Raw genomic sequence first — 55895 nt, 5'->3', positions numbered from 1 at the left:
GACGGTTCGGCCACTTTCAACATTCCGGATCTCCGCGGACGAGTCGTCGCCGGCAAAGATGACATGGGCGGCTCTGCGTCCAGTCGTCTTACACCGTCATATTTCGGCGGCAACGCGACTAGTCTTGGCGCGACGGGCGGGGCAGAGAGCCATGTGTTGACAATAGCGCAACTGGCCTCACATGCGCATTTGAATACGTTGAACGATCCTGGACATGTGCACTCGTATCAGCGCGCGGAGCCAGGCGAACAAAAGCCTGCGTCGGGCGGTAATACGCCGTTTGCCACTTATTCCTCACAAAATACGGGATCGGCGACCACAGGCATCACGATCAACAACGTCGCAGCGGGTAGTGGTAACGCCCATAACAATACGCAACCGACAATCATCGCGAATAAGCTGCTGCGGATTATTTAGAGATCTGTGTGCCACCGCGTCATTTGATGATCTTGCGGGATGATCGATCCGATCGCGGCTTTTGGGAAAAAGAGAAAATCTCGGTGCCCGCTCATTCCAAACTTGGGATGAGGAGTGCTTGAGATTTCTTCTATCCGTGCGTATGCCTTCCCAAGAAACATGATCCCCAAATATCCTAGACTGCTGAAGAATTCTAGCAACGGGTCAATTTCTCCCGGCGTGCTCTCGAACTGGATAACTGGAGAGAACTTACGAATTAGATGTTCTCCACCACGAAAAACCCGCAGTTCATGCCCTTCGACATCGCACTTGATGAACTTCAAATTTGAAACTGGTCCGATATCATCTAGTTTCGCGAGTTTAACGGGTATTGAACTGCCGATGTTCCTGGACAGCGAGGCACTCCCATCCCCGGGACGCTTTCTTGACAGCTGAGAAACGCCGTCTGCGTCGGACAAAGCAAGATTTACTATCTCGACATTTGGTCCAAGTCGGCGCTGACGAATATATTCGGCCATCTCCGGCTGAGGTTCGATTGCGAGAACGCGGCCGCCTGGGCCGACGGCCTTAGTTAGCCAATACGAGTAAATACCTTTGTTGGCGCCAATGTCTAGGACGGTGGCGCCGGTCAGTCGCAACTCCAGAAGGGTCTTGAGCTGCAGGCTTTCGGTTCTCAGCCTGTAGCGCAGGCATCGAACTAGAAAATGAACATCCTCGAGCATGACTTGAGGCTACTACTACAACCCCCAACCGAGTCAACCCATGGTAGACCTGAACGCCCTCACTGCGGCGAATGTGAAGCGCTGGGCGAATGCCAAGCCGACCCGGAAAGCCGAGGCCGCAAACGTTGCTCTGCGCCTTTACAGGGCTAGGCAGCGATACCAGGCCGTCGAGCGGGAGACGGGCGTTCCCTGGCCGGCGATTGCGGTCATTCACGAGCGGGAATCTTCCCAGGATTGGAGGGCATCCCTAGCCCAGGGGGACCCCTGGAATCGCGTGTCGGTTCACGTGCCGGCTGGACGGGGCCCGTTCACTTCATGGGAGGACGCTGCCATCGACGCCTTGGTCAAGTGCCCGCCCTTCCTCGCGCGCCACAGGGACTGGTCGGTTGCCGCGGCACTGACCGCGCTCGAGACCTACAACGGCATTGGTTACGCCGCCCGTGGCGTACCGTCGCCTTATCTCTGGTCGGGCACCAACCAGTACCGCGCCGGGAAGTACGTGCGGGACGGCGTTTACGATCCGGGCAAGGTCGATCCGCAACTGGGATGCGCAGCGCTGATGATCGCGCTGACGGAGCTGGATCCTGACATCAGTTTTGCGGGAGCGAAGATCGCAAAGAGCCCTGCGATCGGCGATTCCGCGAGGCCTTCATTGAGGAACCCGTCGAAAGGCTCGATCGGCGCGTTCGTGGTCAACCTGGTCAGAGCAATTCTTGGAAGGAAATGAACATGCGGACAATGCTCGATATCATTCTCTTCGCCGCCGGCTTTGCTGGCTGCTGGTTTTGCAAGGACCCGATCCTCTGGTTCATGACCGGCACCGACGCGCTGGTCAAGTCGCTCGAGGCAAGACTTGCAGTCCTGCGAGCCAAATCGTGATGCTTGCAAGACTCAAGGCAGCTTGCCTGCACTCCATGACCATCGCCTGGAGCTATTGCATCGCGCTCGCCGGTGCGTTGGCTTCGATTGTCGACGATCTTGCCGACACGCTTGGCGATCCCAGCGTCAAGGATCAGATCGGTTCGGCTATCGGCGACGTCAAAACAACGGGGCGTATCATGCTGGTGATCTCCGTCGTGACGATCATCGCGCGCCTGCGAACGCTTCGGAGGAAAGACCAATGTGGATGACGATCATCTCGTTTCTCGGCGGCCCTGTCGTCAGGGCGCTGATCGATGCCTATAGCGCGAAGCTGAAGGCTGAGAATGTCGATACCAAGATCGCGGCGGATCTTGCTGCGACCGAGATCGCGTCGCAGACGGCCGAAACCAAAGCCGTCATGCAGTATCGCATCGCGGAAATCGGGCATTGGTGGGAGCCGGACAAGCTGATGGGTTACTGCGTCGCTCTCTATTTTGCGAAACTTCTCGTCTTCGACAAGGTTTTTGGCCTCGGGTCGACGGATCCCCTGGCGGGTTTTGCGGCGATCACGGCCAATCTCGTTGTCTCCTTCTACTTTGCCAAACGTGGCTTCGAGAATGTTGCAAGGATCATCAAGCGGTGAATATGCCAGATGACGAAATCAGGGCGATCGTTGCGGAGACGCTGGCCGAGCAGCACAGGCTCCAGCAGGACAGCATCGATGCGATCGTCTTGAAGGCAGTCGCGTCAGTGCTGGCTTCTTTTGGAATCGAAGATGATGACCGGAAGGACCTGAGGGCCGACTTTCAGCATCTGCGGAGGTGGCGAAAGAGCGTGGAGCAGGCGCAGAGCTACACCTTCAAGGCCGTGATCACCGTGATCGCCACCGGCCTGATGGGAGCCGTCTGGCTGGGCGTCAAGGTCGTGTTGGGCAAGTGAGCCGTCAGGGCGCGACTTCGCTGCACTTGCACTCACGTAATTTCCTGCAAATGGGCCGTCTCATGTACAAAATTCGCATCGTAGATGCATCAGATGACGACGTCGCCGACACGTTGTCCGATCTGCATCAACTGACGTTCTTCGATGCGGCCACCATGCCTCGATTCGAATTAGGAGCGTGGTGGTTGGCCTATCACGGTGATGATCCGGTCGCTTTTGCCGGCGTTCTTCCATCGACGCACGTTAAAAATGGTGGCTATTTCTCCAGGGTAGGTGTGCTGCAACGGCATTGGGGCCGCGGGCTTCAGCGCAGATTGATGCGTGTGGTCGAGGCGAGGGGACGGCGTATCGGATGGGACAGCATCGTTTCTGATACGACGGACAATCCCGTGTCTGCGAATAATTTCATCCAGACGGGCTATCGGCTCTTCGAGCCTGAGGCGCCCTGGGCCTGGGCGCATACGCTCTATTGGCGAAAGTGGCTTCACTGAGTAAGGTTTCCCGTGGTGCGGAACGTGCCCTACGACGTGCGACCGAATGCGACTGTCCATGGGCCCGGCAGCTTAACCGCTGCCGGGCCCATTTCGCGTATTGACGCGATGCGGCCGAAGCACTTGCGAAGTTGGCGGCGCCGGGCTTTAAGTTCGCTCTTGCAGGAAATTCGGCGACCATAAGCCGATGTAAGGGAGCGCTGTCGATGCCCATCAAGCCTCAATTGCCGGAACGGTCGCCGCGGGTGACGGGAGGGCCAACCGCGCTGGATGGTCTCTTGGTCGTCGATTTTACACGCGTGGTGGCGGGACCAGCCTGCACGCAGACGCTTGCCGATTTTGGCGCCCACGTCATCAAGATCGAGAATCCGGACGGTGGCGACGACACGCGCGCCTACGAGCATGCCGAAATCGGCGGGGAGAGCGCCGCTTATCTCAGCCTGAACCGCAACAAGCACGGCATTGCGCTCGACCTCACCGTGCCGGAGGCGCGTCAGATCGCGCTGGACCTGATCCGCAAGGCGGATGTGGTCGTTGAGAATTTTTCCAGCGGGGTCATGAAGAAATTCGGCCTCGACTATGAGGCCGTCGCGCCGCTTAATCAGCGCCTGGTCTATTGCTCGATCTCGGCTTACGGGCGCACCGGACCGTTTGCCTCGCGGCCCGGCTTCGATCCTATCACTCAGGCGGAGAGCGGCTTCATGTCGCTCAACGGATTTGCTGATGGCCCGGCGGTTCGTACCGGCCCGCCCATCGTGGACATCGCGACGGGGATGTCCGCCTGCAACGCCATCCTGCTGGCGCTATTGGCGCGTGATCGGCTTGGCCGCGGACAGCATGTCGAGGTTGCCCTGTTCGACGTCGCCATGGGCATGACCGGATTTTATGGCATGGCCTATCTGATCAACGGCGAAAACCCCGGTCGGTTCGGCAATTCGCCGAGCGGGTCGCCCACCGTCGGCGTCTACGAGGCGTCGGATGGGCCGCTTTACATGGCTTGTGCCAATGACCGGCTCTATCGCCGGCTGGTGGTCGAGGTGCTGAACCGGCCCGATCTGATCACCGATCCGCAGTTCGCCTCGCGCAAAGCGCGTTCCGAGAACAAGGAACTGCTGCGTGCAGCCATCGCAGAGGTCTTTGCAAGCGATACCCTCGAGAACTGGATGGGGAAGATGAAGCTGGCCAATATCCCGGTCGGTTATCTCCGGACGGTCGAGGAAGGGTTCAACGCGCCCGAGGCCCGCGAGCGCCATCGCCTCAGCCAGATTCCGCATCCTACGGCGGAGTGGGTCCCTAACATCGAACCTCCGATCAATATGAGCCTGACTGGGGCGATTGATCCTGTAGCCGCACCCTTGCTGGGCGAGCACACCGAAGACGTCCTGCGTGATACGCTCGGCTACGACGGGCGTCAGATCTCGGAGTTCACTCAAAAGGGCGCCTTTGGATCAGGCAAGCCACCAGCGTCGGCTTGAACCTGTTCGGTCGATTTCAAAGGATCGGGAATCTCGCGCCCGACGCCGCATCCGCTTGATTTGGCACAGTTCCCGCCGCATAAATGTGTGAACGCGAGGGACACGAATGGTGCCTGGTCAAGAGCCTAGCATGGGCCAGCCGACAGGGCAGGAAGCCGTCGAACGCGCCTATACGGCAATGATCGCGAAGGCCCGGGCGCTCATGCCGCGGCTGCGGGAGCGGGCAGCGCGGACGGAGGAGCTGCGGCACCTTCCTCCTGAGACGGAAAGGGACCTCCACGACGCCGGCCTGTTCCGGATGCTCCAGCCGATGCGCATCGGTGGTGCCGAGCTTGACTACGTCGCTCTTGTCGACTGCGCTGAGGTGCTCGGCCGGGCGGACGCGTCAGTGGCGTGGAACCTTGCCAATCTGGCGAGCCATCACTGGATGCTCGGAATGTTCGAAGAGAAGGCGCAGAATCTGGTGTGGGGGCGCGATCCTGACACGCTGATTGCGTCCTCGTTCATTTTTCCTGCCGGGCGCGCCACGAGGGTCGAGGGTGGGTACCGGTTGCATGGCAGCTGGCCGTTCTCCTCCGGCGTTGCCTCCTGTGAATGGAACATGCTTGCGAGCGTTGTTTACTCCGACGATGACGCGGACGGCATCGAGTATCGAATCTTTCTGCTGCCGAAAGGCGACTACAAGGTGCTGGACACCTGGAATGTCACGGGACTGCGTGGGACGGGCTCCTGCGACGTCGAGGTCAGGGATGCCTTTGTGCCTGACTACATGACGGTCGTTGTCGGCGATCTTGCCGGCGGCCCGACGCCTGGGAGCAGGGTCAATCCCAATCCGTCGTATACGTTGCCCGTGTTTTCGCTGTTTCCCTACGTCTTATCGGGCGTTGCACTGGGAAATGCGCAAGCGTGCCTCGACGACTATGCCGAGGTCGCGCGTCATCGTATTTCAACCTACAACCGTGCCAAGCTGAGCGATTTTCAGAGCACGCAGATCAAGATCGCAGAGGCTTCCGCCAAGATCGACGCTGCGCGCCTGGTCATGCGTTCGGCCTGCCTCGACGCCATGAGTGATGCACGGCGTGGTCACATTCCAAACATGGCCAGCAAGACCAGGTACCGGCGCGACGGCGCTTTCTCGGTCAATCTTTGCACAGATGCGGTCTCGATGCTGTTTGCGGCGAGCGGGGCACGCGGCCTGTTCACTACGGGTGTGTTGCAACGGCAATTCCGCGATGCGCACGCGATTAATTCGCATCTTGCATTCAATTTCGACGCGGCCGGAACCAATTATGGACGTGTGGCACTTGGGCTGCCGTCCGAAAATCTCACGCTGTGAGGCCGATCGATGAATGATCTGCCGAAGCAGCCGGCCGTTCCAGATCCAGCCAACGAACTCGCAAGCGACAGCTCGCCGCTCGACCCCCGCGACTTTCGCAACGCGCTCGGCAGCTACGGAACGGGCGTAACAATCATCACCGCCACGGCGGCGGACGGAAAGCCGTATGGCATCACCTGCAATTCGTTTGCATCGGTTTCCTTAAACCCCCCTCTGGTCCTCTGGAGCCTTGGAGTCTATTCTTCGAGCCTCACCGTGTTTCAGAATGCGAGCCACTTCACCGTCCACGTGCTTGGCACATCGCAGCAAGCGCTTGCGAACAGGTTTGCAAAATCGTCCGACGACAAGTTCGCCGGAGTCGACTGGACGCCGGGCCTCGGTAACGCTCCGGTAATCGCCGAGAGCGTCGCCAAATTTCAATGCCGATCCGTCAATCGCTACTATGGTGGCGATCACGTGATCTTTCTCGGCGCGGTCGAGGCCTATGCCTATAACACCGGGAAGCCGCTGCTGTTTGCGCGGGGCACGTATGGCGAGTTCCTGGCTGACGACGAACGCAAAAAATTGCCGTAGAGCGCTTCAGAGCGTGCTCGGCAGCTCAATGCTCTGCCGCTGAAAGCTTGTAGATCTCCAGCGCATCCGCATCCGCGCCGCGTGCGGCCTTGGCCAGCCTGAAGAGTTGCCCGGCAAGCGATGCCATCGGCACCGGAGTCGACGTCGTCTGCGCCACATCGGCAACCGTATCGAGATCCTTGAGCATCGTAGCGATGTGACCGAGTGGCGGGGTGTGAATGCCCTGGACCATCCGCGGCACGAAGAGCTGGAGCGGAATGGAATCCGCAAAGCCGCCAGCGAGCGCTTCGGGTAATCGGTTGGCATCAATTCCTGCGTTCACGGCAAGGCGCGTTGCCTCAGCGAGGACGGCCATCGCGCATCCGACGATGACCTGGTTGCACAACTTTGTCGTCTGGCCCGCTCCGGTCGGTCCCATGTGAGTGAACCTGCGTGCCATCGCAAGGACGTAGGGGCGCACTCTCTCGATGTCGGCAGCATCGCCGCCAGCCATGATGGCAAGCGTACCTTCCTCAGCGCCCTTGGTGCCGCCGGACACGGGTGCATCGATCCAGCCTGCGCCGTTCGCATCTTTCAGCCGCCGTGCCAAGTCGCGTGCGGCATCAGGATGGATCGACGAGAAGTCGACGACGAGCTTGCCTGCGCCGGCAGCCGTTGCAAGACCGTCGGCTCCAAAGATCACCTCTTCCACGGCCGCAGCATCCGTTACGCACATGAAGACGATGTCCGAGCCTTCCAAAATCCCGCGGGGAGTGGTCGCGCGCTTGGCGCCGGCTTCGACGAGCGGGGCGACCTTGCCCTCTGACCGGTTCCAGACATTGACCTGATAGCCTGCCTTGAGCAGACGCCGGGTCATGGGTGTCCCCATGAGTCCAAGGCCGAGATAGCCGAGCCGCTCGACGCCTTGCGGGTTTGTCTTGCTCGCATCAGCCATAGGTTGCCTCCTTCTGTCGCAGGGCAAGCGACGCCATACCATACATTACAAGCCGGACAGCGAAACCGTCTGGCTTGCCTGATTGTTTGAACCATGAAACATTTGCGGCGGTCGGGTTGGGTGGCGCTGGTCGGCGCCGGGGCAGCGGAGTGGGCACGATGCGAACCGTTTCGAAGTGGATTCTGGCTTTGGGGGCGGCAGCAGCCGTGAGCGCGGGGGCAACCCCGTCATGCGCGCAGCAGACGATCCGCGTCGGCTGGACGATCCCGGCCGAAGAGTCCAAATACTGGATGATGCGCAGGCCGACTGAGTTTCCCAACCTCGGCAAGACCTACAACATCGAATGGACCCAATTTCAGGGCACGGCGCCGATGACGCAGGCATTGGCAGCCGGTGCTCTGGATTGCGCGACGCAGGCGCCGTTGTCGCTGGCGAATGGCGTGGTTGGCGGCAATCTCAAGGCCTACATCGTGGCGCAACACGTCTTCGAGAAGCCCGGCGGCTTTTCGGTCTACTGGGCCGTGATGGAGGATTCGCCGATCAAGACGATTGCCGACCTCAAGGGCAAGACGGTTGGAATCTCCGTGATCGGCGGCGGTACGCAAGGGCCGTTCAACCTGCTGCTGAAGCAGAACGGCGTCGATCCGGCCAAGGACATCAAGTTGGTCGAGGTCGGCTTTGCCGTCTCCGAGGATGCGTTGCGCCAAGGCCGTGTCGACGTAGTCAACATGAACCAACCGTTTGCCGCGCGCGCAGAGGCGAAGGGCGGTACCCGCAAACTGTTCTCGCTGTCGCAAGCGATGCCGAACATCGTGCACATCCTGGAAGCCTGCCGTGCCGATTTTGTCGACAAGAATCCGGAACTGGTCAAAGCCTACGTCCGCGACATCACGTCGGGCATGAAGAAGGCGCTGGCCAACCGCGAGGAGACACTGAAGGTCGTCAATGAAGTTCTGAAGGCGCCTATTCCGGTGCTCGAGACTTATCTGCTCAAGGATAATGATTTCGGCCGCGATCCCGGTGCGGCGCCAAATTTCCCCGCGATCCAGAAGATGCTGGACATCTACGCAGACACGGGAATGCTGCCGAAGCTGGACGCTGCTCAGTTCAAGCACCCGACGATCGTCGCGCCGCTGGAATAGGCGACGACGCCAATTGTCCGAACATGCAGATCGCGGCGTCCCGAGTCATCCGGGACGTTGCATGAAGAAGATGCACTTATGAAGAAGTTGCGATCACGAGTCACGACGGATGGCCTCGACCGAGCTCCGCACCGCGCATTCATGCGCGCTATGGGTCTCGACGACGCTGCGATTGCCAAGCCGATGGTCGGTGTCGTCAGCATGAAGGGCGAGCAGACGCCGTGCAATATGACCCACGATTTCCAGGTGGCCGCGGCCAAGACGGGAATCGAGGAGGCCGGCGGCACACCGCGCGAATTCTCGACCGTATCGGTCTCCGACGGGATCAGCATGAATCACGAAGGGATGAAGTTCTCCCTGTTTTCACGCGAGCTGATCGCCGACTCGATCGAGGCCGTCGTCCATGGCCTCGCCTACGACGCGCTGATCGGATATGGCGGATGCGACAAGACGCTTCCCGGCGTGATGATGGGCATGGTTCGCTGCAACGTACCGTCCATTTTTATCTATGGCGGTAGTTCGCTGCCGGGGCGCGTGGATGGACGGACGCTGACGGTTCTCGATTCCTATGAAGCCGTCGGCAGCTTCATGACCGGCGAGATCGACGGCGCCACGCTGGAGCGGATCGAGCGTGCCTGCCTGCCGACTATCGGCGCGTGCGCCGGCCAGTTCACTGCTAACACGATGGGTATGGTATCGGAGGCGATGGGGCTGACCATTCCCAACGTCTCGATGGTGCCTGGTGTCTATGCCGAACGCGCGCAGATCTCGCGACGTGCCGGCCGGCTGGTCATGGAGATGCTGGAACGGGGCGGGCCTCTGCCGCGCGACATCGTAACGCGGAAATCCCTGGAGAACGGTGCGGCGATCGTTGCAGCGACAGGCGGCTCGACCAACGCCGCGCTGCATCTGCCGGCGATCGCAAACGAAGCCGGCATCGCATTCACAATCGAAGATGTCGGCGAGGTCTTTGCCAGGACGCCGCTGATCGGAAACCTACGGCCTGGTGGCAAATACACGGCAAAGGATGTCTACGATATCGGCGGTGCTGCCGTCTTGATCCGCGAGCTGATCCAGAGCGGTCACATCGATGGCAGCTGTATCACTATTACGGGCCGCACTCTTGCCGAAGAATATGGTGCGGCGAACGCTCCCGATGGAGAAATCGTTTATGCGGCCCGTGCTCCGATCATGCCCGACGGTGGCGTGGCGGTGCTGAAGGGAAATCTTTGTCCAGATGGTGCAGTGATCAAGGTCGCGGGCTTGAAGAGCCAATTCTTTGAAGGGGTCGCGCGCGTCTTCGAGGATGAGGAAGCTTGCGTCAAAGCGGTTCGGGACCGCAGCTACAAGGCGGGTGAGGTCCTCGTGATCCGCAATGAGGGGCCCGTTGGTGGTCCCGGCATGCGCGAGATGCTCGGCGTCACCGCGCTGATCTACGGGCAGGGCATGGGCGAGAAGGTGGCCCTGATTACCGATGGACGGTTCTCGGGAGCAACCCGCGGCATGTGTATCGGTTATGTGTCTCCCGAAGCCTTTGTGGGCGGTCCGCTGGCGCTCGTCCGCGACGGCGACAGGATCCGGATCGATGCCGCAAACAGGCAGATGGATATGCTGGTCGACGAGCAGGAACTCATTGCGCGCCGTCGCGAATGGAAGCAACGCCCGCCTCGTCACCGAGCGGGTGCGCTCGCAAAATATGCGAGACTGGTCGGTCAGGCGCCAGGCGGAGCCGTCACGCATGAAGGGCCGGCAGAATGGCCTTGGTTCGAATGACGCGGCGTACTCGTGCGAATATGGCCGCCCGTCTGGCAAGTTTCTTGCTAAGCTCGTGCCGCTGAAGGGGACATTCAGCAGGTTTGCGCGCGAGTGAAGTGAGAGGCGGGATGAAGGTGGTGCCTTCGAGGTCGAACGAATGGGTGAGATCGGTGACGCCACAAAAGCCGGCTTCTGCGATCATCGAGATCGACCGCGTCTCGCAGGTCTTTCAGACCTCGACGCGCAAGGAGCATTTGGCGCTATCGGAGATCTCCCTGACGATCGAGGAAGGGGCCTTCGTCTCCATCCTGGGTCCCTCCGGCTGCGGCAAGTCAACGCTGCTTTACATCGTCGGAGGTTTCGTCAGCCCGACCAGCGGTGCGGCGAAGATCAAGGGACAGGCCATCACGGGGCCGGGGCTGGATCGCGGACCGGTGTTCCAGGAGTTTGCGCTGTTTCCCTGGAAGACCGTGCTGGGCAATGTGATGTACGGGCCACGTCAGCAGGGCGTGCGGGCCATCGAGGCTGAAGCGCAGAGCAGGGCGCTGATCGAGATGGTCGGCCTCAAGGGCTACGAAAACTTCTATCCCAAGGAGCTGTCGGGCGGCATGAAACAGCGGGTGGCGCTGGCCAGAACGCTCGCCTACCATCCCGAAGTCCTGCTGATGGACGAACCGTTCGGTGCGCTCGATGCCCACACCCGGACGCGTCTGCAGAACGATCTCCTGAACATCTGGGAACGCGATCGCAAGACGGTGCTGTTCGTTACCCATTCGGTCGACGAAGCCGTCTTCCTGTCGGACAAGGTCGTGATGATGTCGAAATCACCCGGCCGCATCAGGCAGGTGATCGATATCGATCTCCCGCGCCCGCGGCGCCGCAATGAATTGTTGCTCGACCCACGCTATCAGAAATATGTTGTCGACATCGAGCGTATGTTCGACGAGAGCGACGAAACCGGGTCGCCTTCATGATGTCGCCGGCGACCTTGACCAGACGGATTGCTCCGGTGTTGGCCTGCGTGGGGCTGCTGGCGGTGTGGCAGGTCGCTTCGCTCGCGCTGAAGAACGACAGCTTTCCGACAGCGATCGAGGCGATCCGCGCAATTCCGGACATCCTCGGCGACAAGGAGGCGCTGATCAATATCCTGGCCTCGCTGCGTCGCATGGCGATCGGGTTCGGCGTGGCGGTGCTTTTCTCCATCCCGCTGGGCCTGTTGATGGGCCGTAGCCGGGCGGTTGCGGCGTTCTTTAATCCGCTGTTGATGATCATCTATCCGGTGCCGAAGGCAGCGCTCATGCCGATCATCATGCTGTGGCTGGGCGTCGGTGACGTCACGAAGACGCTGGTGATCTTTCTCGGCGTCAGCCTGCCCGTGATCTATCACAGTTTTGAGGGGGCCAAGGCGGTCGAAGAAAAGATGTTGTGGTCAGGCGCGGCTATGGGGCTCTCTCCGCTGCAACGTCTGGTCCGGATCGTATTGCCGGCGGCGCTGCCGGAGATATTGACCGGGTGCCGAACCGGTCTGGTGTTGGCACTGATCACGATGATCACCAGCGAAATGATTGCCCGCCAGTCCGGTGCCGGAAACATCCTCTTCAATGCGCTCGACATGGGCCAATACGACACCGTCTTTGCGATGATCATCATCGTGGGCGCGATGGGAATCGGCCTCGATGCGATCTTCGAGCGGGTTCGCGCGCGGCTGGTACGCTGGTCCGAGCCTCAGTTCGACATGCCGCTGAGTTTCTCATGACATCGCGCCTTCTCTCCACAAAGGTCGTCCTCGGGCTAGCACCGATTGTGCTGGTAATCGCGCTGTGGCAGGGATTGGTGTCATTTGGCTTTGCGCCTGCGGTCTTGCTGCCGCCGCCGGGTTCAGTCTTCAGCCGGCTGATCCAGCAACTCGTGACGTGGACCTTTCAGCAGGAGATCGCGGCGACACTGATCCGGTTATTTGCCGGCTTTGCGATTGCGGTCGTGCTCGGCGTGGGTATTGGCATTGCGGCGGCCGCAAGTCCCGCGATCAATGCCGTGGTTCGGCCGATCGTGCGTATTCTGGCGCCGTTGCCCAAGGTCGCGCTCTATCCAGCGCTGCTTTTGCTGCTTGGCTTTGGCCACGGATCGAAGATCACGTTGGTAGCGGCGGATGCGCTCTTTCCCATTCTGTTGTCCACCTACTACGGCGCCTCGACCGTCGAGCAGAAGCTGATCTGGTCCGCTATGGCGGCGGGAACGCCGCGCTATGAAATCCTCTTCAAGGTGGTGCTGCCGGCGGCGATGCCGTCGATCCTGACCGGATGTCGGATCGGTCTTGTCATCTCCTGCATCGTGGTGTTTCTGGCTGAGATGATCACGTCGACGGACGGATTGGGGCACCTGCTGGTCACCGCGGCCCGAACCTTCCAGGCCGTCGACATGTTCGTGCCGCTGATCACGATCTCGCTGCTGGGGTTGATCCTGAACGGTCTGTTGGGTGCCGTGCGATCATACCTCTTACGGGGCTTTCCCGAGGCGTGATCTGACCGAATAAGAAGCCTGAAGACCGGGAGTGAACCATGCTGGCTGATCGCATCGAGGCAAAATGGATCGACGCGTTTTGCGAGATCTTTGAACGTTGCGCCGTCAAGGCTGGCGATACCGCGGCTATCCTCTCGGAAACCCAGTCGCGTGCGCTGAATGTGCATCTGGCGGAACTCGCGCTGTTGCGAATGGGCGCGCGACCATTCCATGTGGTGATGCCGACGCCGCGCAACCGCAACATCGTTCCGGTTCGTTCGACAGGTGCGAGCGAGGCGATCCAGCGGCTCGGCCCGGTGATCAGCGCGCTTCAGCAGGCCGGCTTTGTGGTGGATTGCACCATCGAGGGCCTGATGCATGCCGTGGAGACGCCCGAGATCCTCAAGGCCGGCGCGCGTATCCTGGTAATCTCCAACGAGCATCCCGAGGCGCTAGAGCGCATGGTGCCGGATCCGTCGCTCGAGAAGCGCGTTCGAGCGGCGGCGAAGATGCTGCGCGGGACCAAGCGGATGCGCGTTACCTCAAAAGCCGGCACGGCGCTCGATGTCGATATGGTGGGCGCGTCGACGGTCGGAGTATGGGGCTGGACCGACAAGCCCGGCACGCTGGCGCATTGGCCGGGCGGCATCGTCGTCAGCTTTCCCAAGAGCGGGACGATCAACGGCACGTTGGTGATGGCGCCCGGCGACATCAATTTGACCTTCAAGCGCTACCTGACGTCGCCGGTAAAGATGACCTTGAAGGACGATTATGTCGTCGAGCTGGAAGGCGAGGGCACGGATGCTGCGATGATGCGCGCCTATCTCGCTGCCTGGGGCGACCGCGAGGCCTATGCGGTCTCGCATGTCGGTTTCGGCATGAACCCGGGTGCGCGCTATGAGGCGCTGTCGATGTACGACCAGCGCGACACCAATGGCACCGAAATTCGCGCCGTCTCGGGCAACTTCCTGTTCTCGACTGGCGCTAACGAATTTGCCGGCCGCTACACGGCAGGCCATTTCGATCTGCCGATGATGGGCACCACCATCGAGATCGATGGCGTCCCGGTGGTACGAGAAGGCGTGCTCCAGGACGTCTTCGGCTAGTTGCGGTCGAGCACCGGCGGGCGCGCCAGCTCGAAGTGCCGGAGCAGGTCGACCATGGCCTGAAGCCGCTTTGCCCGATAGGCGTCGACATCGAGGCCGGAATAATCGAGAAAGCCTGCGCCCGTTCGCAGACCGATCCGACCTTCGTGCATGTTCCGTGAAATGACATCCGGCGCGCGATAGCGGTCGCTGCCGAGTGCGCTTTCGAGATAACGACTCGCATAATACAAGATGTCGCCGCCGCCCCAGTCGATGAACTCAAGCAGACCGAGCACGGCGTAGCGGAAGCCGAAACCGTAGCGGATCGCCTTGTCGATCTCTTCCGCACTGGCGACGCCTTCCTCGACCATGCGCGCCGCTTCGTTCATGGCGAGCGCCTGGATGCGGGGGACGATGAAACCTGGTGTCGCTGCGCAGACCACAGGAACTTTGCCGATGCCCTCCAGCAGCGCCTTAACCTCGTCGATGATGGCGGGATCGGTGGCTTTGCCGGGCGAAACCTCAACCAGCGGGATCAGATAAGCGGGGTTGAGCCAGTGCACGTTGAGGAAGCGGCGAGGATTCACGATTGCGCCGGATAGATCGTCCACGAGGATCGTCGATGTCGTCGACGCGATGATCGTGTCGGGGCTTACCTGCTTTGAGGCCGCGCCCAGTACCTCGCGCTTGAGTTCGACGACTTCCGGGACGCCCTCGAAGACAATGCCGGCGTCGGACAGCGCTGAGTCGCTTTGGCCGGCCGGTACCACCGAGACCCGCGCGATGAGCGGGTCGACATCGGCCTCGGTCAGCAGTCCGAGCTTCGACAGGCTGGTAAATGTCTTTCTGACTTCGCTGAGCGCGTCCGCTTCCAGCCTTGCGAAGTCCTCTGCAGAGCGAGGTTTGACGTCGATCATCGTGACCGCGTGCCCAGCATAGGCGAACGCGACGGCGATGCCGCGGCCCATACGGCCAGCTCCGAGACAGGCGATGTTGGCGCGACTGGTCATCGATCAGAATCCATTGCGAAGCAGCGTCTGCAATTCCGCCTTGCTGAATTTGCCAAGACCAAGCGTATCGAGCGTTCGCCCGCCCTGCATAAAGTTCTCACCGCAGATCGAGCCACCGATCGCCAGGAAAGCCCTGGCTAGCGGTGTGGCCACGCCTGCCAAGCTGGCGACGGACACCAGCAACGATAAGCCCAGCCGCAAATCCTCGCGCATGTAGCGGTGCTCGGTCAGCACGATGCGCTCGCGCCAGTCGCCGGAATCCGTCAGCCGGTCGTGCGAGCCGCGGCCGTACATCCAGATCTCGCCTTCCCCGGCGTAGTGATGGACGAGCGGGAAGTGCGGCGCGCCGTAGCCGAGCGCTTCGCGCACGGCTATCCGTTCTGCGTCGAGCGCGTCGGTCACGCGCCGGATTGCGGTTTGGGTCCCCTCCTTGTGGATGTCCCATTTTTCGAAATGCGCGATCGGGCCCGCGTTCATCACGATCAGTGGCGGATGGATGATCGGGCCTGCATTCATCAGAGCGCCGGACAGCGCGTCTCCGCACGGCTCGATCGCATCGGGAAAGGCGCGCCCGATCACTTCGAGCGCGTGCGGTGCCCGGTCGAGCGGGAACACACCGACCGGCAGCCGCTTGGCGCGGATCGTAATCGCGATCTCGAACGGCCCGTGCTTGCGGGTGAGCCAAGGCAGTGTTCCGGTTTCCGCAAAGCTCGCCTTGGCGGGGTTGCCGGCATCCTGCGCAGCCTTCGCAAAGATCATCGAGCCGAATGTCGCGGGCGGCAGAAATACGACCTGGCTGTCCCGTAGGTGCGGCGCAAGCAAACGCGCGATATCCGGCTGAGCGAAGGCTGGGGCAGGGCACAGGATCAATTCGGCGCCGCTGGCGGCTTCGGCGATGTCGGTCGTCACCAACGCCAGCTTCACCTCGTGGCGGCCGCTATGGTCCTTCACCAGGATGCGCGAGCCGGCAGCGCGATGTGCTGCGACCTGTTCTGCGTCACGGCGCCAGAGCCGGACCTCATGCCCCGACAACGCAAAATCGCCCGCGGCCGCGAAAGAGCCGTTTCCCCCACCCAGAACCGCAATCTTCAAGACGCTTCTCCCGGCGCACGCGACTGCGCATCAAGCTGTTTCAGCAGAAAATGTTGCACCTTGCCCAGCGCCGTGCGCGGCAGATCGGTGACGAAGACGATATCGCGCGGAACCTTGAAGCGGGCGAGTTGTGCCTGAAGGTGCGCTCTCAGTTCGTCGGCCCCGAGCCGGCATCCCGATCGCCGGATCACATAGGCGATCGGCACCTCGTCCCAGCGCGGGTCCGGCCTGCCGATCACGGCACATTCGCTGACATCGGGGTGTTCCAGCAGGACCCGCTCGACTTCGGCGGGATAGACATTCTCCCCGCCGGAAATGATCATGTTCTTCTTGCGGTCGCGAACCCAGAAATAGCCGTCGGCGTCGCATAGGCCGATATCGCCGGTGCGGTACCAGCCATCACGCAGCGCATCGCGCGTTGCATCCGCATTGCCCCAATATTCAAAGAACACGTTGGGCCCTCGCACTGCGATCTCGCCCGGCGTGCCCGGCGGTACTTCGGCGCCGGCCTGATCGACTACCTTCGCTTCGCAGCACAAGCCAGCAAGGCCGGTCGATCCCATACGGGAGAGATCACCACCTAGCCGGGTGTAGACCGCGATGGGGCAGGTCTCCGTCGAGCCGTAGACCTGAAGTACGGGAACGCCGCGGTTAACAAAGCGGTCGATCAGATGCGGCGGCACGATGGTCGAACCGGTGGTAAGCGCCTTCAGCGATGAAAGATCAGCGGTGATCCAGTCGGGATGCTCGCTGACGGCCTGGATGATCGCCGGCACCATTACGGTTAGCGTCGGTCGTTCTTGTTTGATGGTTGCAAGCGCGGTGTCCGGCGTAAAGCGGGCGTGGATCGTGACGGTCGCGCCAAGTTGGAGTGCGGGCGTTGTCTGGATGTTGAGACCGCCGACGTGGAAGAACGGCAGCACGGTCAGCACATGATCGTCCGACGTCATGTTGTGCATGTGCTGGCTCATGACGCCGTTCCAGAATAGCGCTTCCTGGCGTAGCACGGCACCCTTTGGTCGTCCGGTCGTCCCTGATGTGTAGACGATGAGGAGCGGGCAGGAGAGATCGGTGTGCGGATTGCGGCCGCTGCCTTCGCCGTGAGCCAGCAGGCTTTCAAATGTCGCGCCACCAGGGGGCGTGAAGTCGAGGCCGACAACAGATGTCCCTGGCGTAAGCTCGGGAAGAACTCCTTCAAACGCCCGCTCGAGCACCAGTATCCTGGCGCCAGCATCGTTGATAATGAAGAGTTGCTCGGCGACGGCCAGCCGCCAGTTCAAGGGCACGAGCATCGCCCCAAGCCGCGCGCACGCGTAGAGCAGCACCAAATAGTCCGGCCGGTTCAAACTCAGGATCGCGACGCGGTCGCCCTTGCTGACGCCGAGTTCCTGCTTCAAGGCCGTAGCGGTCCGCTCGATACGTGCAGCGAACGCCGCATAGCTCAGCCGCTTCCCCTCGAAGGCGATGGCCGTCTTGTCCGGCGCGAACGCCGCGTTGCGATCGATCAGACTACAGAGGTCCACCGTCAGTCGTCCGTTTCGCCGGCCTCGTACAACGCCTCTCGTCCGATCCGGTCGAGGCAGAGCTCGGCCGTCCAGGGCAGCATCAGCGAGCCGCAGCGACTATCGCGATAGATGCGCTCCAGCGGGAGCGAGCGGAGCATGGCCTGGCCGCCGCAGGTGCGGATCGCGAGCGCGGCAAGTTCATTGGCGCCCTCCATGACCGAATATTGCGCGGCATAGGCGCGCAGCACTTGTTCCTTGCTCGGATTGGCACAGGCCTCGGTGACGGCCTGGAACCAGATTGCCTTGATCTGCTCGAGCTTGATCTGCATCTGCGCGACCGCGATCTGCTTGGTCGGGTACATCCGCCGCTTGACCGGCGGCATGCCCGGCACCTCGCCGCGCAGATAGCGCACGGTGAAATCATAGGCGGCTTGAGCGAGGCCCATATAGGTTGGCGACAGCGTCAGGAACATGTGCGGCCAGCGCATCGCGGCCTGGAAATAGACACCGCGCGGCATCAGCGCCGAATCCTCCGGGACGAACACGTCCTTGAACAAGAGCGTGCGCGAGACTGTTCCGCGCATGCCGAGCGGATCCCAGTCGCCGACGACCGAGACGCCTTCCGATTTCGCGGCGATGGCGAGATAAAGCGTATTACGGCGCGAGGCTTTCTCGCCTTCCGCGATTTCGGTGCAGAGCACGCCGTAATAGTCGGCGTGGCCGGAGAGCGATGCAAAGATCTTCTTGCCGTTGACGATCCAGCCGCCTTCGACGGGCTTTGCTTCCGTGCCGAATGCGACGCCGCCAGCGGCTGCCGCGCCGCCCTCTGAGAACGGCTGCGAATAGATCGCTCCATTTTCGACGATACGTTTGTAGTGCACGGCGCGCCGCCGCTCGTGCTCGGCGCGAGTCTGCGCATCCATGTCGAGGTCGTCGGCGAGCGGGCCCGACCACAGGGTGGAGCAGACGTGCATGTTCCAGGTGAGCGCGGTGGCGCCGCAATAGCGGCCGATCTCGGCGGCTGCCAGCGCATAGGTTTGATAATTCGCGCCGAGCCCGCCATGCTTCTTGGGAACGGCAATGCCGAGCAGTCCGACCCGGTGCAGATCGCGATAATTCTCCGTCGGGAAAATAGCATCACGATCGTAAGTCGCTGCACGACCGGCGAACACGCTCTGTCCGATCTCGCGGGCGCGGGCGATGATGCTGGCTTGTTCGTCGCCGAGGCGAAATGCGACCGGATCGAAGATCGGGGTATCCAGCGCGAGCTCGCCCGTCGCACCGATGGTCTTGCTGACTGGCATGGTCATTGCGCGGTCACCCGTGTTTTGCAGCGACGGCATCCAGGAACCCGCCGAGAGCCTGATCGAAGACGTCCGGTCGTTCAAGGTTGGCCAGATGGCCCACGCCGGCCAGCTCGACATATTCGGCCGAGGGAATGAAGGTCGCCGTTTTTGCCATCATGGGTGCCGGCGCGTTGTTGTCCTTGGACCCAGACAACAGCAGCGTCGGCACGGAAATATCTTTTAGCGTGCTGCGCTGGTCGAACCCGATCAAGGCCAGCATCATGGCGCGATAGCTCGCCTCGGGCACACTTGCCATGCACTCGCGCGCAAGTTCCATCCCTTTCGGATCGGGATCGTCGCCGACCAGCTCTTTCACCAGCGATGGCGCCAACGAGTTCATCGTCTCACCACGGTCGAGCGGCCCGAGCCGCACCGCGATGAACGATTTCTGCCAGTCGCCGTCGGCCTTGCCGAAGGCCGGGCTGGTCTGCGCCAGGACGACCGCACGTGCCAGTTTCGGCGACTGCACGAGCCATTTCTGGACGATCATGCCGCCGATCGAGTGGCCGACCAGAATGGGGTTCGCCGCACCGACCTGCTCGATGAATTGTTGGAGTGCATCAGCCAGGGCAGCGATGCTGACGCTGGCGAGTGGCGCCGATCCACCATAGCCCGGCATGTCCCACGCCATCGTGCGAAAACGGTCGCCGAATGTGGCCAACTGCCGGCGCCAAGCCCGCGCGGCGCCGCCAATACCATGCAGGAAAATCAAAGGTATCGCGCCCGGATCGCCGGCGGCTTCATAGGCGAAGCGTCCGTCGTTTGTTATCATGGGCGCAAGTTGCGACACGCGACATCCTTCTGCTTGGGTCTGCGATGCTAACAGCCCTGTTGGCGATGGGAAGCGATAATTTTATACTTAAAGCAATTTTCGGGCCGGTCCTCGTGGCGCTGCTGTTTGCGATGTCCAAACGGACGCTTCATTGCAAAAGCTTGAAGTTTAAAATATATCGAGGCATAGGCCTCCAGCCAGTTCAGGGAGACAACGCATGTCCGGTTTGCCGCATTCGCCGCACGCGCTGGTGACTGGAGGCGGCCGCGGCATCGGTCGCGCGATTGCTGCGTCACTCGTCGGCGCCGGCGCAACCGTGACAGTGCTTGGCCGCAATGCTGCGACGCTCGAAGAGGCTGTCAGCGCAGGCGCGGCGCATTTTTACGCCGTCGCCGACGTTTCAGATGAGGCTGCGCTGAAAATCGCCGTCGCCGAGGCGAGCGCGAGAAAGCCGATCGACATTCTGGTTGCGAACGCCGGCAGTGCCGAGTCCGCGCCGTTCGCGAAATCGGACAGCGCGATTTTTACACGCATGATGGACGTCAATTTCATGGGCGTGGTCCATGCCGTCCGTGCCGTATTGCCGGGAATGAAGGGCCGCCCCTATGGCCGCATCGTCGCGGTTGCATCGACGGCAGGGCTCAAGGGCTATGCGTATGTCAGCGCATATGTCGCTGCCAAGCACGCCGTGGTTGGCCTTGTGCGTTCGCTTGCGCTCGAGATGGCGAGCAGCAACGTGACCGTGAATGCGGTCTGCCCCGGATTCACCGACACCGATCTGGTCGCCGTCAGCATCGAGAACATCATGAAGAAGACGGGACGAACCCGCGACCAGGCGATTGCCGAGCTGGCGAAGCACAATCCGCAGGGGCGGCTGATCTCGCCTCAGGAGGTGGCCGACGCCGTGCTGTGGTTGTGCGGCGAGGGCGCAGGCGCAATCACCGGTCAGGCGATTGCCGTTGCCGGCGGCGAAATCTAGCGGCCTGGAACAAGGAAAAGGACATCGCATGAGCAGACCAGTCAATCCCGTCACCGTGCCGCTTGCGGATTATTCACCGCAACACTTCCTGCTGGCCGTGGTCGACGGTGTTGCGACCGTGACGCTCAACCGTCCCGAGCGGAAGAATCCACTGACCTTCGAGAGCTACCGGGAGCTCACCGATCTCTTCCGTGCCTGCGCATTCGACGATGCCGTCAAGTCCATCGTGGTCACCGGTGCCGGAGGCAACTTCTCATCCGGCGGTGATGTGTTCGAGATCATTGGCCCGCTCGTGAAGATGGACACCAAAGGGCTGACGGCGTTCACGCGGATGACTGGCGACCTCGTCAAGGCGATGCGGGCGTGCCCGCAGCCGATCGTCGCCGCGGTCGAGGGTATCTGCGCCGGTGCCGGCGCGATCATCGCCATGGCGTCGGACATGCGCCTTGCCGCGAGCGGAGCCAAGGTCGCATTCCTGTTCAACAAGGTGGGGCTTGCCGGCTGCGATATGGGCGCCTGCGCCATCCTGCCACGGATCATCGGTCAGTCCCGCGCGTCCGAGCTGCTCTACACCGGCCGGTTCATGACCGCGGAGGAGGGCGAGCGGTGGGGCTTCTTCAGCCGCATCGTGACGCCGGAGCAAGTGCTGCCTCAAGCGCAATTGCTGGCAAAGCAGATCGCGGAAGGGCCGAACTTCGCGAACACCATGACCAAGCGGATGCTGGCGATGGAATGGGCAATGTCGATCGAGGAAGCCATTGAAGCGGAGGCCGTTGCTCAAGCCCTCTGCATGACCACGGCGGATTTCGAGCGTGCTTTCGAGGCCTTCGCCAACAAGGTCAAGCCGGTCTTCCGGGGCGACTGAACCCCGGCTTTCCGACCAATTAAGGCTAAGCCCAAGACCCGAGCCGAGGCCCGGGCGGAGGCGACAAAGCCGCTTGCGGCGGAGAGACCGCCCGTGCGACGTTACCCCATTGCCTGGTGTGTTTTGAGTGGAGTTGAGGGCGATGAAGGCGATTATCGTCGGCGGCGGTATCGGAGGTCTCACCACAGCATTGATGCTGCGTGCGCGCGGCATTGGATGCGAGATATTCGAACAGTCCGATACCATCCGCGAGCTCGGCGTCGGCATCAACACGCTGCCGCACGCCATGCGCGAGCTCGCCGGCCTCGGCCTGCTCCAGAAGCTCGACGACGTCGCGATCCGCACCGATCAGCTCTATTATCTTAATCGCCACGGTCAGGAAGTCTGGCGTGAAGCCCGCGGCATCGATGCCGGTCACGACGTGCCGCAATTCTCGATCCACCGCGGCCGCCTCCAGGGCGTCATCCATCGTGCCGTCGAGGAGCGGCTCGGAGCGGATGCAATCCACACTGGTTGCCGCCTTGGTGCCTTCACCCAGGACGAAGGCGGGGTCACCGCTTACTTCTTCGATCGTGCTGGTGCGCACATCCATACCGCGCGCGGCGACATCCTGATTGGCGCCGACGGTATCCATTCGCGCGTGCGCGACACGTTGTTTCCGAACGAAGGACCGCCGTGCTGGAACGGCTTGATGTTATGGCGCGGCGCGCGCGACTGGCCGGTGTTCCTCACCGGCAAGTCGATGATCGTGGCCGGCGGTCTCAATGCCAAGGTGGTGATCTATCCGATCGCGGAGGGATCGAGCCCTGCGAGCCGCCTCACCAATTGGGCGGTGCTGGTGAAGGTCGGCGAAGGCAATGCGCCGCCGCCACGGAAAGAAGACTGGTCGCGGCCGGGCCGGCGCGAGGAGCTGATGCCGCATGTCGCGCGCTTCTCGGTGCCCTATATTGATGTGAGAAGCCTGATCTCGGCTACGCCCGAGTTCTACGAATATCCGACCTGCGACCGCGATCCCTTGCCCTATTGGTCATCCGGACGCGTTACGCTGCTCGGCGATGCCGCGCATCCCATGTATCCGGTCGGCTCCAACGGCGCGTCGCAGGCGATCCTCGATGCGCGCTGCCTCGCCGACGCGCTGGTGCGCGCCGAGCATCCGCGCCAGGCGCTGCTTGAGTATGAGAAGAAGCGTCTGCCGATGACCGCGGACATCGTGCGGTCCAACCGGCGTGGCGGCCCGGAGGGCGTCATCGATGCCGTCGAGCAGCTTGCGCCCGATGGCTTCGACAATGTCGACAACGTCCTGAGCTATTCCCAGCGCGAGGCCATCGTGCGCGGCTATGCCACCAAGGCCGGCTTCGCTGCGGTGCCCGGCCTTGCGGCCGTGCGAGCTTAGGCTCGCCCTTAGCCGGCGCCGGGAGGCGGCGGCAGGAAGTGGATGTTGAACTCCGCGGCCATGGCCACCACGTCCTCCGGCTTCTGCTCCTTCATGTTGTGCAGGCCCCAGAACAGGTCGAACAGTTTTTTTGTCGGCGAGACCCAGAACAACACCTTCGCAGTCTGCTCCGATTTATTGAAAATGCCATGCGGCACGCCCATGCCGAGCCGGATCAGATCGCCGGCGGTCGCCTGCGATTCCGAATTGCCGAGCATGAAGTCGAGCTTGCCCTCCAGCATGTAGAGATACTCATCCTGGTCGGGATGGATGTGCGGCGGCACGAACGTGCCCGGCGGCAAAGTCGCGTGCCAGGAGAAGCTGTGCTCGGTATTGCTCTTGGGCACATAGGTCTGGCCGAGGATGTTCCAGGAGATGCCCTGGATACCCTCATTGGCCCGGGTGATGCCGGTGATTTCGCTCTTCATTGCAGTCCTCCCTTAGCGCGACGCGCGGCTTAGTTCGCCGCCTTGCAGTCCTTGGCATAGCGGTCGCCGTAATTCTCGAAAACCTTCTGGACGATCTCGGTCTGGAACTTGCCATCCGGGCGCTTGGCGACCTTGGTCAGGTAAAAGTCCTGGATCGGATAGCCGTTGGTGTTGAACTTGAAGGCGCCGCGCAGCGAGGTGAAGTCGGCCTTCTTGAGCGCGGCACCGACGGCATCCTTGTTCGAGAGATCGCCCTTCACGCCTTTGATCGCGCTGTCGATCAGCATCGCGGCGTCATAGGCTTGGAAGGCGTAGGTGCCGGGCACGCCGTTATAGGCGGCCTCATAGGCGGCGACGAACTTCTTGTTCTGGGGATTGTCGAGATTGGGCGCCCAGTTGGCACCGCCGAACATGCCGACCGCCGCGTCCTGCTGCGCCGGCAGGGTGGATTCATCCACAGTGAAAGCCGAGAGCACCGGAATGTTGTCGGCGAGCCCGGCTTGCTTGTACTGCTTGACAAGATTGACGCCGAGGCCGCCCGGCATGAACGTGAAGAGAGCATCGGGCTTCTGCGAGGAAATCTTGGACAGCTCCGGCTGGAAGTCCAGCGTGTTGAGCGGCATGTACGACTCTTCGACAATCTCTCCCTTGTAATCGAGCTTGAAGCCCGCCACCGAATCCTTGCCGGCCTGATAGTTCGGCACCATCAGGTACATGCGCTTGTAGCCGCGATCCTGCGCGACCTTGCCGAGGATCTCGTGCACCTGGTCGTTCTGATACGACGTCACATAGAAGAACGGGTTGCAGTCCTTGCCGGCAAAGGTCGACGGGCCGGCATTGGGACTGATCAGGAAGGTTTTCGATTCCGTGACGGGCCGGTGGATCGCCTGGAGGATGTTGGAGAAGATCGGTCCGACCACGAAGTCGACCTTGTCGCGTTCCAGCAGACCCTTGACCTTGGTCACCGCCGCGTCGGGCTTGAGTTCGTCGTCGACGACGACGACCTCGACATCACGGCCGCCCATCTTGCCGCCGAGGTCCTTGACCCCGAGCGCAAAGCCATCGCGAACCTGTTGGCCGAGCGCTGCGGCGGGGCCCGACAGCGTCACGATCACACCCAGCTTGATCTTCTCCTGGGCAAGGGCAGGGCTCATCGCGGTGCCGAGCAGCAAGGCGGCCGCGGCCAAGGTCAATTGCGTCTTCATGATCTGTCCCCCGTGACATCAGGGCTTGCGTCGCAAGCCGCGTACTCTAATCCGAGCTTATGCCGATGATGGCTGCCGCGGCAAGCGAGGCCGGGCGCATCGCGTCATCGCCGGCGGCATGCATGCAAGCGTCGCGCCAATTGCTTGAAGCTTAAAGAAACTAGCGTGCGGTCGATTGTTGCAGCTTTAGGCTTGCGGCCGGGGCGGATTTATTTGAAGCTCAAAACGTTGGGGAATCCGTGCCGACGTCCATGCCGGCAGTGAGTGACTGCACCAAAATGCTCGATTCCGAGACCAAGGCCGTGGAAACTCCGGAAGACCATGCCGAAGAGCTTCGGCTGTGGTTGCGCCTGCTCACCTGCACGACCCTGGTCGAGGGCGAAGTGCGTGGCCGGCTGCGGCAACGCTTCGACGTCACTCTGCCTCGTTTCGATTTGATGGCGCAGCTCGACAAGGCCCCCGACGGTATGACGTTGTCCGACGTCTCCAAGCGCATGATGGTGTCCAATGGCAACGTCACCGGCCTCGTCGAGCGTCTGGTGGAATCCGGCCATCTCGATCGGCGCACCTCGGAGACGGATCGCCGGGTCCAGGTGATCCGCCTCACAAAACTCGGCCGTGCCGAGTTCCGCAGGATGGCCGCTGAACACGAGACTTGGATCGCTGATCTCTTCGCGGAACTAACGCCGAAAGACGTGCGCGAGTTGATGCGCCTCCTCGCCAAGACCAAGGCGTCGGCGCAGAAATCGGCTGCACGACGCCGGTCGTAGGCTCGCAGTCGGACTGGTCGCCAATCCCTCTTTGCCGCAGGAAAAAGCACGGGATGCCCAAAATCCGCTATTGCGCCGAATTGTTTTAAGCCTAAAATGTTTTCCAGTTAGTGCTGCCGGGTGCTTTCCATGCGCAAAGGAGCTTGCGATGGCCAACGCCGCCAAGGTTCACGTGTCGGGCTCGTATGACGGCAATGCTGCAACGGCCCATGTCGATACATTTGCGCGGCAGCATCTGCCGCCGCGCGAGCTATGGCCGGAGTTCCTTTTCACGCGGCCGGAGCTGCATTATCCGCAGCGACTGAACTGCGTCAGCTATTTCCTCGACCGCTGGGTTGGAGAGGGCCATGGCGATGAGCCCTGCGTCATCAGTCCGGCCGTCAGCTACAGCTATCGCGAGCTGCAAGCGCTCGTGAACCGCATCGCCAACGTCCTTGTCGGCAAGCTGGGCCTCGTGACCGGTGGACGCGTGCTGCTGCGATCGGCCAACAGTCCCCTGATGGTCGCAACCTACCTCGCAGTGATCAAGGCCGGCGGCATCTGCGTGGCGACGATGCCGCTGCTGCGTGCCAAGGAACTGTCCTACCCGATCCAGAAGGCTGAGATCACGCTCGCGCTTTGCGATGGCAAGCTCTCTGACGAAATGGAGAAGGCGAAGCTGGCTGCGCCCGATCTCAAGCACGTGGTCTATTGGGGCAATGGCGCGGCTGACTCGCTCGAAGCGCTGATCGCGGATGTGAGCCCGGAGTTCGAGGCCGTCGATACCGCCTCCGACGACATCTGCCTGATCGCTTTCACCTCCGGTACGACTGGCGATCCCAAGGGCACCATGCATTTCCATCGCGACATGCTGGCGGTGTGCGACGGCTACGCGCGCAACATCTTGCGCGCCGAGCAGAAGGATCGCTTCGTCGGTTCGGCGCCGCTCGCCTTCACCTTCGGCTTCGGCGGCGTGCTGTTTCCGATGCATATCGGCGCGTCCTTCGTGGTGCTGGAGAAGACGACGCCGGACGACATTCTGAACGCGATCGAGCAGTACAAGACCACGATCTGCTTCACTGCACCGACCGCCTATCGCGCCATGATCGGCAAGCTCCCGGGCCGTGACATTTCCTCGCTGCGGAAGTGCGTCTCCGCTGGCGAAACGCTGCCCAAGCCGACATTCGACGCCTGGCTCAAAGCGACGGGCATCAAGCTGATGGACGGCATAGGCTCGACCGAGTTGCTGCACATCTTCATCAGCGCGACCGAGGACGAGATCCGTCCGGGCGCGACCGGTAAGCCGGTGCCGGGCTATGAGGCGAAGATCGTCGATGATTCCGGCGACGATGTGCCGCCGGGCACGATGGGCCGGCTCGCGGTTCGCGGCCCGACTGGCTGCCGCTACCTCGCGGACGAGCGGCAACGCAAATATGTCCATGATGGCTGGAACATCACAGGCGATACCTATCTGATGGATGCCGACGGCTATTTCTGGTACCAGTCGCGCTCCGACGACATGATCGTGTCGGCCGGCTATAATATCGCAGGCACAGACGTCGAGGCGGTGTTGCTGACACATCCGTCCGTGGTCGAGTGCGGTGTGGTAGGTGCACCGGACGAAGCGCGGGGAATGATCGTAAAAGCCTATGTCATTGCCGCACCCGGCGTGACGCCGGACGCCCAGCTCGCGGCCGAGTTGCAGGACTATGTCAAACGCGAGATCGCGCCGTACAAATACCCGCGCGCGATCGAATTCGTGACGCAACTCCCGAAGACCGAGACCGGCAAATTGAAGCGCTTTGCCCTGCGGCAGATGGCGCAGGCCGCCGTGACGTCACCGGGCGTCGCCGCAGAATGAGAGAGGGATAAAGAATTGTCCGTGACGACCCCGAAAGGCCCGCAGCTCGCGGTGCTGCCGACCGCAGCCGAAAATGACAGGCGCTCGACGGTAAAGGTGCTGCAGCCGTCCGGCTGGCCGGTACCGAAGGGCTATGCCAACGGCATGGCCGCAGAGGGGCGGATCGTCGTCACCGGCGGCGTGATCGGCTGGGATGCCGAAGAGCGTCTCGTGGACGGTTTTGTAGCGCAGGTCCGCCAGACCCTGAGCAACATTGCTGAGATCCTCGCCGAAGCCGGCGCGCGACCCGAGCACCTTGTGCGCCTGACCTGGTACGTCGTCGACATGGACGAGTATCTGGCGAACCTGAGGGAGCTCGGCAAAGTCTACCGCGCCGTCTTCGGTGCGCATTATCCGGCGATGGCGCTCGTTCAGGTCGTCCGTCTTGTCGAGAAGGCGGCGCGCGTCGAGATCGAAGCCACCGCCGTCATTCCCCGCTGAATCATATTTAGCCTGCGGCTCGTCCTAGCTCGCTTTGGCGAGGTCATCGTCCTCAGGCGAGTTCAGATAGACGCCCGACATGGTGTCGACCCAGCAGAGATGGTCGTGCACCTTCTTCACGCCCTCGACGTTCTCGGCTGCGACGACCGCAGCCTGCCGCGCGCGTTCTTCGGTGATGACGCCGCTGAGATGAACGATGCCGTCACGGACGATGACGTTCAGCCCGAACGGGCACCAATCGTTCTTCTCCATGGTATCGATGATGCGGCTGCGAATGTGATCATCGTCGGCCGTCGGATCCGGCACGTCGCGGGCGAGGCCTGCCACCGCCTGTAGCAAGTTGGCGCGGGAGACGATCCCGACGACCTTGTCGCCGCGCACCACCGGCAGGCGCTTCACGTTGTTCCGTTCCATGAGATCGACGATCTCCGCAAGCGCAGTATCCTCGGTGATGGTGACGGGCGAAGCGGTCATCACCTCCGAGACCTTGCGGCCGTGCTCGTGGACGAAGTCGGCGGCGGACTTGCCAGGACCGAGGATGAATCGCAACCAGCGTCCCCGCGTGCGCCCGGTGCTGATCTCGCTGCGGCGGATGAAATCTCCTTCCGAGACGACGCCGACCAGCTTGCCGGCGTCGTCAACCACCGTGAGGCCGCTGACGTGCCGCTTCAGCATGATGTTCGCCGCCTCGACGACGCTGGTGTCGGGGGTGACCGAGATGACCGACCGGGTCATGATCTGGTGGGCGCGCATGGAGAACTCCGCTGGCTTTCGAATTTCGATGCGGAGAACCTAGCTCCGTGGCCGGGGTTCGGTTTGACTCAGGTCAATCGAACCGGACCGTTGTGCTTGTCGAACAATTGTGATCTGAGCGGCTGGATTTGATGCAGCTCAACGCGCATCGGAAGCGTCGCCATATCCTGCTGCTGGCTAGAACTGAGGCCTGCGGGAACATTGAGCCATGAGCATCGTGAAGATAATTCCACGGGCCGAGGAGTCGCAGGCTCTCTTCGCCAGCCCGGCAGCGGAGGCCCCTGCGACGACACCCGAAAAGCTCCCAGGGGAGCCGGTCGCCGCCAATATTGTGCCTGCGGAGCCATACCCTCTTGACCGCGCGTTCCATGCGATGCTGGCCCGCTTCACGGGCGGAATTTCGCCTGTGGCCTTGTCGTTGGCCTGGCTCGACTGGAGCTCGCATCTCGCGGCGGCGCCGCAGCGCCAGATGGAGATTTCCCGCAACGTTCTTCGCGACACCGGCCAGTTGCTGGAAGCTGCCGCGCATGCGACGTCGCGAAAGCCATGGTCCGTGATTCAGCCGCAGAGACGCGATCGCCGCTTCAGGGAGCCGCAATGGGAAGCTGCTCCTTTCAATCTGCTTGCGCAGTCGTTCTTGCTCACGGAGCGCTGGTGGCACGACGCCACGACCGGCGTGCGTGGCCTGTCGCGCGCAAATGAAGCTATCGTCGAGTTTTCGGTGCGCCAGATACTCGACATGCTGGCGCCGTCGAATTTCGCGGCCACCAATCCGCAGGTTCTGGAAAAGGCGTTCCGGAGCGGCGGAGAGAATTTTGTGTTCGGCTGGCAGAACTGGTGCCGCGACCTGATGCGCCTGCTCTCGGTGTCCAAGCCGGGTGAGAACGAGCAATTTGTCGTCGGCAAGACGGTAGCGGCTTCGCCCGGCAAGGTGGTCTACCGCAATGATCTGATCGAGTTGATCCAGTACTATCCAACAACCGCGCAGGTGCGGCCCGAGCCGATCCTTGTCGTGCCGGCCTGGATCATGAAATACTACATCCTCGATCTGTCGCCGCAGAATTCCCTGGTCGAATATCTCACCGGTCAAGGCTTCACCGTATTCGCGATCTCTTGGCGCAATCCAGATGCGAAGGACAAGGATGTTGCCTTCGACGACTATCGCAGGCTGGGCGTGATGGCCGCACTGGACACGATCGGCCAGATCATGCCGGGTCGGAAGACCCATGCTCTCGGCTACTGCCTAGGCGGCACGCTGCTGTCGATCGCGGCCGCCGCCATGGCGCGTGACGGCGACGGCCGCCTTGGCACCGTCACGCTCCTTGCCGCCCAGACCGACTTCACCGAGGCGGGCGAGTTGACGCTTTTCATCAACGAGAGCCAGGTCGCCTTCCTCGAGGATATGATGTGGCAGCGCGGCTATTTCGACACCGCACAGATGGCCGGTGCATTTGCGCTGCTGCGCTCCAACGATCTGGTCTGGTCGCGGCTGTCGCAAGACTATCTGATGGGCGAGAGCGCGCCCTTGAACGACCTGATGGCCTGGAACGCCGACGCGACGCGGCTGCCTTATCGCATGCATTCGGAGTATTTGCGCAAGCTGTTCCTCGACAACGATCTGGCCGAAGGCCGCTACCGCGTCGAAAGCAGGAGCATCTCGCTCTCCGACATTCATTCAGCGATGTTCGTGGTCGGCACGCTCGGCGATCACGTTGCGCCGTGGCGGTCTGTCTACAAGATCCATTATCAGGTCGATGCCGACGTGACGTTCCTGTTGACTAGCGGCGGCCATAACGCGGGCGTTGTCGCGGCTCCTCACGAGCCCTGGCACAACTATCAGGTCATGACCAAGGCTGCGGATGCGCCTTACGTCGACCCGGACGAGTGGCTGAAGCTGGCGCGGCACGTTGAAGGATCGTGGTGGCCGGAGTGGGCGGCATGGCTGGCCGTGCGCTCAGGCGTGCCCTGCGATCCGCCGCCGATTGGTGTCGGAAGCGTTGACGGCCTGCCCGAGGCCCCGGGAGACTACGTCCACACCTAGTCCTCAGGCTCCGCATTCGGCGCGAGGTCTGACGAGCGAAACGGCTTGGCCTTGTCCAGTTTCCGGTAGGCGTCCGAGGCGGTTTGTAGCAGCTTCTTTTCCCGCTTGCGGTTGAGGAAGCGAATGCCCGCTTCAGGGATGGCGTCGTTCAATGACGCTGCCAGAGTCTGACCTCGCGCATCGTCGTTCAACTGCCCGAGTGATTTTTGCGCCTTGCGCAATTGCTTGAGGATCGATTTCTGTTTCGTCAGCGAGTCGTCGGAGAACAGGTCCTGAAGCGACTCGATTGAATAGGTCAGCCGCTTGTTGAGAAGCCGCAGCTTGTGCCGCTTCTCGATGTCGAGCTTGCGGAGTTTTCGCGCTTTCTTGAGCAGCGTCGTTTCCCATTCGGTGAGCTGCGCCGTCGCGTGCTCGGCCAGCGAGCAGCGGCGCAATCGGCTGGCCTCCTTGCTGCGCCTTGTCGACCATGGGCCGCTCTCGATCCAGGTCGAGGTTTGCTCGACGAGACGGCGATACCGTGCGGATTGCAGCGCGCGCGCCAGCAGGCGGTGGCTCTCGGCGCGCTTCTCGTCCCAGTGCTGTAGCTCGGCGATCACGTCGAGTTCGCCGCCGCTCTCCGCGATGACCCGGTCGATCGCCACGTCGAGGTCGCGCACCATGCCGAGCTGGCTGTTCAGCCATTTCAGCTCGATCCAGACCGACGGCCGTAACCCGTCATCGACCATGGGCGAGAAAAAGCGGATGGCGGTGCGCAGATGTGTCAATGCGATCCGGATCTGGTGCAGCGCCTCCGGGTCGCCGCGGCATGTGCCGTCGTGCTGGGCGAGGACGGCATCAAGGTGGCGCCGGGCGATGATCCGGAACGCCGTATCGCAGGCCATGCCGGGGCTAAGGCGACCGGGCAGGGCATTGCGCCGCGCCGGCGGGTTGGTGCGCGCGGTCGTCGTCGAGCTCGTGGTGGGTCGCGACATCCTTGCCCGCGTCAATCAGATTGCCTTACTTGCCTCGGAGATCGCGTCCCGGCAGCTCCGGAGCGTCTGCTCTTGTGTCCCGGATGCATCGATGCTCGCCCAACCCATGTGGCCGATATTATAGTGCTCCTGCTGCGCAGCAACCTCTTGCGTGGCGTCGGATGCGTCTCCCCGACGGCCTCCGATTCGCGTCTGGCGTGTCGCGAGGTCCGCAATCAGGAATAGTCCACGCAGCGGCACCTTGCATTCACTGGCCAGGGCAGCCAATTCGTCCCGTTCGGACTCGCGGGCAAAGACGGCGTCCACGATTGCGGAATGGCCTTGCGCGAGCACCTGTCGGGCGCGCTGCAACAGCACCTCGTAGACACGTGCCGTAACTTCAGGCCGGTACGTGGACGGTGGCAGCCGGTCGGTGTGTGCCATCCGAAACAGCTGCTTGCGAATGACGTCGCTGCGCAGCACGACAGCTCCCGGTTGCGGTCCGACGTCGGGCGCCAGCGCGCGGGCGAGGACGGACTTGCCAGTGCCCGATAGTCCGCCGACCGCAATCAGGCGTGGAGCCGGAGGGTGGATCAGGGCCAGGGCAAGATCGAAATAGCGGCGTGCCTCGCGAACAATCCCGGTTCGGTCGGCATCGGGCCGCGTCAGGCGTGCCAGCGTCACCTGGGCGCGGATCGCCGCGCGGATGGACATGAACAGCGGCAATGCGAAGAGCGCGTCGAGATTTTCGGACGGCGTCACAGCGAGATATTGGTTCAAGACGATATTGGCCGCAATTGGTTGGTCGTGGTGCAGCAGGTCCATCAGCGTGAATGCGAAATCGTACAGTACGTCAACGGTTGCGATTCCCGGATCGAACTCGATGGCGTCGAACAGGACTGGCTGGTCGTCGATCGACACTATGTTCGCAAGATGCAGGTCGCCGTGGCAGCGGCGCACAAATCCCCGATCGCCGCGCTCTTCGAGTAGCGGCCGGAGGCGCAGCAGCATCGCATTTGAGGCTTCGGTGAGCCGCTCGATCTCTTCAGCCTCGATATGCTTGCCCTTCTGCAGGCCGTTCCTGTTTCCATCGATGAGGCCGGGGATGGAGGAAGCCCATGCCTTGCCGTCAGCACGGGGCGCCGCCGCATGCGATGCCGCAATGGTGTCAGCGGCGGCCGAGGCAAGGTTCGCATCCAGCGGGCCGGCTTTCGCCAGATGGTCCAGCGTGCGGCTTTCGTCGAAGCGCGACATGTCGACGACATACTCGACCGGCCGGCCGCTTCCGTCGACCTTCAGCGATCCGTCCGGCTCTTCGGTGATCGCGACGACGCGGTGATAGATCTGCGGCGCCAGCGGCCGGTTGATCCTGACCTCCTCCTCGCAGGCCGCCTTGCGCTTCTCGAGCGTTGAATAGTCGAGAAACGGAAACTGCACGGCCCGTTTGATTTTCAGGGCGCGCTTCCCATCGAGAAAGACCGTGGCTGCATGCGTGTCGATCCGCTTCATGTCCGGATGGCCCACGGAATCGGTGAGCGCCGCAAAAATCCGGTCCTGGGTCGCGGAATCGTCTGTCATCCCTGTTGGCACGTCCCAATGCGTCGGAAGGCGATGCGGCTCCGACCAGGTTAATTCTTAGAAGGCGGGTGCCGCCAGCCCTTGACTTCGCTCAATGCCGGTCTCCCGGGGCCGGCGGAGTTCTCCCCGTGGCTTGACGAGGATCAAGCATCCCGGCGAAAGCCGGCCTATTCTGGCGATTAAGGAGAATCCCGATGCCCATCAAGGACGTCTTTCTGCCGCTTGTCGGCCAGCCCCGCGGGCCTGCCGTTGCTGCGATTGAGAAATGCGTGGCAATTGCCGCCGACCTCGGCGCCAGGATCACCGCGCTTGCACTTGAGGACGAGGTTTTCGTGCGTCCGAAGGTGATGCTTCCTGATGATGCAGCTTCCATTGCGACGGATGCGGCGGGGGGAGATATGCAGCTCCTCCTGAATACATTTACCGGTGCCGCCTCCCGCGCCAATATTCGCGGTCAAAGCCGCTCGGCCAAAGTGCCGGCCGACCAGATCGCGTCGATCCTGGCCGAGCATGCGCGTTTCAGCGATCTCACGCTGATCCCTGTGAGGCCGCATGACAGCCGCACCGAGCATATCGTCGAGACGGTCCTGTTCGAATCCGGGCGACCGTTGCTGCTCTGTCCGGAACAGCATGTGGACGCGCTGCGGCCGGAATTCGAGAACGTCATGATTGCCTGGGATCACTCCTCGCGTGCGGCGCGGGCGGTTGGCGATGCGATGCCGATCCTTCAGGCTGCCGCATCGGTCCGCGTGGTGACCGTGGCCGACGACAAGACCGACGCGATCGTGCAATCCGGAACGGCCCTCGTCAGCCACCTGAGGGAACACGGTGTCTACGCCTCGTTCGAGACGGCGAAGGGCAGCGGCAGCTCGATCGGCAAGGTGCTTGGAAGCTGGGTGAATTCCAATGCCATCGACGCGATTGTGATGGGTGCCTACCATCATTCACGCCTGAACGAGATCGTCTGGGGTGGTGTGACAAAGACCGTCATTGGCCAGCCGCCGTGCTGGGTTATGATCTCGCACTAGCCGCGTCGCCAGCTTTCCTGCCTATCTTCCAACTATCGGAACCGCCACCGACCGGGCGCATTTGCTGTCATGTCCACCTATCGTTTGAAGAATCTGCTGTCGCCGCATTCCGTCGCGCTCGTCGGGGCAAGCGCCCGTCCGGCGTCCGTGGGACGTGCCGTTCTGGAGAACATTCGCAACGCCGGATTCAAGGGACAGTTTGGCCTGGTCAATCCACGCCATGCAGAGATCGGCGGCGTTGCAGCAGTGAAGAGCCTGGACAGGCTGGCCTTCGTGCCCGAGTTCGTGGTCATCACCGCGCCGGCGCGGGAGGTTCCCGACATCATCGAGCAGGCCGGGCGACGCGGCTCGGCGGGCGCGCTAATTGTCTCGGCCGGACTCGGTCATGGACCGGGATCGCTCCATGAGGCCGCAAACGCCGCAGCCCGCAAATACGGCATGCGGCTGATCGGGCCGAACTGCTTGGGCATCATGATGCCCGGCGTCAATCTTAATGCAAGTTTTGCCGCGCACATGCCGGCAGCGGGAAATCTCGCGCTGATTTCGCAATCCGGCGCGATCGCCGCCGGCATGGTGGATTGGGCCGCGCAGCGCGGCGTCGGCTTCTCCGGCATCGTCATGATCGGCGATCAGATCGACGTCGATATTGGAGATCTGCTCGACTATTTCGCGATGGATCGCAAGACCCGCGCGATCCTGCTCTATATCGAGGCCATCAAGGACGCGCGCAAATTCATGTCGGCGGCACGCGCCGCTGCGCGCGTCAAGCCGGTCGTCGTGGTGAAATCCGGCCGCATGGCACAGGGCGCGAAGGCGGCAGCGACCCATACCGGCGCGCTTGCGGGCGCCGACGCCGTCTATGACGCGGCGTTCCGCCGAGCGGGTGTCCTGCGGGTCTCCGATCTGCGCGAGTTGTTCGACTGCGCCGAGACGCTCGGCCGCGTCGAATCGCCGACCGGAAAGCGCCTCGCCATTCTGACCAATGGCGGCGGCATCGGCGTCCTCGCCGTCGATCGATTGGTCGAGCTCGGCGGAATTCCGGCGTCCATCTCGGTAGATACACGCAAAAAACTCGATGACGTGCTGCCGCCGACCTGGTCCGGCGCAAATCCCGTCGACATCGTCGGCGATGCCGATGCGTCGCGCTATGCGGCGGCGCTTGAGGTGCTGCTCGCCGACCCGGACAATGACGCCGTCCTTGTGCTCAACGTGCAGACGGCGATCGCCCCGGCTGCAGATATTGCCGCGACCATGACGGAGCGCGTCGGAAAATATCGCAAGGGGCTCGGCCGATGGGCCAAGCCCGTGCTGGCCGCCTGGGTTGGAGCCGATCAGAACATCATTCAGGCGCTCTCCGGCGCGGGGATTCCGAACTACCCGACCGAGGACGATGCGGTGCGCGGCTTCATGCATCTGGTCCGGCACCGCGAAGTGATCGAAGAGCTGAGCCAGGTTCCTCCTGCAATGCCCGACACGTTCGTGCCCGACGCCCGGGCTGCCAGGCAGATCGTCGCCGCTGCCATCGCCGATGGCCGCAAATGGCTCGAGCCGGTCGAGATCAAGCACCTGCTCGAAGCCTATGACATCGCGATGGTGCCGACCCATGCGGCAGCCGATATCGAGCAGGCAGTCACCTATGCCAACGAAATGTTCGCGCAGGGCGCCACTGTCGTGCTGAAAATCATGTCGCGCGACATCACCCATAAGTCGGATGTCGGCGGTGTCGTTCTCAACCTGACGACCCCGGAGGCCGTGCGCGCGGCTGCGATGGACATTCTCGACCGGGCGAGGAAGCTTCGCCCCGAAGCCCGCATCGAGGGCGTCATCGTGCAGGCGATGGTCGTCAAGGCGAAGGCGCGCGAGTTGATCCTCGGTCTTGCCGACGATCCCACTTTCGGCACGGTGGTCGTGTTCGGTCGGGGCGGAACGGCGGTGGAAATCATCAATGACAAGGCCCTGGCGCTGCCGCCGCTGGACCTGCAACTCGCCCGTGAGCTGATCGATCGCACGCGCGTGTCACGGCTGCTGAAGGCTTATCGCGACGTGCCCGCGGTGAAGCCCGACGCCGTGGCCATGGTGCTGGTCAAGCTGGCGCAGATGGCCGCCGACATCCCTGAAATCCGGGAGTGCGATATCAACCCGCTGCTGGCGGACGAAACCGGCGTGACGGCGGTCGATGCCCGTGTCGCGGTGGGGCCGCCGCAGCGGAAATTCGCAGGCTCCGGTCCGGCCAATTTCGCTGTTCGCGCCTATCCGTCACAATGGGAGCGGCGCCTCAAGCTCAAGGACGACTGGCGCATCTTCGTGCGACCCTTGCGTCCCGAGGATGAGCCGACCATCCACGCATTCCTGCGTCACGTTACGGCGCATGACCTCCGCCTGCGCTTCTTCGCGCCGATGAAGGAATTCACCCACGAATTCATCGCGCGCCTGACTCAGCTGGACTATGCGCGTGCGATGGCCTTCATCGCGTTCGATGAAGCGACCGGCGAGATGGTCGGCGTGGTCCGGCTCCATTCCGACTCGATCTACGAGAGCGGCGAATACGCGATCCTGCTGCGTTCCGATCTCAAGGGCAGGGGCCTTGGATGGGCCCTGATGCAACTGATGATCGACTATGCGAGGTCGGAAGGGCTGAAAGCCATATCGGGCGACGTGCTCAAAGAGAACACCGTCATGCTCGAGATGTGCCGGCAGCTCGGCTTCGAGGTCAAGCCGGATCCGACCGAGCCAGATATCTGCGACGTCCGGCTGAAACTCTGAGCGTGTCGGCTACGAGCGCGCCTCGGCCGACGTCGCAGCGGCGCTCTCCCTGGCCGTCTTCCGCAGGCTCTTGATGATGATTGCGATCAGGGGCACCAGCACCGGCACGACGGTGCTCAGCGGATGATGCACCGCGCCAGACACCTGGGCCTGAAGCGCGCGCGCCTCGATCTGAAGCGCCTCGATGGATGCACCGTGAATTTCATTGGCGAGCTCGATGTCGCGGCCGGATGGAGCACGGCCGGCGATGATGAAGAGAACCGTCGCGATGGCGAAATTGACGGCACCGAGGATAGCGGCTGCCGCAATGGCACTCCAGATCTGGACCAGCGCGAAATAAACCGACAGCTCCAGCATCAGGAGCCCGAACGCCGCGATCAACGCCGCAAAGGCGCGCAGGCCGAGGCCCATCAAGAGATGACGCAGCCTGATATCCGCGATGATCCTGTCGGTGCGCCACAGCACGCGCAGATGTTTGATGACGTTTTCCGTATTCACCTAGTGTCTCCTCAGCATGAACCCGACCACCACGCCGAGTGCGAAGGCTGAGGCGAGCGATGTGATCGGGCGATCCGCAACGAGGCCCTGAAGCTGCTCCTGCTCGTCGCTGACGGTCTCGCCGAGTTCGGCGAGCGCGGCCTTGATCTGATCGGCCAGAGCCTCGGTCCGGTCTTTCGAGCTGGCGAACATCTCCTCGCCAGCGGTGCCCAGCAGGCGCGTGACGTCGACCTTCAGCGTCCGCAATTCTTCGCTCATCCTGTCGCTATCGAACATGGATTTGCGTTCTCCGTTGAATAAAAAAGAACCTAGGACCCTCCGGCGCGGCCACGCTTGATTTGCGTCAAGGAGCGGTGCGCGATCGCGGTCTTGAGACAAGTCAAACCGGCCGCCACATGCTGGCCTAGAAATGCCGGCTGAATGGGGGCCGATTGTCCCGATGAGGTGAAAAGCGTGAAACCCGAACCGCTGTTGCTGGCAACGCCGTCCGGCGATGCGCTGAAATTGCGCCCGGAAGGGCCGTGGACCGCCGCCAACGTGTCGGCACTCGAAACATTGTCCCGATCTGTCGGCGCGGATGTCGATCGGTCCAGCGTCGTGACGCTGGACCTGTCCGGCGTCAGCGCACTCGATACGCTCGGCGCCTGGATTCTCGAGAAGCTGTCGCGCCGGGCTGCATCGTCAGGCAGATCGGCGGAATTCGTCAGTGTCGCCGATCATTTCAGCGGCCTGATGGACGAGATGCGTCAGGTCAACCGCCACACGCCGGCGCCCGCAGCGGCGCAAAATCCCGTTCTGCTTAGGCTCGGCGACCTCGGCAGATCCACGGTCGGCGCGCGCGAGGACGTCACGATCTTCCTGCAAATGTTGGGCGCATTGTTCATGGCCGTGATCGGCGTGCTGCGCCGGCCGCGATCGCTGCGGCTGACGTCGCTGGTCTACCAGCTCTATCGCATCGGCTGGCAGGCCATTCCCATCGTCGTGCTGATCACTTTCTTGATCGGCGCCATCATCGCCCAACAGGGGTTCTTTCATTTCCGCAGGTTCGGCGCGGAGTCCTATACCGTCGACATGGTCGGCATCCTGGTGCTGCGTGAGCTCGGGGTGTTGATCGTCGCCATCATGGTCGCCGGACGGTCGGGGAGCGCCTACACGGCCGAGCTCGGCTCGATGAAGATGCGCGAAGAGATCGACGCGCTCTCGACCATGGGGCTCGATCCCGTCCACGTCCTGATCCTGCCGCGCGTGGCGGCTCTGGTGATGGCGCTACCGATTCTTGCCTTCATCGGGTCGATTGCTGCGCTCTATGGCGGCGGCCTGGTCGCGCAATTCTATGGCGGCATGTCGCCTGCGATCTACATCGCGCGGCTGCACGAGGCGATCTCCGTCACTCATTTCGAGGTCGGCATTCTGAAGGCGCCGTTCATGGCGCTGGTGATCGGGATCGTCGCCTGTAGCGAAGGATTGCGTGTCAAGGGCAGCGCCGAATCGCTGGGGCGGCAGACGACGACGTCGGTGGTGAAGTCGATCTTCCTGGTGATCGTGCTCGACGGCCTGTTCGCGATCTTCTTTGCCTCGATCGGAATGTGACGGTGGACGAATCGCAGCAAGAATTCGCAATCCGCGTCCGCGACCTCGTGGTCGGCTTCGGCCGCCAGACCGTGCTCGACCATCTGACGCTCGACGTCCGCCGGGGCGAGATCCTCGGGCTGGTCGGGGCGTCCGGCGGCGGCAAGTCGGTGCTGATGCGCACCATCATCGGACTGATTCCGCGTCAGGGCGGGAGCATCGATGTGATGGGACAGCCTGTCGGCGGCCGCAAGGAAGGCGCGGCCACGACATGGGGCATCCTGTTCCAGCAGGGGGCGCTGTTCTCCTCGCTGACGGTCCGGCAGAACGTCCAGTTTCCGCTGCGCGAAAATCTAGTGCTGTCGCAGGAGCTGATGGACGAGATCGCGATCGCCAAGCTCGAGATGGTCGGGCTGCGGGCACAGGACGCAGACAAATATCCCTCAGAGCTCTCCGGCGGTATGACCAAGCGCGTGGCGCTGGCCCGCGCGCTCGCGCTTGATCCGCCAATTCTGTTCCTGGACGAGCCGACATCAGGCCTCGATCCGATCGCCGCCGGCGATTTCGACGCGCTGATCGCGACCTTGCAAAAGACCCTCGGGCTCACCGTGTTCATGGTCACCCATGACCTTGCGAGCCTCACGACGGTCTGCGACCGCGTCGCCGCGCTCGCCGACGGCAAGATCGTCGCGATCGGGCCGATGCGCGAACTGCTGCAATCCGAGCATCCCTGGGTGCGCGCCTATTTCCACGGCAAGCGCTCGCAGATGCTGCAACACGAGATGAGATGAGACATGGAAACCCGCGCTCCCTACGTGCTGATCGGCAGTTTCGTGCTGGCCGCGATCATTGCTGTGTTCGGCTTCGTCTATTGGCTGAACAACACCGGCGGCATAGGGCCGCGTTCGAACTACCACGTGCAGTTCCAGGGCCCGGTGCCGGGTCTGCTGGTCGGCGCCGGCGTGCTCTTCAACGGCATCCGCGTGGGCGAGGTGACCCAGCTCGGCCTTGCGCCGGACAATCCGCGCTTCGTCAATGCGACGATCTCGGTCGCTGCGGCGACGCCGGTGCGCACCGACACCAAGGTCGGGCTCGATTTTCAGGGGCTGACCGGCGTGCCGGTGGTGACGCTGGAGGGCGGATTGATCGTCGCCAAATCCGGCGAGCCCCTGACCTTGATTGCCGAGGCCGGTGCCGGCCAGAGCATGACGCAGGCCGCGCGCGACGCGCTGCGGCGGGTCGATACCGTGCTGGAGGACAATTCCGGCCCGCTGAAGGACACCATCGCTAACCTCAAGACATTCTCCGACGGGCTCGCACGCAACACCGGCAAGCTCGACGGGATCTTGGCGGGCCTCGAGAAGATGACCGGGGGCGGGACTCCCGTCCAGAAGGTCGCCTACGACCTGCGCACGCCGCAGAACCTCGGGCCGGCCGGCAAGACGCTCGCGGCGTCGCTGGCCATTCCCGAGCCGACGGCGGTTGCGATGCTCCAGACCCAGCGCATGCTGTTCGCGCCGAGCGGGGACAATCCGGGTTTTGCGGAATTCCTCTGGGCCGACAGCATTCCAAAGCTGGTGCAGGCGCGGCTGATCGACAGTTTTGAGAACTACGACATCGCCCATGCACCGTTGCGAACGAGCGATCTCGGGCAGGCGGACTACCAGCTCCTGATCGATATCAGGCGCTTCCGCATTGCCACGGACGGCGAGACGCGGGTCGAGATCGGGCTGTCGGCGCGGATCGTCGACAAGACCGGGAAGGTGGTCGCCTCGCGCCTCGTCGAGACCAGCGAGAAGCTCGACAAAGTCGAACCGGCCACGGCAGTCGCAGCGTTCGACGCGGCCTTTGCTCGAATCGCCAAGGAGCTGATCGGCTGGACGGTGCAGGCGGTCTAGTAACAGAACAAGGCGGCTATGTCCGCCAAAATTGATCTGGGTCAATCGGCTCTGGCGCAGTGCAGTAAAATGCAGCCTGCGCGGTGGACTCGGCCTGATGCGGGGGCAGCCGGCGCTCGGAGCGGTGGATGAAGCCTTCCATGGTCACGATTGAGCCGAACCGGCATTTCTGCAGTGATTGTGCCGTGCGCGGATCGGCGGTTTGTTCGTCGCTGGATGCGGCCGAACTCAGAGAATTCGAACATCTGGGACGCCGCGTCCATTTCGACGGGAGCGAGACCGTGTTCTCCGAAGAGGACATCACGGCCTCGTTCTACAATCTCCTCGAAGGCGTCATGCGGCTCTACAAGCTGCTGCCTGACGGCCGGCGGCAGATCGTCGGTTTTGCGTTGCCCGGCGATTTCCTGGGGATGAATATATCGGGCCGCCACAATTTTTCGGCCGATGCGATCGGTGGCGTCACCGTGTGCCAATTCGCAAAAGCGCCCTTTGGCCGCTTCATCGAGGACCGGCCGCATCTGCTCAGGCGGATCAACGAGCTGGCGGTTCGCGAACTGAGCCAGGCGCGCAACCACATGGTTCTGCTCGGCCGCCGCTCGGCCGATGAGAAGGTCGCCGCCTTCCTGCTTGGCTGGCGCGAGCGTCTGGTCTCGCTCAAGGAGCGGTCCGACACGGTTCCGCTGCCGATGAGCCGCCAGGACATCGCCGACTATCTCGGCCTGACCATCGAAACCGTCAGCCGCACCTTCACGAAGCTGGAGCGCCACGGGGTGATTGAGATCATTCACGGTGGCGTCAGCCTGCTCGACCCGGCAAAGGTCGAGGCCCTGGCCGCAGCCTGACGCCCGGTCTTGACGCCGCAATCGTCAATTTTTGAGATATCACGTCGCATTTTGCGGCATCCTCAGTGGGAGCCTTCCCCCGACGGGTTCGTGGCCGTTTGGCAGCGCCTCAACGCAATGGGGCGTGCATAGCTGCAACTCTGCATCGATTGGGGCGCATTGGCTCATCCTTCGGATGCGGACTTCGCCCCCGCCGCGGCATTTTTCGACGTATTTGCTTCGAAACGCGTACATGCTTTCCGGTTGAAAAGCCTGCTAACACTGACTACGCAAGAGCTTCAGTGCCTCGCAGTCTTAGGAGCCCAGCGGCGTGCCTCAGGACAAGACCGGCGACCCCCGACAAGCAGCGGGCAACAAACTATCGGTCCTGCGCAAGCACCCGATCTTCGCGGATCTGGAGCCCGAGGCACTCGACCAGCTCTGCCGCTATGCCAAGCACACCACGGTGAAGCGCGGTGCCACGATCGCTGCCAAGGGCGATCCCGGCAACAATCTGTTCGCGGTGATCACGGGAACAGTGAAGATCTCCTCTTCGTCGCCTGACGGGAGGAATGCCATTCTCAATCTGATCGGTCCTGGAGAAATCTTCGGCGAGATCGCGGTGCTCGACGGCGCGCCGCGTTCGGCCGACGCAACCGCTAACACCAATTGCGAGCTCTACATCATCGACCGCCGCGACTTCCTTCCGTTCGTGAAGAGTCAGCCGGCACTGGCGATGAAATTCATCGAGCTGCTCTGCGCGCGCCTGCGCTGGACCAGCCAGCAGGTCGAGCAGGTGATCCTGCAAAATCTTCCGGGCCGGCTTGCGAGCGCGCTGCTCGGTCTCACCGAAGAGCGCAAGCTCGACTCCGGCAGCGGCACGCTCGCCATCACGCAGCAGGAGATCAGCGAGATGGTGGGGATGACGCGCGAGAGCATCAACAAGCAATTGCGCGCCTGGTCTGGGCGCAACTGGGTACGTCTTGAGCATGGCGCCATCGTCGTGCTCGACACCGACGCATTGCGCGAACTCGTCGAAAGCGGCCTCGACGGCAACTAACTATCGATGATGGCGACGGCGCGGGTCCAGCCCGCGGAGGCGCGTTCGATTTTCACCGGAAAGCATGAGATCGTGAACCCGGTCGAGGGCAGCTTGTCGAGACTGTGCAATTTCTCAAGATGGCAATAGCCGATGTGCCGGCCCGCCTTGTGGCCCTCCCAGATCAGGCCGGCATCTTTTGTTTCTGCATATTTCTTTGCGGTGTAGACGAACGGCGCGTCCCAGCTCCAGCCGTCGGTGCCGGTCAGCCGCACGCCGCGTTCGAGCAGGTACATGGTGGCCTCATAGCCCATGCCGCAGCCGGAATTGACGTAATCGGTCTGACCGAATTTGGCGCCGGCGCTGGTGTTGACGACGACGATCTCCAGCGGCGACAGCGTGTGCCCGATGCGCGTCAGCTCGTTCTCGACGTCGTCGACGGTGGCGACGTAGCCGTCGGGCAGATGCCGGAAGTCGAGCTTGATGCCGGGCTGAAAGCACCATTCCAGCGGCACCTCGTCGATCGTCCATGACCGCTCGCCGCGGTTCATGGTCGGATGGAAGTGCCAGGGCGCATCGAGATGCGTGCCGTTGTGGGTCGACAGCGAGACCTGCTCGACGGCCCAGCCCTGGCCGTCCGGCAAATCCTGCGCCTTGAGGCCGTCGAAGAACTGCAGCATGCGCGGCAGGCCCTGCTGGTGATCGATATACTGGATGGTCGGGTGATTGCCCGGCGGATCGGCCGTCACGTCGTTTCTGAGCGGCACGGAAATATCGATCAGCTTCCGCGGCATGGGCATTCCCTCGCGATGGTCGGGTGTTTCGGGCATCTTGAGGGGGCTCTGGCTGCGACGTCAAGTAACGCGACGGTGCGGACGACTTCGGAAAAACGGCGCCATCCGCAGATTGTCGTCTCGGAGCATCCCGTGATCAATCAATGCAACTCCAGCATTGATCGATGCCGGATTTGGCTTGGACTCAGAATGCCGCCCGCCCTAGGGACGACATTGGCGACATCGCGCCGATACGGCGCGCATCGTACAGGCACGGGGCGACCCGTCTCGCCCGAACCTCCAAGCCGCAACCAATAGCGGTCGAGCACAAAACCAGAGGAACGACCATGGATACGACGAGCATCGTTACCTTGCGTCCGGCATCGGCCGACGACGGGACGGGATTACAGGGGGCGGCACTTGCCGCCCAGGCGCGGCATCAGCCTGCGCGCCGTCATGAACCAGCCAAACCCACTCGACACCGTCGCGCAATCCTACCAAGGTGGTGCGGTTGTGACGCTTGACTTCGCATCTGAAGTGGAGCGACCCAAGGCGACCGGCAGCACCTGCCCAACGACGACATAATCAACTCAGGAGGAAAGCCCAGATGAAGACACTGATCGGTATCATCGCTGCCGCTGCGCTGGCGGTCTCAGCACCTTTCGCGACCGCACGCGACTTCCGCTCCGCCGACATTCACCCCGCCGATTATCCGACCGTCGAAGCCGTCAAGTTCATGGGCAAGCAGCTCGCGACGGCGAGCGGCGGCAAGCTCGGCGTGAAGGTGTTTCCCAACGGCGCGCTGGGCTCCGAGAAGGACACCATCGAGCAGCTCAAGATCGGCGCGCTCGACATGATGCGGATCAATGCATCGCCGCTGAACAATTTCGTGCCGGAAACCATCGCATTGTGCCTGCCCTTCGTCTTCCGGGACACGCAGCACATGCGCACCGTGCTTGACGGGCCGATCGGCGATGAGATCCTGGCAGCGATGGCGCCCGCAGGCCTGATCGGCCTTGCCTATTACGACAGCGGCGCCCGGTCCATCTACACTGTCAAGGCGCCGATCAAGTCGCTCGCCGACCTCAAGGGTCTGAAGATCCGCGTCCAGCAATCCGATCTTTGGGTCGGCATGATCCAGAGCCTCGGGGCCAACCCGACGCCGATGCCGTATGGCGAGGTTTATACGGCTCTCAAGACCGGCCTCGTAGACGCTGCCGAGAACAATTGGCCCTCCTACGAGTCCTCGCGTCATTTCGAGGCGGCCAAGTTCTACAACGTCACCGAGCACTCGCTGGCGCCCGAAGTTCTCGTGATGTCCAAGACGGTCTGGGACACGCTGAGCAAGGAGGACCAGGCGATGGTCCGCAAGGCGGCCAAGGAATCGGTGCCCGTCATGCGCAAGCTCTGGGACGAGCGTGAGCAGGCCTCCCGCAAGACCGTCGAAGCTGCCGGCGTCCAGGTCATCACGATCGCCAACAAGGCGGAATTCGTCGATGCGATGAAGCCGGTCTACGACAAGTTCGCCGGTGACGAGAAGCTGAAGGGCCTCGTCAAGCGTATCCAGGACACGAAGTAAGACCATAGCGTCGGGTCCGGCGTCGCCGCGAGGCGATACCGGACCCTCGCAGCGAGACGCGCAAGGAGACGCCGGAATGACAGACCCACACGTCGCAGATCACGAGCAGGAGGTCGCCGGACGCCCGTCCACCGGCCTGCTGTCGCGGATCAATGCCGTCGTCGCTCGGCTGGGCATGTATCTGTCCGTGACCGGACTGCTCGTCATCGTCACCATCGTGTTCTACCAGGTGTTCGGTCGGTACGTGCTCAATTCCAGTCCGACCTGGACGGAGAACCTTGCGCTGGTCCTGATCCTCTACGTCACGCTGATCGGCGCGGCTGTCGGCGTTCGCGATGCCGGGCATATCGGCATGGACAGTCTGCTGGTGATGCTGCCGGACCATGTGCGCGAGAAGATCGAGCTCGTGATCCACATTCTCGTGGCCGTGTTTGGCATCGCGATGGCCTACAACGGCTGGATCCTCGGGGCGTCGGTCGGAACCGTAAAGATTCCCAATCTCGGCCTGCCCGAGGTGATCCGTTACGTACCGTTGATTGCCTCCGGCGTCCTGATCGTCTCCTTCTCAATCGAGCACATCATTGCTCTCCTGCGCGGCGAAGAGGTCGTCCCCTCATGGAACTGATCATTCTCGGCGCCACCTTCTTCGGCTTCCTGGTCCTCGGCGTCCCGGTTGCCTTCGCGATCGGCCTCTCGGCGATCTGCACCATCCTCTACGAGGGCCTGCCGGTCGCCGTCATCTTCCAGCAGATGATGTCGGGGATGAACATCTTCTCCTTCCTCGCCATTCCGTTCTTCGTCTTCAGCGGTGAACTGATGCTGCATGGCGGCGTTGCCGACAAGATCGTGCAACTGGCCAAGAGCCTGGTCGGGCACATCCGCGGCGGGCTCGGCATGTCGAACGTGGTCGCTTGCACGCTGTTCGGCGGCGTCTCCGGCTCGCCCGTGGCCGACGTGTCGGCGATGGGCGCGGTGATGATCCCGATGATGAAAAAGGAAGGCTTTGACACCGACTACGCCGTCAACGTCACCACCCATGCCTCGCTGGTCGGCGCTTTGATGCCGACCAGTCACAACATGATCATCTATGCGCTCGCTGCCGGCGGCAAGGTCTCGATCGGCGCGCTGATCGCCGCCGGCCTGCTGCCGGCGCTCGTGCTGATGGTGTGCATGCTGGTCGCCGCTTACGCGGTCGCGGTGAAGCGCGGCTATCCCGCGGGCAAGTTCCCGGGCTGGCCCGAGGTTTTCCGCTCGTTCGCGGCAGCTCTGCCCGGCCTTCTGATCGTCGGCATCATCCTGGCGGGCATCCTGTCCGGCGTCTTCACGGCAACCGAATCCGCCGCCGTCGCGGTCACCTATACGATCCTGCTGACGTTCTTCATCTACCGCACCATGACCCTGCCGAACTTCCTGCGGGCGGCTGCGAAGGCGGTGAAGACGACGGGCGTGGTGCTGTTGCTGATCGGCGTCTCCACCATGTTCCAGTATCTGATGGGTCTCTATGAGGTGGCCGACTTCGCCGGCGACGTCATGAGTAAGGTGTCCCAGCAGCCATGGGTCATCTTCCTGCTGATCAACATCATCCTGTTCGTACTCGGCACGTTCATGGACATGGCGGCGACCATCCTGATCTGCACGCCGATCTTTCTGCCGATTGCAATGAAGGCCGGCATGGATCCGGTGCAGTTCGGCATGCTGATGTTGATCAACTGCGCGCTGGGGCTGAACACCCCGCCGGTCGGAACGACGCAGTTCGTGGGCTGCGCCATCGGCGGCATCTCGGTGGGCGCGGTGATGCGCACCATCCTGCCGTTCTACGCCGCCCTGATCGCAGCCCTGATGTTCGTGACTTACGTGCCCGCATTCTCGCTGTGGCTGCCCCGCCTTTTGATGGGCTACAAGGGATAGCAGCAACACAGGGAGAATCCGTTCGTGACTGACTATCGCAAGCTCTTCGATCTCACCGGCAAGACGGCCGTGGTGCTCGGCGCCGCCTCGGGCATCGGCAAATCGTCGGCCGAGGCGCTGGCCGGGCTTGGCGCCCGCGTCGTTTGCGCCGATCGCGCGCTTGATGCAGCGGAGGCGACCGCCGCCGGCATTCGCGACGGGGGCGGCTGGGCGGAGGCTGCGGTGTGTGACGCTGCGAGCGCTGCGGATGTCAACGCGCTGGCCAAAACCGTGATGCAGAAGTTCTCGCGGCTCGATATCGCCGTGACGACGCCCGGGCTCAACATCCGCAAGACCATCCTCGACTACACCGAGGAGGACCTCGACCGTGTCCTCAACCTCAACGTCAAGGGCACCGTCTGGTTCTTCCAGGCCTTTGGCCGCATCATGGTCGCGCAGAAGGGCGGCAGCATCATCGCCTGCTCCTCCGTGCGCGCGGTGACCATCGAGCCGGGCCTTGGCGTCTACGGCTCGACCAAGGCGGCGATCGGCCTGCTGGTCAAGGGCTTTGCCTCCGAGGTCGGCCACGCCGGCGTGCGCGTCAACGCGATTGCGCCAAGTATCGCCGAGACCGCACTGACTGGTCCGTTCAAGCAGCGGCCGGACATCTACAATCTCTATGCCGGCCACACCGTGTTCAACCGCTGGAGCAGCGCCGACGAGGTCGCCACCGCCGTGGCTTATCTCGCCTCGGACGCCGCGAGCTACGTCAGCGGCAGTACGCTGTTCGTCGATGGCGGCTGGACCGCGGTCGACGGCCCGCCGACGGGTCTCACTCAGCTGCACAAATAGAGCGGTACTGCAGCTAACCGGAAAAGCCCACGCGCTGGCGCAGCTCGTTGTGATCTGCGCCAGCCAGCAGCGCGATCAGCGCGGTTGCCTCTTTCGGATGCGCGGCCTGCGTGGTCACCCCGGCCGTGTACATCGTCACCAATTCGGTGCCTGGCGGCAGTGATCCCGATAGCGCGATGCCGTCGGTTGCAATGATCTCGGTCGCCTGCGTGCACCCGATCGGCCTTTGCGCAGTGGAGGCCGCAAGCTCCCGCATCGCAGTCGCGCCGTTCGGAAAGATTTTCAGGCGCGATGCGACCTCATAGGCGATGCCGAGCTGGTCGAGAACTCCAGCGAAGTGCTGTCCCGCGGTCGAGGCCTTCGTGTCCGGGACGTAGATGGCGTCGGCGGAACGCAGCACCTCGCGCAAATCAGTCTCGGTCTTCACCGTCACCCTGGGATCTCGGCTGCGGACCGCCAGCGCGGTCTCGACCCGGCCGACATCCGCGATCGAGGCGGGGAGGACGAGCTTCTCATCGGCGAGCTTTGCAAGCAGCGCCTGCGTCAGGATGACGAGATCGGCCGGCGTGCCCGCCCGGAGCTTATCGGCCATGATGCCGACCGCGCCAAACTCGCCGTCGATGTCGAAACCAGTCTGCGCCTTGAAGGGCTCGGTGAGGCCGCGCACCAGGCCTTGCGCCGCGCCGCCGCTCAAAATGGTCACTGTCGTCACGATGCAAGCTCCATGGCTGCGATGATCCTGTCGCGTGTGATCGGCAGATCGAACACGCGAACGCCGAGGCAATCATAGACCGCATTCGCGATCGCGGCGGTCACGGGGCCGTGGGCGGCTTCGCCCGCGCCGACCGGCTCGATCTCCGGTCGCTGGATGATCTCGACATCCACTGCCGGCACCTCGCTGAAGGTCAGGATCGGATAGTCCGTCCACGATGTCGACGTGATGCGGGTCCGGTCGAAGCGGACGCGTTCCTTCAGCACCCAGCTCGTCGCCTGGATCGCACCGCCCTCGATCTGGTTGATCACGCCGTCCGGATTGATGGCCTCGCCGACATCGACCGCAAGCGTCAGCCGTTTGACGCGGATGTCGTCGGTGCCCTCGATCTCGGCAATCGCGGCGCAATAGGCGCCCGTGTTCTTGTAGCGCGCGAATGCGACGCCGTGACCGACACCGGATCGCTTTTGCGGCTTCCACGCCGCACGGCGCGCTACGGCGCGGATGACGTCCTTCGCGCGCTCGTCGCGGAGATACCTCAGACGCAACGCGATCGGATCTTCGCCGCGCAAAGCTGCGATCTCGTCGAGCAGGGATTCGATGGCGAACACGTTGCCTTGTGCACCCAGGGTCCGCAGCGCCGAGGTGCGCACTGGCATGGTCAGCAGCCGGTGGCTCGTGATCGTCCAGTCCGGGAGATCGTAGAGCGGGACGGAGTTGCGGTCGCCGCCGCCGCCATTGGCCGCGGGCGGATTCGTCGAGATCATGCGGGGATAGGGATTTGCGATCTCGGATGCGGCGAGCAGGGCCGGCTGCGTTGCACGTCCCGGCCGCGCCGCATGGCCATTGCTCCAGATCGCATGGCGCCAGCCCACGATCTCGTTATCCCCGTCGAGATCGGCCTCGATCTCGACGGCCATCGCGGCGCCAAACGGCGCGTGGCACATCTCGTCGTGACGCGACCACTGCACCCGGACCGGACGGCCACCGGCGGCTTTCGCCAGCAGCACGGCATCGAGCGCGACGTCGTCGGCCGCATTGTGACCGTAGCAGCCCGCGCCCTCCATGTGCGCGACGACGATGTTCTCGGCGGGCAGCTTGAGCACGATCGCGAGGTCGGCGCGCAGCAGATAGACGCCCTGGCTGTGTGTCCAGACGTGAACATGATCACCGTCCCATTGCGCGATGGCGCAGGACGGCGCGATCGAGGCGTGGGCGATGTAGGGACGAACGTATTGTCTGCGGAGGGTGCGTGCGGCTTTCCTGGTCGATGCCGCCGTCCTGGTGTCGATGACGGTCGTGTCGACCGGTTGGCTCTTCAGGAAGCCCGCCAGATTATCTTCATCAGGTAGCGGCTCGCCTGCCGACCAATTTGCGCCCTTGCGCAAGGCCTTTAATGCGGCTTCCGCCGCGGCCTCGCTGTCGGCGACCACGCCGGCAAAGCCGCCGTCACGGACGATTGCTACGAGGCCGGGAAGGGAGTTCACGGCCGTCTCGTCGAGCGAGATCAGCTTGGCGCCGGAGATGTCCGGCCGCAGCACGCGTCCGTGCAGCAGGCCCGGTAGCGCCTGATCATGGATGAAGCGCGCCCGCGCGAACACCTTGTCGGGAATGTCGATGCGCTGGACGGAGTGCCCGGCGACGGTGCGCTGGGCGGCACTTTTCGCCGCCGCGCCCGCCGTGGCATCATGGTCGAGCGAAACGTCACCGGCGAGCTCCCAATAGCTGGTCCTGACATTGCCCGGACCGGAGATTGTCCCGTCATCGATATCGAGCAGCGAGGCATCGACACCGAGACGTTCCGATGCAGCCGCGAGGAAACGCTGGCGCACTTCGGCGCAGGCGTGGCGGAGCGCGCGGCCGGATTGCTGGATCGAGAGGCTGCCCGAGGTGACGCCCTCGTTCGGGCTGGTTGCCGTCGAGGCGCGGATCATCTCGATCCTGGTGATATCCACATCGAGCTCGTCCGCTGCGATCTGCGCCAGCGCCGTGACGATACCCTGGCCGATCTCGACCTTGCCGGGCGAGATCGCCACGCGGCCTTCGGTGAACTTCACCCAGGACGACAGTCTTGGATTGGCGGCCAGGCTGACCGGCGGTTTCGGGGCAGGGGACATCATGGGGGAACCATCTCCGAGGCCGCGCGCAGGACCGCGCGGACCATGCGGTTATGCGATCCGCAGCGGCACAGATTGCGATCGAGCGCCGTTCTGACCTCAGCTTCCGTCGGCCACGGATTGCGCTTCAGGAGCGCCGCGGCGCTGATCAGGATCCCCGAGACGCAATAGCCGCATTGCATCGCCTGCTCCGAGATGAAGGCCCGTTGCAAAGGATGCGGTGCGTCCATTGTGCCGAGGCCTTCGACCGTGACGACGTCCTTGTCTGCGACCGACCACATCGGCATGTCACAGGACGCCATCGCGCGGCCATCGACCATGACATGACAGGCGCCGCATTCACCGGCTCCGCAACCGAAATGCGCACCGGTGATGCCGAGCCGGCCGCGCAGCACATCGAGCAGCGTTTGATCGGGATCTGCATCCACCGCCATTGCCGCGCCGTTGAGTTGGAATTCGATGACGGGCATTCTCGATCTACCGCTTCACGATTTGTCGAATTTCTTGACGACATCTGCCCATTTCTCGATGTCGCCGCGCAGGAATTTTTCGAATTCCTCCGGCGTCATGGACATGGGCACGGCACCCTGCTCAGTCCAGAGCTTGACGATGTCAGGTCGCTTCACCATTGCGTTCACGGCGGCATTGAGCTTGTCGATGACAGATTTTGGCGTGCCGGCGGGGGCCATCAGGCCAAGCCAGATCGTTGCTTCATAGCCGGCTACACCGGCCTCGCCGGCGGTCGGCACATTCGGCAACACCGCGGAGCGCTGCTTGCCGGTGGTCGCAAGCGCACGGACCTGATTCTCGCCGATATTCGGCGCCATCGCCGGCACCGCGTCGATCATCATCTGCACCTGTCCGCCGATCACGCCGCTGCGCGCCTCGCCGCTGTTGCGGTAGGGCACGTGGACGATGTCGATGCCGGCCATCGCTTTGAACAGCTCGCCGGCCATGTGATAGGGCGTGCCCTGACCTGAGGAGGCGTAGTTCAGCTTGCCCGGTTGCGCCTTGGCGAGTGCGATGAACTCCTGAAGCGTCTTGGCCTCAACCTGCGGGTTCACCACGATGACGAGATCGGAAGAGTTCACTGGCGCGATCGGCGCGAGGTCGCGCATCAGCTCGTATTTGCGCTTGTCCGGCGTCAGCAGCGATTCGTTCGCCGTCTGGGTGTTGGACATCATCAGCAGCGTGTAGCCGTCGGCCGGCGACTTCGCCGCCTCGACCGTGCCGATGACGCCGCCCGCGCCGGTGCGGTTCTCGATCACGAAGGGCTGGCCAAAGCTCTCCTGGAGCGCGCTGCCGATCAGCCGGGCCGCGACATCGGCGGGCCCGCCGGCCCCGAAAGGAACGACGATCCGGACCGCGTGGTTAGGATAATCCTGTGCGAAAGAGGGGGCCGCGGAGAATGTCGCGAGCAGGCCGGCGGCCAGCACCAGCATGAATTGTCGAGCCGTCACGCCCACCTCCCTGAACTCGTTTTTGTTGGCCGGCACTGTAGCGGTGGGGGATGCGGACTGTCGACGCCTTACAAAGTCGATCATGCCGGGAATATCGGGTGGTTTTCGGTGTGGCCGCGCGGCATTTCGCGGTCGCGGCAGGAACCGGCAGCGCATGTGGTTTGAGCAAATCGCATGGGCATTGCCGGATAAATGCCCTCGGCTGACAGGTATTTTGGTGTTACGAATTTGGCCATGAACCAGCACGCCAAGATCGAAATCCGCCATTCGACCTGTCCGCACGATTGCCCCTCGGCCTGCGCCCTCGATATCGAGGTGGTCGAGGGACGCAGCATCGGCCGCGTCCGCGGTTCGAAAAAGCAGACCTACACGGCGGGCGTCGTTTGCGCCAAGGTCGCCCGCTACGCCGAGCGCATTCATCACCCTGAACGGCTGATGTATCCGATGCGCCGCACGGGCGCGAAGGGCTCCGGACAGTTTGCGCGCATTTCCTGGGACGAGGCGCTCGACGAGATCGGGCACCGCTTCAATCAGGCCGAGCGCGAGTTCGGCGCGGAATCGATCTGGCCCTACTACTACGCCGGCACGATGGGGCTGGTGATGCGCGACGGCCTCAACCGCCTCACGCATGTGAAGAAATATTCGCGCTTCTATCAGACCATCTGCGCCAATGTCGGGCGGATCGGCTTTGCGATCGGCACCGGCAAGATCGCGGGCGTCGATCCGCGCGAGATGGCGCTTTCCGACCTCGTGGTGATCTGGGGCACCAATCCAGTCAATACTCAGGTCAACGTGATGACGCACGCCGCCCGTGCGCGCAAGGAGCGCGGCGCCAAGATCGCGGCGGTCGATATCTACGACAACGACACCATGAAGCAGGCCGACATCAAGATCCTGCTGCGGCCCGGCACCGACGGCGCGTTCGCCTGCGGCGTGATGCATGTCCTGTTCCGCGACGGCTATGCCGACCGAGCCTACATGGACAAGTACACCGATTGCCCCGCCGAGCTCGAGGCGCATCTGAAGACACGCACGCCGGAATGGGCGTCGGCGATCTCTGGCGTTCCGGTCGCGGAGATCGAGGCTTTCGCCAAGGCGGTCGGCGAAACCAAGCGGACCTTCTTCCGCCTCGGGTACGGTTTTACGCGTTCGCGCAACGGCGCGACGCAGATGCATGCTGCGAACTGCATTCCCGCGGTAACAGGTGCCTGGCAATATGAAGGCGGCGGCGCTTTCTTCAACAATTACGCGCTGTGGCATTTCAATGAATCCCTCATCGAAGCCCATGACGCGATCGACCAGACCACGCGAGCACTCGACCAGTCGCAGATCGGTCGCATCCTCACCGGCGATGCCGAGGCCCTGCTCGGCAAGGGGCCGATCAAGGCGATGCTGATCCAGAACACCAACCCGATGACGGTGGCGCCGGAGCAGGCGCTGGTCCGTCAGGGTTTTGCGCGCGAGGATCTGTTCGTTGCGGTGCACGAGCAATTCATGACCGAGACGGCGCTGATGGCCGACATCGTGCTGCCGGCGACCATGTTCATGGAGCACGACGATCTCTATTACGGCGGCGGCCATCAGCACATCTCGGTCGGGCCGAAGCTGATCGACCCGCCCGGCGAGTGCCGCTCCAACCACGAGGTCTTGCAGGCGCTCGCGCCGCGGCTTGAGGCGAAGCACAAGGGTTTTGAGATGACGCCGCGCGCCTTGATCGACGCGACGCTGAAGCTCAGCGAACACGGCGACATTGCCGGCCTCGAAGCCGATCTCTGGCGCGACCTGCAACCGGACTTCCGCACCTCGCATTATCTCGACGGCTTCGCTCATCCCGACAAGAAATTCCATTTTAAAGCTGATTGGGCGCATCCGCCATTCGGCCGGACGATGGGCGATTTCGACAAGATGCCTGATCTGCCGGACCATTGGGCGGTGATCGAGCACACCGATCAGGCCCATCCGTTTCGCCTTGCGACCAGTCCTTCGCGCAGCTTCCTCAACACCACCTTCAACGAGACGCCGTCCTCGCAGGCGCGCGAAGGCAAGGCGAGCGTGATGATTCATCCGATGGATGCAGCCTCCCTCGACATCGTCGACGGCGACGCCGTGACGCTCGGCAACACCCGCGGCGAGACCACGCTGATTGCCACACTGTTCGAGGGCGTGCGGCGCGGCGTGCTGATCGCGGAGTCCGTTCATCCCAACAAGAACCATATCGGCGGCCGCGGCATCAACATGCTGACCGGCGCCGAAGCCGTCGCGCCGATCGGTGGTGCCGCGTTCCACGACAACAAGGTCTGGATCAAAAAAGCCGTCTCGGCCTGAGCGCTCGCGCCGCCATCGCATGCAAATTTGTGTCGAGGCGCTAAAGCGTCGCCGCGCCGCAGATTGCCCTTGCACCTCGCACCCGGGCTGCCGCAAATGGCTGCAAAATGGGAGCAAGGAAGCGACATCATGACCGACACCACAGCTGTCATCACCGAGAAGCGCGGGCAGGCGTTCTGGATCGCCATCAACCGGCCGGAGAAACGCAACGCGCTGAACGGTGACGTCATCGCCGGCATCACCAAGGGCTATCGCGACGCACATGACGACAAGGACGTTCGCGTCATCGTGCTGACCGGCGCGGGCGACAAGGCGTTCTGCGCCGGCGCCGATCTGCAGAATTCCGGCGCGGCTTTCGCGATGGATCATTCCAGGCCGAACGTCGACTATGCCGATCTGCTGCGCCTGTCGCAGAACGCGACCAAGCCTGCGATCGCGCGCGTCGGCGGCGTCTGCATGGCCGGCGGCATGGGCCTTTTGTGCATGACCGATATGGCGATTGCTGCTGATCACGTCATCTTCGGACTGCCCGAGGTCAAGGTCGGCGTGTTTCCGATGCAGGTGCTGAGCCTGTTGCGGTCCATCGCGCCGCCGCGGCTTGTCAATGAATGGGCGCTCACGGGTGAGCCGTTCGATGCGAAGTCGGCGCAGGCTGCGGGCCTGCTCAACTATATCGTGCCCGCGATCGAGCTCGACGCAAAAGTCGACTGGCTGATCGGCCGCATCGTCGACAAATCCCCGACCGCGATCCGTCGCGGCAAATACGCCATGCGCGCCATCGCCTCGATGTCGTTCGACGAGAGCATCGCCTACACCGAAAGCCAGATCGCGCTGCTCGCGATGACCGAGGACGCCAAGGAAGGGCTGAAGGCGTTCGGCGAGAAGAGGAAGCCGGTCTGGACGGGACGCTGACGGGGTTGCGCTCTCGTGTCCCGGACGCGCTGCAGCGTGTAACGCTGCTGCGCAGAGCCGGGACCTAGAAGGCGACACGGTACAATGCGGCGAGATGGGCCCCGCTCTGCAGCGCACCGCTGCACCGGACGATGCTTCGCATCGCCGGGGGAGCGCTGCGCCGCGTCCGGGGCACGATATCCCGGCTAGGTCGACCAACTTCACATCTCATACAGCAGACACAGCTTCGCATTCTCGCGGCTTGTTTCGCCCGAGCTTTGCGTCGTCTCCTCACCCCCCATGAAAGAGGGCGCAGGGAAGACCGGGAGCCGGCTGGCACCCGCGGTCCACTGTGCGACGTTATCGTGAGAAATCTGCACAGCGGCATACAGGTGTAGCCAGGACATC

At 62.8% G+C, this 55895-nt stretch carries 56 protein-coding genes (1 of these 56 cut by a window edge); 36 read left to right on the top strand and 20 right to left on the bottom strand.

Annotated features, from left to right (window positions below; genetic code table 11):
* Positions 1–417 carry the final stretch of a tail fiber protein gene (locus IVB29_RS23240; protein WP_247505727.1) on the top strand. It extends 579 nt beyond the left edge of the window, so the window shows 417 of its 996 coding nt (coding positions 580–996); the start codon falls outside the window, past its left edge; its stop codon occupies positions 415–417.
* On the opposite strand, the gene IVB29_RS23235 is transcribed toward IVB29_RS23240, so the two are convergent.
* A complete protein-coding gene (locus IVB29_RS23235) occupies positions 414–1139 on the bottom strand; it encodes an FkbM family methyltransferase (RefSeq protein WP_247505726.1) in 726 nt (241 codons plus the stop codon). The two genes, IVB29_RS23240 and IVB29_RS23235, sit on opposite strands and share 4 nt — an antisense overlap.
* A 40-nt stretch (positions 1140–1179) precedes the next feature.
* Between IVB29_RS23235 and IVB29_RS23230 the strand changes: the two genes are divergently transcribed.
* The 9 genes from IVB29_RS23230 (at position 1180) to IVB29_RS23190 (ending at position 6814) form a co-directional block, all read left to right on the top strand.
* A complete protein-coding gene (locus tag IVB29_RS23230; protein ID WP_247505725.1) occupies positions 1180–1866 on the top strand; it encodes a hypothetical protein in 687 nt (228 codons plus the stop codon).
* Positions 1867–1868: 2 nt separating this feature from the next.
* Positions 1869–2018 carry a hypothetical protein gene (locus IVB29_RS23225; protein WP_247505724.1) on the top strand — a complete coding sequence of 50 codons (150 nt, stop codon included), beginning with the start codon at positions 1869–1871 and terminating at the stop codon, positions 2016–2018.
* Between the two features lie 35 nt (positions 2019–2053).
* Positions 2054–2269, top strand: a complete 216-nt coding sequence (locus IVB29_RS23220) for a hypothetical protein (protein WP_247505723.1) — start codon at positions 2054–2056, stop codon at positions 2267–2269.
* On the top strand, positions 2260–2643 hold the full coding sequence (locus IVB29_RS23215) for a hypothetical protein (protein WP_247505722.1): 384 nt from the start codon (positions 2260–2262) through the stop codon (positions 2641–2643). The genes IVB29_RS23220 and IVB29_RS23215 overlap by 10 nt, the downstream gene beginning before the upstream one ends.
* Complete coding sequence (locus IVB29_RS23210) at positions 2640–2939, top strand: hypothetical protein (RefSeq protein ID WP_247505721.1); 300 nt, start codon at positions 2640–2642, stop codon at positions 2937–2939. The genes IVB29_RS23215 and IVB29_RS23210 overlap by 4 nt, the downstream gene beginning before the upstream one ends.
* A gap of 62 nt (positions 2940–3001) precedes the next feature.
* Positions 3002–3430, top strand: coding sequence for a GNAT family N-acetyltransferase (locus IVB29_RS23205; protein ID WP_247505720.1), 429 nt, complete (start codon positions 3002–3004; stop codon positions 3428–3430).
* A gap of 206 nt (positions 3431–3636) precedes the next feature.
* A complete protein-coding gene (locus IVB29_RS23200) occupies positions 3637–4905 on the top strand; it encodes a CoA transferase (protein ID WP_247505935.1) in 1269 nt (422 codons plus the stop codon).
* Positions 4906–5011: 106 nt separating this feature from the next.
* Positions 5012–6241, top strand: a complete 1230-nt coding sequence (locus tag IVB29_RS23195) for an acyl-CoA dehydrogenase family protein (protein ID WP_346731296.1) — start codon at positions 5012–5014, stop codon at positions 6239–6241.
* A 9-nt stretch (positions 6242–6250) separates the two neighbouring features.
* On the top strand, positions 6251–6814 hold the full coding sequence (locus tag IVB29_RS23190) for a flavin reductase family protein (protein WP_247505718.1): 564 nt from the start codon (positions 6251–6253) through the stop codon (positions 6812–6814).
* A gap of 25 nt (positions 6815–6839) precedes the next feature.
* On the opposite strand, the gene IVB29_RS23185 is transcribed toward IVB29_RS23190, so the two are convergent.
* Entirely contained in the window at positions 6840–7748 is a 909-nt protein-coding gene (locus IVB29_RS23185; RefSeq protein ID WP_247505717.1) for an NAD(P)-dependent oxidoreductase, read from the bottom strand.
* Between the two features lie 158 nt (positions 7749–7906).
* Here IVB29_RS23185 and IVB29_RS23180 point away from each other — a divergent pair, with 158 nt between their 5' ends.
* From IVB29_RS23180 to IVB29_RS23155, 6 genes are all read left to right on the top strand, one after another.
* Positions 7907–8890, top strand: a complete 984-nt coding sequence (locus tag IVB29_RS23180) for an ABC transporter substrate-binding protein (RefSeq protein WP_247505716.1) — start codon at positions 7907–7909, stop codon at positions 8888–8890.
* A 78-nt stretch (positions 8891–8968) separates the two neighbouring features.
* Positions 8969–10663 carry a dihydroxy-acid dehydratase gene (ilvD, locus tag IVB29_RS23175; protein ID WP_247505934.1) on the top strand — a complete coding sequence of 565 codons (1695 nt, stop codon included), beginning with the start codon at positions 8969–8971 and terminating at the stop codon, positions 10661–10663.
* A 110-nt stretch (positions 10664–10773) separates the two neighbouring features.
* Positions 10774–11619, top strand: coding sequence for an ABC transporter ATP-binding protein (locus tag IVB29_RS23170; protein ID WP_247505715.1), 846 nt, complete (start codon positions 10774–10776; stop codon positions 11617–11619).
* Positions 11616–12401 carry an ABC transporter permease gene (locus tag IVB29_RS23165; protein ID WP_247505714.1) on the top strand — a complete coding sequence of 262 codons (786 nt, stop codon included), beginning with the start codon at positions 11616–11618 and terminating at the stop codon, positions 12399–12401. Before IVB29_RS23170 ends, IVB29_RS23165 begins: the two co-directional genes overlap by 4 nt.
* Positions 12398–13165 (top strand): ABC transporter permease subunit, encoded by a 768-nt coding sequence (locus IVB29_RS23160; protein WP_247505713.1) that lies wholly within the window; start codon positions 12398–12400, stop codon positions 13163–13165. The genes IVB29_RS23165 and IVB29_RS23160 overlap by 4 nt, the downstream gene beginning before the upstream one ends.
* Positions 13166–13203: 38 nt before the next feature.
* On the top strand, positions 13204–14250 hold the full coding sequence (locus IVB29_RS23155) for a peptidase M29 (RefSeq protein ID WP_247505712.1): 1047 nt from the start codon (positions 13204–13206) through the stop codon (positions 14248–14250).
* On the opposite strand, the gene IVB29_RS23150 is transcribed toward IVB29_RS23155, so the two are convergent.
* Genes IVB29_RS23150 through IVB29_RS23130 form a run of 5 tightly spaced genes read right to left on the bottom strand, consistent with a single transcriptional unit; the run spans position 14247 to position 19972 of the window.
* Positions 14247–15239, bottom strand: a complete 993-nt coding sequence (locus IVB29_RS23150) for a 3-hydroxybutyryl-CoA dehydrogenase (protein ID WP_247505711.1) — start codon at positions 15237–15239, stop codon at positions 14247–14249. The genes IVB29_RS23155 and IVB29_RS23150 overlap by 4 nt on opposite strands.
* Positions 15240–15242: 3 nt before the next feature.
* The gene (locus tag IVB29_RS23145) at positions 15243–16331 is read right to left on the bottom strand and encodes an NAD/NADP-dependent octopine/nopaline dehydrogenase family protein (protein ID WP_247505710.1); all 1089 of its coding nucleotides are present in this window, start codon (positions 16329–16331) and stop codon (positions 15243–15245) included.
* On the bottom strand, positions 16328–17854 hold the full coding sequence (locus tag IVB29_RS23140) for a long-chain fatty acid--CoA ligase (protein WP_247505709.1): 1527 nt from the start codon (positions 17852–17854) through the stop codon (positions 16328–16330). The genes IVB29_RS23145 and IVB29_RS23140 overlap by 4 nt, the downstream gene beginning before the upstream one ends.
* A 2-nt stretch (positions 17855–17856) precedes the next feature.
* Positions 17857–19146, bottom strand: a complete 1290-nt coding sequence (locus tag IVB29_RS23135) for an acyl-CoA dehydrogenase family protein (RefSeq protein WP_247505708.1) — start codon at positions 19144–19146, stop codon at positions 17857–17859.
* A 7-nt stretch (positions 19147–19153) separates the two neighbouring features.
* Entirely contained in the window at positions 19154–19972 is an 819-nt protein-coding gene (locus tag IVB29_RS23130) for an alpha/beta hydrolase (RefSeq protein WP_247505707.1), read from the bottom strand.
* Positions 19973–20171: 199 nt separating this feature from the next.
* Here IVB29_RS23130 and IVB29_RS23125 point away from each other — a divergent pair, with 199 nt between their 5' ends.
* The 3 genes from IVB29_RS23125 (at position 20172) to IVB29_RS23115 (ending at position 23191) form a co-directional block, all read left to right on the top strand.
* Positions 20172–20933 (top strand): SDR family oxidoreductase, encoded by a 762-nt coding sequence (locus tag IVB29_RS23125; RefSeq protein WP_247505706.1) that lies wholly within the window; start codon positions 20172–20174, stop codon positions 20931–20933.
* A 28-nt stretch (positions 20934–20961) separates the two neighbouring features.
* Positions 20962–21798, top strand: a complete 837-nt coding sequence (locus IVB29_RS23120) for an enoyl-CoA hydratase family protein (protein ID WP_247505705.1) — start codon at positions 20962–20964, stop codon at positions 21796–21798.
* A 142-nt stretch (positions 21799–21940) separates the two neighbouring features.
* Positions 21941–23191 carry a flavin-dependent oxidoreductase gene (locus IVB29_RS23115; RefSeq protein ID WP_247505704.1) on the top strand — a complete coding sequence of 417 codons (1251 nt, stop codon included), beginning with the start codon at positions 21941–21943 and terminating at the stop codon, positions 23189–23191.
* A gap of 8 nt (positions 23192–23199) precedes the next feature.
* On the opposite strand, the gene IVB29_RS23110 is transcribed toward IVB29_RS23115, so the two are convergent.
* Complete coding sequence (locus IVB29_RS23110) at positions 23200–23658, bottom strand: cupin domain-containing protein (RefSeq protein WP_247505703.1); 459 nt, start codon at positions 23656–23658, stop codon at positions 23200–23202.
* 29 nt (positions 23659–23687) lie between these two features.
* Positions 23688–24863: an ABC transporter substrate-binding protein gene (locus IVB29_RS23105; RefSeq protein ID WP_247505702.1), complete on the bottom strand. Its 1176-nt coding sequence runs from the start codon at positions 24861–24863 to the stop codon at positions 23688–23690.
* Positions 24864–25114: 251 nt separating this feature from the next.
* Here IVB29_RS23105 and IVB29_RS23100 point away from each other — a divergent pair, with 251 nt between their 5' ends.
* The 3 genes from IVB29_RS23100 (at position 25115) to IVB29_RS23090 (ending at position 27953) form a co-directional block, all read left to right on the top strand.
* The gene (locus tag IVB29_RS23100; protein WP_247505701.1) at positions 25115–25633 is read left to right on the top strand and encodes a MarR family transcriptional regulator; all 519 of its coding nucleotides are present in this window, start codon (positions 25115–25117) and stop codon (positions 25631–25633) included.
* 148 nt (positions 25634–25781) lie between these two features.
* Entirely contained in the window at positions 25782–27473 is a 1692-nt protein-coding gene (locus IVB29_RS23095) for a benzoate-CoA ligase family protein (RefSeq protein ID WP_247505700.1), read from the top strand.
* A gap of 15 nt (positions 27474–27488) precedes the next feature.
* Positions 27489–27953 (top strand): RidA family protein, encoded by a 465-nt coding sequence (locus tag IVB29_RS23090; RefSeq protein WP_247505699.1) that lies wholly within the window; start codon positions 27489–27491, stop codon positions 27951–27953.
* A 24-nt stretch (positions 27954–27977) separates the two neighbouring features.
* On the opposite strand, the gene IVB29_RS23085 is transcribed toward IVB29_RS23090, so the two are convergent.
* A complete protein-coding gene (locus tag IVB29_RS23085) occupies positions 27978–28706 on the bottom strand; it encodes a CBS domain-containing protein (protein WP_247505698.1) in 729 nt (242 codons plus the stop codon).
* A 208-nt stretch (positions 28707–28914) separates the two neighbouring features.
* Between IVB29_RS23085 and IVB29_RS23080 the strand changes: the two genes are divergently transcribed.
* Complete coding sequence (locus tag IVB29_RS23080; protein WP_247505697.1) at positions 28915–30747, top strand: alpha/beta fold hydrolase; 1833 nt, start codon at positions 28915–28917, stop codon at positions 30745–30747.
* Here the strand turns inward: IVB29_RS23080 and IVB29_RS23075 are convergent.
* Both IVB29_RS23075 and IVB29_RS23070 read right to left on the bottom strand, forming a co-directional pair.
* Complete coding sequence (locus IVB29_RS23075; RefSeq protein WP_247505696.1) at positions 30744–31718, bottom strand: CHAD domain-containing protein; 975 nt, start codon at positions 31716–31718, stop codon at positions 30744–30746. The genes IVB29_RS23080 and IVB29_RS23075 overlap by 4 nt on opposite strands.
* A gap of 15 nt (positions 31719–31733) precedes the next feature.
* Positions 31734–33275, bottom strand: coding sequence for a bifunctional aminoglycoside phosphotransferase/ATP-binding protein (locus tag IVB29_RS23070; RefSeq protein WP_247505695.1), 1542 nt, complete (start codon positions 33273–33275; stop codon positions 31734–31736).
* A 194-nt stretch (positions 33276–33469) separates the two neighbouring features.
* On the opposite strand from IVB29_RS23070, the gene IVB29_RS23065 reads away from it, so the two are divergent.
* Both IVB29_RS23065 and IVB29_RS23060 read left to right on the top strand, forming a co-directional pair.
* Positions 33470–34303 (top strand): universal stress protein, encoded by an 834-nt coding sequence (locus tag IVB29_RS23065; RefSeq protein WP_247505694.1) that lies wholly within the window; start codon positions 33470–33472, stop codon positions 34301–34303.
* Between the two features lie 69 nt (positions 34304–34372).
* Positions 34373–37066, top strand: a complete 2694-nt coding sequence (locus tag IVB29_RS23060) for a bifunctional acetate--CoA ligase family protein/GNAT family N-acetyltransferase (protein WP_247505693.1) — start codon at positions 34373–34375, stop codon at positions 37064–37066.
* A 9-nt stretch (positions 37067–37075) separates the two neighbouring features.
* Here IVB29_RS23060 and IVB29_RS23055 read toward each other — a convergent pair whose 3' ends face one another.
* Positions 37076–37564 (bottom strand): phage holin family protein, encoded by a 489-nt coding sequence (locus tag IVB29_RS23055; protein ID WP_247505692.1) that lies wholly within the window; start codon positions 37562–37564, stop codon positions 37076–37078.
* Positions 37565–37840: a hypothetical protein gene (locus tag IVB29_RS23050; RefSeq protein ID WP_247505691.1), complete on the bottom strand. Its 276-nt coding sequence runs from the start codon at positions 37838–37840 to the stop codon at positions 37565–37567.
* A 177-nt stretch (positions 37841–38017) separates the two neighbouring features.
* Here IVB29_RS23050 and IVB29_RS23045 point away from each other — a divergent pair, with 177 nt between their 5' ends.
* The 5 genes from IVB29_RS23045 (at position 38018) to IVB29_RS23025 (ending at position 42912) form a co-directional block, all read left to right on the top strand.
* Entirely contained in the window at positions 38018–39154 is a 1137-nt protein-coding gene (locus IVB29_RS23045) for an MlaE family lipid ABC transporter permease subunit (protein ID WP_247505690.1), read from the top strand.
* 2 nt (positions 39155–39156) lie between these two features.
* Positions 39157–39924 carry an ABC transporter ATP-binding protein gene (locus IVB29_RS23040; protein WP_247505689.1) on the top strand — a complete coding sequence of 256 codons (768 nt, stop codon included), beginning with the start codon at positions 39157–39159 and terminating at the stop codon, positions 39922–39924.
* A gap of 3 nt (positions 39925–39927) precedes the next feature.
* Positions 39928–41031: an ABC-type transport auxiliary lipoprotein family protein gene (locus IVB29_RS23035; protein WP_247505688.1), complete on the top strand. Its 1104-nt coding sequence runs from the start codon at positions 39928–39930 to the stop codon at positions 41029–41031.
* Between the two features lie 128 nt (positions 41032–41159).
* On the top strand, positions 41160–41873 hold the full coding sequence (locus IVB29_RS23030; protein WP_247505687.1) for a helix-turn-helix domain-containing protein: 714 nt from the start codon (positions 41160–41162) through the stop codon (positions 41871–41873).
* Positions 41874–42183: 310 nt separating this feature from the next.
* Positions 42184–42912: a Crp/Fnr family transcriptional regulator gene (locus IVB29_RS23025; protein ID WP_247505686.1), complete on the top strand. Its 729-nt coding sequence runs from the start codon at positions 42184–42186 to the stop codon at positions 42910–42912.
* Here IVB29_RS23025 and IVB29_RS23020 read toward each other — a convergent pair.
* Positions 42909–43685 carry a cyclase family protein gene (locus IVB29_RS23020; protein WP_247505685.1) on the bottom strand — a complete coding sequence of 259 codons (777 nt, stop codon included), beginning with the start codon at positions 43683–43685 and terminating at the stop codon, positions 42909–42911. The genes IVB29_RS23025 and IVB29_RS23020 overlap by 4 nt on opposite strands.
* Before the next feature lie 586 nt (positions 43686–44271).
* Between IVB29_RS23020 and IVB29_RS23015 the strand changes: the two genes are divergently transcribed.
* The 4 genes from IVB29_RS23015 (at position 44272) to IVB29_RS23000 (ending at position 47982) form a co-directional block, all read left to right on the top strand.
* Positions 44272–45243 (top strand): TRAP transporter substrate-binding protein, encoded by a 972-nt coding sequence (locus IVB29_RS23015; protein WP_092022861.1) that lies wholly within the window; start codon positions 44272–44274, stop codon positions 45241–45243.
* A gap of 76 nt (positions 45244–45319) precedes the next feature.
* Complete coding sequence (locus tag IVB29_RS23010; protein WP_247505684.1) at positions 45320–45868, top strand: TRAP transporter small permease; 549 nt, start codon at positions 45320–45322, stop codon at positions 45866–45868.
* A complete protein-coding gene (locus IVB29_RS23005) occupies positions 45859–47151 on the top strand; it encodes a TRAP transporter large permease (RefSeq protein ID WP_247505683.1) in 1293 nt (430 codons plus the stop codon). The genes IVB29_RS23010 and IVB29_RS23005 overlap by 10 nt, the downstream gene beginning before the upstream one ends.
* A gap of 24 nt (positions 47152–47175) precedes the next feature.
* Complete coding sequence (locus tag IVB29_RS23000; RefSeq protein WP_247505682.1) at positions 47176–47982, top strand: SDR family oxidoreductase; 807 nt, start codon at positions 47176–47178, stop codon at positions 47980–47982.
* Positions 47983–47995: 13 nt separating this feature from the next.
* Here the strand turns inward: IVB29_RS23000 and IVB29_RS22995 are convergent, their stop codons facing one another.
* The 4 genes from IVB29_RS22995 to IVB29_RS22980 are packed head-to-tail and all read right to left on the bottom strand — an operon-like array spanning position 47996 to position 52253.
* Positions 47996–48694, bottom strand: coding sequence for a substrate-binding domain-containing protein (locus tag IVB29_RS22995; protein ID WP_247505681.1), 699 nt, complete (start codon positions 48692–48694; stop codon positions 47996–47998).
* Positions 48691–50814, bottom strand: a complete 2124-nt coding sequence (locus IVB29_RS22990; protein ID WP_247505680.1) for a molybdopterin cofactor-binding domain-containing protein — start codon at positions 50812–50814, stop codon at positions 48691–48693. The genes IVB29_RS22995 and IVB29_RS22990 overlap by 4 nt, the downstream gene beginning before the upstream one ends.
* Positions 50811–51281 (bottom strand): (2Fe-2S)-binding protein, encoded by a 471-nt coding sequence (locus IVB29_RS22985; protein ID WP_247505679.1) that lies wholly within the window; start codon positions 51279–51281, stop codon positions 50811–50813. Before IVB29_RS22985 ends, IVB29_RS22990 begins: the two co-directional genes overlap by 4 nt.
* 15 nt (positions 51282–51296) lie before the next feature.
* Complete coding sequence (locus IVB29_RS22980; protein WP_247505933.1) at positions 51297–52253, bottom strand: tripartite tricarboxylate transporter substrate binding protein; 957 nt, start codon at positions 52251–52253, stop codon at positions 51297–51299.
* 252 nt (positions 52254–52505) lie between these two features.
* Between IVB29_RS22980 and IVB29_RS22975 the strand changes: the two genes are divergently transcribed.
* On the top strand, positions 52506–54596 hold the full coding sequence (locus IVB29_RS22975) for a molybdopterin-dependent oxidoreductase (protein ID WP_247505678.1): 2091 nt from the start codon (positions 52506–52508) through the stop codon (positions 54594–54596).
* A 129-nt stretch (positions 54597–54725) separates the two neighbouring features.
* Entirely contained in the window at positions 54726–55508 is a 783-nt protein-coding gene (locus tag IVB29_RS22970; RefSeq protein ID WP_247505677.1) for an enoyl-CoA hydratase/isomerase family protein, read from the top strand.
* A gap of 200 nt (positions 55509–55708) precedes the next feature.
* Here IVB29_RS22970 and IVB29_RS22965 read toward each other — a convergent pair.
* On the bottom strand, positions 55709–55895 hold a 187-nt coding region (locus IVB29_RS22965; protein WP_247505676.1), incomplete at its 5' end, for a hypothetical protein.

It is taken from the genome of Bradyrhizobium sp. 1 (assembly GCF_023073315.1).
Taxonomy (GTDB): Bacteria; Pseudomonadota; Alphaproteobacteria; order Rhizobiales; family Xanthobacteraceae; genus Bradyrhizobium.
The sequence above is the reverse complement of the archived record's forward strand: the minus strand, read 5'-3'. Positions and strand labels throughout refer to the sequence as shown.

Excerpts from the sequence above, each read along its gene's own strand:
- IVB29_RS23235 (WP_247505726.1), bottom strand. The coding sequence starts at position 1,139 with ATGCTCGAGGATGTTCATTTTCTAGTTCGATGCCTGCGCTACAGGCTG.
- IVB29_RS23230 (WP_247505725.1), top strand. The coding sequence starts at position 1,180 with ATGGTAGACCTGAACGCCCTCACTGCGGCGAATGTGAAGCGCTGGGCG.
- IVB29_RS23225 (WP_247505724.1), top strand. The coding sequence starts at position 1,869 with ATGCGGACAATGCTCGATATCATTCTCTTCGCCGCCGGCTTTGCTGGC.
- IVB29_RS23220 (WP_247505723.1), top strand. The coding sequence starts at position 2,054 with ATGACCATCGCCTGGAGCTATTGCATCGCGCTCGCCGGTGCGTTGGCT.
- IVB29_RS23215 (WP_247505722.1), top strand. The coding sequence starts at position 2,260 with ATGTGGATGACGATCATCTCGTTTCTCGGCGGCCCTGTCGTCAGGGCG.
- IVB29_RS23205 (WP_247505720.1), top strand. The coding sequence starts at position 3,002 with ATGTACAAAATTCGCATCGTAGATGCATCAGATGACGACGTCGCCGAC.
- IVB29_RS23200 (WP_247505935.1), top strand. The coding sequence starts at position 3,637 with ATGCCCATCAAGCCTCAATTGCCGGAACGGTCGCCGCGGGTGACGGGA.
- IVB29_RS23195 (WP_346731296.1), top strand. The coding sequence starts at position 5,012 with ATGGTGCCTGGTCAAGAGCCTAGCATGGGCCAGCCGACAGGGCAGGAA.
- IVB29_RS23190 (WP_247505718.1), top strand. The coding sequence starts at position 6,251 with ATGAATGATCTGCCGAAGCAGCCGGCCGTTCCAGATCCAGCCAACGAA.
- IVB29_RS23185 (WP_247505717.1), bottom strand. The coding sequence starts at position 7,748 with ATGGCTGATGCGAGCAAGACAAACCCGCAAGGCGTCGAGCGGCTCGGC.
- IVB29_RS23180 (WP_247505716.1), top strand. The coding sequence starts at position 7,907 with ATGCGAACCGTTTCGAAGTGGATTCTGGCTTTGGGGGCGGCAGCAGCC.
- ilvD (WP_247505934.1), top strand. The coding sequence starts at position 8,969 with ATGAAGAAGTTGCGATCACGAGTCACGACGGATGGCCTCGACCGAGCT.
- IVB29_RS23170 (WP_247505715.1), top strand. The coding sequence starts at position 10,774 with ATGAAGGTGGTGCCTTCGAGGTCGAACGAATGGGTGAGATCGGTGACG.
- IVB29_RS23165 (WP_247505714.1), top strand. The coding sequence starts at position 11,616 with ATGATGTCGCCGGCGACCTTGACCAGACGGATTGCTCCGGTGTTGGCC.
- IVB29_RS23160 (WP_247505713.1), top strand. The coding sequence starts at position 12,398 with ATGACATCGCGCCTTCTCTCCACAAAGGTCGTCCTCGGGCTAGCACCG.
- IVB29_RS23155 (WP_247505712.1), top strand. The coding sequence starts at position 13,204 with ATGCTGGCTGATCGCATCGAGGCAAAATGGATCGACGCGTTTTGCGAG.
- IVB29_RS23150 (WP_247505711.1), bottom strand. The coding sequence starts at position 15,239 with ATGACCAGTCGCGCCAACATCGCCTGTCTCGGAGCTGGCCGTATGGGC.
- IVB29_RS23135 (WP_247505708.1), bottom strand. The coding sequence starts at position 19,146 with ATGACCATGCCAGTCAGCAAGACCATCGGTGCGACGGGCGAGCTCGCG.
- IVB29_RS23125 (WP_247505706.1), top strand. The coding sequence starts at position 20,172 with ATGTCCGGTTTGCCGCATTCGCCGCACGCGCTGGTGACTGGAGGCGGC.
- IVB29_RS23120 (WP_247505705.1), top strand. The coding sequence starts at position 20,962 with ATGAGCAGACCAGTCAATCCCGTCACCGTGCCGCTTGCGGATTATTCA.
- IVB29_RS23115 (WP_247505704.1), top strand. The coding sequence starts at position 21,941 with ATGAAGGCGATTATCGTCGGCGGCGGTATCGGAGGTCTCACCACAGCA.
- IVB29_RS23110 (WP_247505703.1), bottom strand. The coding sequence starts at position 23,658 with ATGAAGAGCGAAATCACCGGCATCACCCGGGCCAATGAGGGTATCCAG.
- IVB29_RS23105 (WP_247505702.1), bottom strand. The coding sequence starts at position 24,863 with ATGAAGACGCAATTGACCTTGGCCGCGGCCGCCTTGCTGCTCGGCACC.
- IVB29_RS23100 (WP_247505701.1), top strand. The coding sequence starts at position 25,115 with ATGCCGGCAGTGAGTGACTGCACCAAAATGCTCGATTCCGAGACCAAG.
- IVB29_RS23095 (WP_247505700.1), top strand. The coding sequence starts at position 25,782 with ATGGCCAACGCCGCCAAGGTTCACGTGTCGGGCTCGTATGACGGCAAT.
- IVB29_RS23085 (WP_247505698.1), bottom strand. The coding sequence starts at position 28,706 with ATGCGCGCCCACCAGATCATGACCCGGTCGGTCATCTCGGTCACCCCC.
- IVB29_RS23080 (WP_247505697.1), top strand. The coding sequence starts at position 28,915 with ATGAGCATCGTGAAGATAATTCCACGGGCCGAGGAGTCGCAGGCTCTC.
- IVB29_RS23075 (WP_247505696.1), bottom strand. The coding sequence starts at position 31,718 with ATGTCGCGACCCACCACGAGCTCGACGACGACCGCGCGCACCAACCCG.
- IVB29_RS23070 (WP_247505695.1), bottom strand. The coding sequence starts at position 33,275 with ATGACAGACGATTCCGCGACCCAGGACCGGATTTTTGCGGCGCTCACC.
- IVB29_RS23065 (WP_247505694.1), top strand. The coding sequence starts at position 33,470 with ATGCCCATCAAGGACGTCTTTCTGCCGCTTGTCGGCCAGCCCCGCGGG.
- IVB29_RS23060 (WP_247505693.1), top strand. The coding sequence starts at position 34,373 with ATGTCCACCTATCGTTTGAAGAATCTGCTGTCGCCGCATTCCGTCGCG.
- IVB29_RS23050 (WP_247505691.1), bottom strand. The coding sequence starts at position 37,840 with ATGTTCGATAGCGACAGGATGAGCGAAGAATTGCGGACGCTGAAGGTC.
- IVB29_RS23035 (WP_247505688.1), top strand. The coding sequence starts at position 39,928 with ATGGAAACCCGCGCTCCCTACGTGCTGATCGGCAGTTTCGTGCTGGCC.
- IVB29_RS23030 (WP_247505687.1), top strand. The coding sequence starts at position 41,160 with ATGAAGCCTTCCATGGTCACGATTGAGCCGAACCGGCATTTCTGCAGT.
- IVB29_RS23020 (WP_247505685.1), bottom strand. The coding sequence starts at position 43,685 with ATGCCGCGGAAGCTGATCGATATTTCCGTGCCGCTCAGAAACGACGTG.
- IVB29_RS23015 (WP_092022861.1), top strand. The coding sequence starts at position 44,272 with ATGAAGACACTGATCGGTATCATCGCTGCCGCTGCGCTGGCGGTCTCA.
- IVB29_RS23010 (WP_247505684.1), top strand. The coding sequence starts at position 45,320 with ATGACAGACCCACACGTCGCAGATCACGAGCAGGAGGTCGCCGGACGC.
- IVB29_RS23005 (WP_247505683.1), top strand. The coding sequence starts at position 45,859 with ATGGAACTGATCATTCTCGGCGCCACCTTCTTCGGCTTCCTGGTCCTC.
- IVB29_RS22990 (WP_247505680.1), bottom strand. The coding sequence starts at position 50,814 with ATGATGTCCCCTGCCCCGAAACCGCCGGTCAGCCTGGCCGCCAATCCA.
- IVB29_RS22985 (WP_247505679.1), bottom strand. The coding sequence starts at position 51,281 with ATGCCCGTCATCGAATTCCAACTCAACGGCGCGGCAATGGCGGTGGAT.
- IVB29_RS22980 (WP_247505933.1), bottom strand. The coding sequence starts at position 52,253 with ATGCTGGTGCTGGCCGCCGGCCTGCTCGCGACATTCTCCGCGGCCCCC.
- IVB29_RS22975 (WP_247505678.1), top strand. The coding sequence starts at position 52,506 with ATGAACCAGCACGCCAAGATCGAAATCCGCCATTCGACCTGTCCGCAC.
- IVB29_RS22970 (WP_247505677.1), top strand. The coding sequence starts at position 54,726 with ATGACCGACACCACAGCTGTCATCACCGAGAAGCGCGGGCAGGCGTTC.